At 42.6% G+C, this 56,704-nt stretch carries 65 protein-coding genes, 1 tRNA gene and 2 pseudogenes (1 of these 68 cut by a window edge); 53 read left to right on the forward strand and 15 right to left on the reverse strand.

All coding sequences use genetic code 11. The annotated features are described in order from the left end of the window. A partial coding sequence (locus tag D0466_RS22420; protein WP_158555990.1) for a hypothetical protein occupies positions 1–349 on the forward strand: 349 nt, incomplete at its 5' end. Positions 350–728: 379 nt separating this feature from the next. After that, a complete protein-coding gene (locus D0466_RS21085) occupies positions 729–839 on the forward strand; it encodes a YjcZ family sporulation protein (RefSeq protein ID WP_117324470.1) in 111 nt (36 codons plus the stop codon). Positions 840–1,250: 411 nt separating this feature from the next. Here D0466_RS21085 and D0466_RS21090 read toward each other — a convergent pair whose 3' ends face one another. Together D0466_RS21090 and D0466_RS21095 are read right to left on the reverse strand one after the other, a co-directional pair. Then, positions 1,251–1,574, reverse strand: a complete 324-nt coding sequence (locus D0466_RS21090) for a DUF2628 domain-containing protein (protein ID WP_117324471.1) — start codon at positions 1,572–1,574, stop codon at positions 1,251–1,253. Between the two features lie 290 nt (positions 1,575–1,864). Next, the gene (locus tag D0466_RS21095) at positions 1,865–2,164 is read right to left on the reverse strand and encodes a YrdB family protein (protein WP_158555991.1); all 300 of its coding nucleotides are present in this window, start codon (positions 2,162–2,164) and stop codon (positions 1,865–1,867) included. Positions 2,165–2,485: 321 nt separating this feature from the next. On the opposite strand from D0466_RS21095, the gene D0466_RS21100 reads away from it, so the two are divergent. The 8 genes from D0466_RS21100 to D0466_RS22430 all read left to right on the forward strand — a co-directional run bounded on the left by D0466_RS21100 (position 2,486) and on the right by D0466_RS22430 (position 6,448). Beyond that, the gene (locus D0466_RS21100; RefSeq protein ID WP_117324473.1) at positions 2,486–2,764 is read left to right on the forward strand and encodes a hypothetical protein; all 279 of its coding nucleotides are present in this window, start codon (positions 2,486–2,488) and stop codon (positions 2,762–2,764) included. A 339-nt stretch (positions 2,765–3,103) separates the two neighbouring features. After that, the gene (locus D0466_RS21105) at positions 3,104–3,421 is read left to right on the forward strand and encodes a hypothetical protein (protein WP_117324474.1); all 318 of its coding nucleotides are present in this window, start codon (positions 3,104–3,106) and stop codon (positions 3,419–3,421) included. 254 nt (positions 3,422–3,675) lie between these two features. Next, on the forward strand, positions 3,676–3,915 hold the full coding sequence (locus D0466_RS22425; RefSeq protein WP_158555992.1) for a hypothetical protein: 240 nt from the start codon (positions 3,676–3,678) through the stop codon (positions 3,913–3,915). A 690-nt stretch (positions 3,916–4,605) separates the two neighbouring features. Then, on the forward strand, positions 4,606–5,250 hold the full coding sequence (locus tag D0466_RS21115; protein ID WP_117324476.1) for a hypothetical protein: 645 nt from the start codon (positions 4,606–4,608) through the stop codon (positions 5,248–5,250). A 74-nt stretch (positions 5,251–5,324) separates the two neighbouring features. Further along, on the forward strand, positions 5,325–5,540 hold the full coding sequence (locus D0466_RS21120) for a helix-turn-helix domain-containing protein (protein ID WP_117324477.1): 216 nt from the start codon (positions 5,325–5,327) through the stop codon (positions 5,538–5,540). A 65-nt stretch (positions 5,541–5,605) separates the two neighbouring features. Further along, entirely contained in the window at positions 5,606–5,860 is a 255-nt protein-coding gene (locus tag D0466_RS21125; protein WP_117324478.1) for a hypothetical protein, read from the forward strand. Between the two features lie 122 nt (positions 5,861–5,982). After that, entirely contained in the window at positions 5,983–6,183 is a 201-nt protein-coding gene (locus D0466_RS23205) for an Sjogren's syndrome/scleroderma autoantigen 1 family protein (RefSeq protein ID WP_407675660.1), read from the forward strand. A 121-nt stretch (positions 6,184–6,304) separates the two neighbouring features. After that, complete coding sequence (locus tag D0466_RS22430) at positions 6,305–6,448, forward strand: hypothetical protein (protein WP_158555993.1); 144 nt, start codon at positions 6,305–6,307, stop codon at positions 6,446–6,448. Positions 6,449–6,685: 237 nt separating this feature from the next. On the opposite strand, the gene D0466_RS21140 is transcribed toward D0466_RS22430, so the two are convergent. From D0466_RS21140 to D0466_RS21150, 3 genes are all read right to left on the reverse strand, one after another. Beyond that, positions 6,686–7,156: a tyrosine-type recombinase/integrase gene (locus tag D0466_RS21140; protein WP_158555994.1), complete on the reverse strand. Its 471-nt coding sequence runs from the start codon at positions 7,154–7,156 to the stop codon at positions 6,686–6,688. A gap of 47 nt (positions 7,157–7,203) precedes the next feature. Beyond that, complete coding sequence (locus D0466_RS21145) at positions 7,204–7,398, reverse strand: hypothetical protein (RefSeq protein ID WP_117324482.1); 195 nt, start codon at positions 7,396–7,398, stop codon at positions 7,204–7,206. Positions 7,399–7,593: 195 nt separating this feature from the next. Then, a tRNA-Sec gene (locus D0466_RS21150) sits at positions 7,594–7,690 on the reverse strand. Between the two features lie 249 nt (positions 7,691–7,939). Between D0466_RS21150 and D0466_RS21155 the strand changes: the two genes are divergently transcribed. The 5 genes from D0466_RS21155 (at position 7,940) to selB (ending at position 15,660) form a co-directional block, all read left to right on the forward strand. Next, the gene (locus D0466_RS21155; RefSeq protein WP_117324483.1) at positions 7,940–8,368 is read left to right on the forward strand and encodes a DUF2621 domain-containing protein; all 429 of its coding nucleotides are present in this window, start codon (positions 7,940–7,942) and stop codon (positions 8,366–8,368) included. A 130-nt stretch (positions 8,369–8,498) separates the two neighbouring features. Next, positions 8,499–9,644, forward strand: a complete 1,146-nt coding sequence (locus D0466_RS21160) for an exonuclease SbcCD subunit D (protein WP_117324484.1) — start codon at positions 8,499–8,501, stop codon at positions 9,642–9,644. After that, on the forward strand, positions 9,641–12,778 hold the full coding sequence (locus D0466_RS21165; RefSeq protein ID WP_117324485.1) for an AAA family ATPase: 3,138 nt from the start codon (positions 9,641–9,643) through the stop codon (positions 12,776–12,778). Before D0466_RS21160 ends, D0466_RS21165 begins: the two co-directional genes overlap by 4 nt. A gap of 147 nt (positions 12,779–12,925) precedes the next feature. Next, complete coding sequence (gene coaW, locus D0466_RS21170) at positions 12,926–13,735, forward strand: type II pantothenate kinase (protein WP_117324486.1); 810 nt, start codon at positions 12,926–12,928, stop codon at positions 13,733–13,735. Between the two features lie 44 nt (positions 13,736–13,779). Next, positions 13,780–15,660 carry a selenocysteine-specific translation elongation factor gene (gene selB, locus D0466_RS21175; protein ID WP_117324487.1) on the forward strand — a complete coding sequence of 627 codons (1,881 nt, stop codon included), beginning with the start codon at positions 13,780–13,782 and terminating at the stop codon, positions 15,658–15,660. 36 nt (positions 15,661–15,696) lie between these two features. Here selB and selD read toward each other — a convergent pair whose 3' ends face one another. Continuing rightward, the gene (selD, locus tag D0466_RS21180; RefSeq protein ID WP_233522786.1) at positions 15,697–16,716 is read right to left on the reverse strand and encodes a selenide, water dikinase SelD; all 1,020 of its coding nucleotides are present in this window, start codon (positions 16,714–16,716) and stop codon (positions 15,697–15,699) included. Between the two features lie 197 nt (positions 16,717–16,913). Between selD and D0466_RS23415 the strand changes: the two are divergent. Beyond that, positions 16,914–17,111 (forward strand): annotated as a pseudogene (locus D0466_RS23415) (SelT/SelW/SelH family protein); the annotation flags it as partial. Positions 17,112–17,138: 27 nt separating this feature from the next. On the opposite strand, the gene D0466_RS21190 reads toward D0466_RS23415, so the two are convergent. Then, positions 17,139–17,546, reverse strand: coding sequence for an Hsp20/alpha crystallin family protein (locus D0466_RS21190; RefSeq protein ID WP_117324490.1), 408 nt, complete (start codon positions 17,544–17,546; stop codon positions 17,139–17,141). A gap of 101 nt (positions 17,547–17,647) precedes the next feature. Here D0466_RS21190 and selA point away from each other — a divergent pair, with 101 nt between their 5' ends. Next, positions 17,648–19,060 carry an L-seryl-tRNA(Sec) selenium transferase gene (selA, locus tag D0466_RS21195; protein ID WP_117324491.1) on the forward strand — a complete coding sequence of 471 codons (1,413 nt, stop codon included), beginning with the start codon at positions 17,648–17,650 and terminating at the stop codon, positions 19,058–19,060. A 39-nt stretch (positions 19,061–19,099) separates the two neighbouring features. Here the strand turns inward: selA and D0466_RS21200 are convergent, their stop codons facing one another. After that, a complete protein-coding gene (locus D0466_RS21200; RefSeq protein WP_117324492.1) occupies positions 19,100–19,243 on the reverse strand; it encodes a small acid-soluble spore protein P in 144 nt (47 codons plus the stop codon). A 243-nt stretch (positions 19,244–19,486) separates the two neighbouring features. Here D0466_RS21200 and D0466_RS21205 point away from each other — a divergent pair, with 243 nt between their 5' ends. After that, the gene (locus D0466_RS21205) at positions 19,487–19,735 is read left to right on the forward strand and encodes a hypothetical protein (protein ID WP_117324536.1); all 249 of its coding nucleotides are present in this window, start codon (positions 19,487–19,489) and stop codon (positions 19,733–19,735) included. Between the two features lie 29 nt (positions 19,736–19,764). On the opposite strand, the gene D0466_RS21210 is transcribed toward D0466_RS21205, so the two are convergent. Further along, complete coding sequence (locus tag D0466_RS21210; protein WP_117324493.1) at positions 19,765–20,154, reverse strand: VOC family protein; 390 nt, start codon at positions 20,152–20,154, stop codon at positions 19,765–19,767. A 150-nt stretch (positions 20,155–20,304) separates the two neighbouring features. Further along, on the reverse strand, positions 20,305–20,460 hold the full coding sequence (gene sspO, locus D0466_RS21215; RefSeq protein ID WP_117324494.1) for a small acid-soluble spore protein O: 156 nt from the start codon (positions 20,458–20,460) through the stop codon (positions 20,305–20,307). 426 nt (positions 20,461–20,886) lie between these two features. Between sspO and acnA the strand changes: the two genes are divergently transcribed. The 8 genes from acnA (at position 20,887) to D0466_RS21255 (ending at position 28,488) form a co-directional block, all read left to right on the forward strand. Continuing rightward, complete coding sequence (gene acnA, locus D0466_RS21220; RefSeq protein WP_117324495.1) at positions 20,887–23,604, forward strand: aconitate hydratase AcnA; 2,718 nt, start codon at positions 20,887–20,889, stop codon at positions 23,602–23,604. A 209-nt stretch (positions 23,605–23,813) separates the two neighbouring features. Next, positions 23,814–24,344 carry a peroxiredoxin family protein gene (locus tag D0466_RS21225; RefSeq protein WP_117324496.1) on the forward strand — a complete coding sequence of 177 codons (531 nt, stop codon included), beginning with the start codon at positions 23,814–23,816 and terminating at the stop codon, positions 24,342–24,344. A 134-nt stretch (positions 24,345–24,478) separates the two neighbouring features. Beyond that, complete coding sequence (locus D0466_RS21230) at positions 24,479–24,607, forward strand: FbpB family small basic protein (protein ID WP_117324497.1); 129 nt, start codon at positions 24,479–24,481, stop codon at positions 24,605–24,607. 68 nt (positions 24,608–24,675) lie between these two features. Continuing rightward, positions 24,676–24,819, forward strand: a complete 144-nt coding sequence (locus tag D0466_RS21235; RefSeq protein WP_117324498.1) for an acid-soluble spore protein N — start codon at positions 24,676–24,678, stop codon at positions 24,817–24,819. 123 nt (positions 24,820–24,942) lie between these two features. Further along, positions 24,943–25,197 carry a small acid-soluble spore protein Tlp gene (gene tlp, locus D0466_RS21240; protein ID WP_117324499.1) on the forward strand — a complete coding sequence of 85 codons (255 nt, stop codon included), beginning with the start codon at positions 24,943–24,945 and terminating at the stop codon, positions 25,195–25,197. 122 nt (positions 25,198–25,319) lie between these two features. Further along, positions 25,320–27,722, forward strand: a complete 2,403-nt coding sequence (locus tag D0466_RS21245; protein ID WP_233522778.1) for an AAA family ATPase — start codon at positions 25,320–25,322, stop codon at positions 27,720–27,722. Beyond that, the gene (locus D0466_RS21250; RefSeq protein WP_117324500.1) at positions 27,722–28,144 is read left to right on the forward strand and encodes an acyl-CoA thioesterase; all 423 of its coding nucleotides are present in this window, start codon (positions 27,722–27,724) and stop codon (positions 28,142–28,144) included. The genes D0466_RS21245 and D0466_RS21250 overlap by 1 nt, the downstream gene beginning before the upstream one ends. Before the next feature lie 50 nt (positions 28,145–28,194). Next, positions 28,195–28,488 (forward strand): hypothetical protein, encoded by a 294-nt coding sequence (locus tag D0466_RS21255; RefSeq protein ID WP_117324501.1) that lies wholly within the window; start codon positions 28,195–28,197, stop codon positions 28,486–28,488. Positions 28,489–28,662: 174 nt separating this feature from the next. Here the strand turns inward: D0466_RS21255 and D0466_RS21260 are convergent, their stop codons facing one another. After that, a complete protein-coding gene (locus D0466_RS21260; RefSeq protein WP_117324502.1) occupies positions 28,663–28,953 on the reverse strand; it encodes a HesB/YadR/YfhF family protein in 291 nt (96 codons plus the stop codon). 87 nt (positions 28,954–29,040) lie between these two features. Here D0466_RS21260 and D0466_RS22440 point away from each other — a divergent pair, with 87 nt between their 5' ends. Both D0466_RS22440 and D0466_RS21265 read left to right on the forward strand, forming a co-directional pair. After that, positions 29,041–29,196 carry a hypothetical protein gene (locus D0466_RS22440; RefSeq protein ID WP_158555995.1) on the forward strand — a complete coding sequence of 52 codons (156 nt, stop codon included), beginning with the start codon at positions 29,041–29,043 and terminating at the stop codon, positions 29,194–29,196. A gap of 52 nt (positions 29,197–29,248) precedes the next feature. After that, on the forward strand, positions 29,249–29,578 hold the full coding sequence (locus D0466_RS21265; protein ID WP_199484610.1) for a PadR family transcriptional regulator: 330 nt from the start codon (positions 29,249–29,251) through the stop codon (positions 29,576–29,578). A gap of 116 nt (positions 29,579–29,694) precedes the next feature. Here D0466_RS21265 and D0466_RS21270 read toward each other — a convergent pair whose 3' ends face one another. Both D0466_RS21270 and D0466_RS23210 read right to left on the reverse strand, forming a co-directional pair. Then, positions 29,695–29,838 (reverse strand): YycC family protein, encoded by a 144-nt coding sequence (locus D0466_RS21270; protein WP_117324503.1) that lies wholly within the window; start codon positions 29,836–29,838, stop codon positions 29,695–29,697. Positions 29,839–30,329: 491 nt separating this feature from the next. After that, complete coding sequence (locus D0466_RS23210; protein WP_267897410.1) at positions 30,330–30,500, reverse strand: ATP-binding protein; 171 nt, start codon at positions 30,498–30,500, stop codon at positions 30,330–30,332. 186 nt (positions 30,501–30,686) lie between these two features. Between D0466_RS23210 and D0466_RS22445 the strand changes: the two genes are divergently transcribed. The 3 genes and pseudogenes from D0466_RS22445 to D0466_RS22450 all read left to right on the forward strand — a co-directional run bounded on the left by D0466_RS22445 (position 30,687) and on the right by D0466_RS22450 (position 32,901). Beyond that, a complete protein-coding gene (locus tag D0466_RS22445; RefSeq protein ID WP_158555996.1) occupies positions 30,687–30,833 on the forward strand; it encodes a carbonic anhydrase in 147 nt (48 codons plus the stop codon). Positions 30,834–30,856: 23 nt separating this feature from the next. After that, a pseudogene (locus tag D0466_RS21280) lies at positions 30,857–32,488 on the forward strand (SulP family inorganic anion transporter). 236 nt (positions 32,489–32,724) lie between these two features. Then, positions 32,725–32,901, forward strand: coding sequence for a hypothetical protein (locus tag D0466_RS22450; protein ID WP_158555997.1), 177 nt, complete (start codon positions 32,725–32,727; stop codon positions 32,899–32,901). A gap of 518 nt (positions 32,902–33,419) precedes the next feature. Here the strand turns inward: D0466_RS22450 and plsY are convergent. Continuing rightward, entirely contained in the window at positions 33,420–34,010 is a 591-nt protein-coding gene (gene plsY / locus D0466_RS21285) for a glycerol-3-phosphate 1-O-acyltransferase PlsY (RefSeq protein WP_117324505.1), read from the reverse strand. A gap of 241 nt (positions 34,011–34,251) precedes the next feature. Here plsY and D0466_RS21290 point away from each other — a divergent pair, with 241 nt between their 5' ends. The 9 genes from D0466_RS21290 to D0466_RS21330 all read left to right on the forward strand — a co-directional run bounded on the left by D0466_RS21290 (position 34,252) and on the right by D0466_RS21330 (position 44,075). Beyond that, on the forward strand, positions 34,252–35,565 hold the full coding sequence (locus tag D0466_RS21290; RefSeq protein ID WP_117324539.1) for a purine/pyrimidine permease: 1,314 nt from the start codon (positions 34,252–34,254) through the stop codon (positions 35,563–35,565). A gap of 128 nt (positions 35,566–35,693) precedes the next feature. Further along, positions 35,694–36,107, forward strand: coding sequence for a CoA-binding protein (locus D0466_RS21295; RefSeq protein ID WP_117324506.1), 414 nt, complete (start codon positions 35,694–35,696; stop codon positions 36,105–36,107). Positions 36,108–36,464: 357 nt separating this feature from the next. Further along, positions 36,465–38,438: a DNA topoisomerase IV subunit B gene (gene parE / locus D0466_RS21300; RefSeq protein WP_117324507.1), complete on the forward strand. Its 1,974-nt coding sequence runs from the start codon at positions 36,465–36,467 to the stop codon at positions 38,436–38,438. After that, the gene (gene parC / locus D0466_RS21305; RefSeq protein ID WP_117324508.1) at positions 38,438–40,885 is read left to right on the forward strand and encodes a DNA topoisomerase IV subunit A; all 2,448 of its coding nucleotides are present in this window, start codon (positions 38,438–38,440) and stop codon (positions 40,883–40,885) included. Before parE ends, parC begins: the two co-directional genes overlap by 1 nt. A 646-nt stretch (positions 40,886–41,531) precedes the next feature. Continuing rightward, positions 41,532–42,005 (forward strand): Hsp20/alpha crystallin family protein, encoded by a 474-nt coding sequence (locus tag D0466_RS21310; protein WP_117324509.1) that lies wholly within the window; start codon positions 41,532–41,534, stop codon positions 42,003–42,005. Positions 42,006–42,138: 133 nt separating this feature from the next. Beyond that, positions 42,139–43,170: a hypothetical protein gene (locus D0466_RS21315; RefSeq protein ID WP_233522780.1), complete on the forward strand. Its 1,032-nt coding sequence runs from the start codon at positions 42,139–42,141 to the stop codon at positions 43,168–43,170. 112 nt (positions 43,171–43,282) lie between these two features. Beyond that, positions 43,283–43,516, forward strand: a complete 234-nt coding sequence (locus tag D0466_RS21320; protein ID WP_117324540.1) for a hypothetical protein — start codon at positions 43,283–43,285, stop codon at positions 43,514–43,516. Positions 43,517–43,559: 43 nt separating this feature from the next. Then, positions 43,560–43,790 (forward strand): hypothetical protein, encoded by a 231-nt coding sequence (locus tag D0466_RS21325; protein WP_117324511.1) that lies wholly within the window; start codon positions 43,560–43,562, stop codon positions 43,788–43,790. Positions 43,791–43,823: 33 nt separating this feature from the next. Further along, entirely contained in the window at positions 43,824–44,075 is a 252-nt protein-coding gene (locus D0466_RS21330; RefSeq protein WP_117324512.1) for a hypothetical protein, read from the forward strand. A 219-nt stretch (positions 44,076–44,294) separates the two neighbouring features. Here D0466_RS21330 and D0466_RS21335 read toward each other — a convergent pair whose 3' ends face one another. Then, positions 44,295–44,531 (reverse strand): hypothetical protein, encoded by a 237-nt coding sequence (locus tag D0466_RS21335; protein WP_117324513.1) that lies wholly within the window; start codon positions 44,529–44,531, stop codon positions 44,295–44,297. A gap of 620 nt (positions 44,532–45,151) precedes the next feature. On the opposite strand from D0466_RS21335, the gene D0466_RS21340 reads away from it, so the two are divergent. From D0466_RS21340 to D0466_RS21400, 13 genes are all read left to right on the forward strand, one after another. Continuing rightward, positions 45,152–45,403 (forward strand): ArsR/SmtB family transcription factor, encoded by a 252-nt coding sequence (locus D0466_RS21340; protein ID WP_407675661.1) that lies wholly within the window; start codon positions 45,152–45,154, stop codon positions 45,401–45,403. Between the two features lie 22 nt (positions 45,404–45,425). Continuing rightward, a complete protein-coding gene (locus tag D0466_RS21345; RefSeq protein WP_117324515.1) occupies positions 45,426–46,391 on the forward strand; it encodes a TIGR03571 family LLM class oxidoreductase in 966 nt (321 codons plus the stop codon). Between the two features lie 30 nt (positions 46,392–46,421). Then, positions 46,422–47,429, forward strand: coding sequence for an LLM class flavin-dependent oxidoreductase (locus D0466_RS21350; protein ID WP_117324516.1), 1,008 nt, complete (start codon positions 46,422–46,424; stop codon positions 47,427–47,429). Positions 47,430–47,506: 77 nt separating this feature from the next. After that, a complete protein-coding gene (locus tag D0466_RS21355) occupies positions 47,507–48,535 on the forward strand; it encodes an LLM class flavin-dependent oxidoreductase (protein WP_117324517.1) in 1,029 nt (342 codons plus the stop codon). A 207-nt stretch (positions 48,536–48,742) separates the two neighbouring features. Beyond that, positions 48,743–49,864, forward strand: coding sequence for an NADH-dependent flavin oxidoreductase (locus tag D0466_RS21360; RefSeq protein ID WP_117324518.1), 1,122 nt, complete (start codon positions 48,743–48,745; stop codon positions 49,862–49,864). Between the two features lie 465 nt (positions 49,865–50,329). Then, positions 50,330–50,422, forward strand: coding sequence for a hypothetical protein (locus tag D0466_RS23215; protein WP_233522788.1), 93 nt, complete (start codon positions 50,330–50,332; stop codon positions 50,420–50,422). Between the two features lie 449 nt (positions 50,423–50,871). Next, complete coding sequence (locus D0466_RS21370) at positions 50,872–52,233, forward strand: cytochrome ubiquinol oxidase subunit I (protein ID WP_117324519.1); 1,362 nt, start codon at positions 50,872–50,874, stop codon at positions 52,231–52,233. A gap of 13 nt (positions 52,234–52,246) precedes the next feature. Beyond that, complete coding sequence (locus D0466_RS21375; RefSeq protein WP_117324520.1) at positions 52,247–53,305, forward strand: cytochrome d ubiquinol oxidase subunit II; 1,059 nt, start codon at positions 52,247–52,249, stop codon at positions 53,303–53,305. Between the two features lie 3 nt (positions 53,306–53,308). Continuing rightward, the gene (locus tag D0466_RS21380) at positions 53,309–54,094 is read left to right on the forward strand and encodes a hypothetical protein (protein WP_117324521.1); all 786 of its coding nucleotides are present in this window, start codon (positions 53,309–53,311) and stop codon (positions 54,092–54,094) included. Between the two features lie 76 nt (positions 54,095–54,170). Continuing rightward, positions 54,171–54,662 (forward strand): staygreen family protein, encoded by a 492-nt coding sequence (locus tag D0466_RS21385; RefSeq protein WP_117324522.1) that lies wholly within the window; start codon positions 54,171–54,173, stop codon positions 54,660–54,662. 108 nt (positions 54,663–54,770) lie between these two features. Beyond that, entirely contained in the window at positions 54,771–55,193 is a 423-nt protein-coding gene (locus tag D0466_RS21390) for a PH domain-containing protein (protein WP_117324523.1), read from the forward strand. A gap of 140 nt (positions 55,194–55,333) precedes the next feature. Next, a complete protein-coding gene (locus D0466_RS21395; RefSeq protein ID WP_117324524.1) occupies positions 55,334–55,933 on the forward strand; it encodes a TetR/AcrR family transcriptional regulator in 600 nt (199 codons plus the stop codon). Positions 55,934–56,025: 92 nt separating this feature from the next. Next, positions 56,026–56,704, forward strand: partial view of an acyl-CoA dehydrogenase family protein gene (locus tag D0466_RS21400; protein ID WP_117324525.1) — the 5' portion only. It continues 464 nt past the right edge of the window; the window shows 679 of its 1,143 coding nt (coding positions 1–679); its start codon is at positions 56,026–56,028; the stop codon falls past the right edge of the window.

The raw sequence follows: 56,704 nt of genomic DNA on the forward strand, positions 1-56,704 counted from the left end.
AACCGAAATCACTTTCGCTGAATTCGATAAGAAGTACACGAAGGATTCACAGGAGAAACAATGGCCAGTCGGTCTATTCGAATTTAAGAATGGTACAAAGATCAACGCCGACTTACTTTTCTACTCTGCTAGCGACATTTTCGATTACGCTTCCGTTATTGTTTACGAAGGTAAAATCGCACATATGCAGCTTGAGACGGTTAACTCAATCGATGAAATAGAGAAAGGACTCGGTATTTCATTTTCGGATGATGTTATCGTTGATCCAAACAGAGTAGGTTTCGATATTATCTTTAACGAAAAATTCAAAGATGAAAATATCGCTAGATTTCCGAATGAATGGAATTAAAGAGCGCCCTGGCCGCTATGGTCAAGGCGTTTTTTTGGGGGGACATATAAAAAGGGGCTGCCTTTGATGACAGTCCCTTTAATCTTTGCTGGAAAAACAAATTACAATTGAAAGAAGCCCAATAATCAGGGACTCCTAATTATCAGGCTTCTTTCTTCGCCATCGTAAAGGAGGAGAATGGCGGGTATGCGGGTTTCGGCTTAATTTATAATATGTACAAGCTTGCGAAGTGACAGCCTTTTTTAAAAGCATTTATCGAATTGATGAAAAGGCACATTTTTAAGTAGGACAAACTCTTTACCCTGTCCCTTTAAACGGGTTGTACATAGTATGAAATTGTAAGATAGCTTTTCCACTAACACATAAAGGAGGAGACAATATGGGCGAATACACTGGCGGTGGCCACGGCGGCCAATTTGCTTTTATCCTTGTAATCTTCGTATTATTGGTGATTATTGGCTGTTCAGGATTTTGTGGCGGCGGTTATTAATCAATAGTTTTTAGACATTTAAAAAGGACTCTCTCATGTGGAGGGTCCTTAATCTTTGCTGAAAAATCTAAATATACCCTTGCGTGTTTTTTTCTCTTCACAGCTGCAGCATTCGTCATCGATAAATTCTTATTCTGGACCAATGTTTTATATTGGCTCAATACATTTTAAAACGGCAAATCGTCAAGCACCGGCCGCAGTTGGCGCACAATCTCCGTTATATCGTTGGTTCCATCGTATGTAACTTTCGCCAGCTCGTACTCTGCCATATTAAAACCATCAACCAGGCGAATCTCTTTCAGCCACTCATAAGCAGCAAAGCCAGGACCGTTCCAATCTTATAAGCACGAAACCGTAATATGTTGTCAACAAAAAAAGGCGGTCTTATGGATCGCCTTTTTTATATCGATATTAAATTGCTTCGGAGTATGTAGAGATTATTCCGCGTGAGCTTAGTTCGGACTGGGCCGCGCTGTCCGCAGGCTTATATCCTTTTTCGAGCAGATCTTTTACGTAAATCTTGTTATAAACGAATGAGAAAATAATACCTGGGATCCATGCGCCGAATCCTAATGTGAAAACTCCGACCACTGACGCCATAATAAACATGATGATTGCCCACTTTAAATCGCCTCTGAATAGAGCTGGGAAAAATCCGAAGAAGAACGTCGTCCAGCTAAAGCCAAGCTTAACTTCTTTTACAACGCCAGCTTCATTTTTTAATTTAACGTGCATATTGTCACCTCCTTATTACCTAATTTTACCACATACATCGAATAAATTGTGTAAGAATTTTCGATATTTTACAAAAATAAAAAGACATCGGTTTTCTTATAAGTAGTTCCGATATCGTGGAGAAAATGTAAAAAAACAGGTGAAATAACATACTAAAACACAGTATATTTAGCACTATAAATAACAGTTTAATATACAAGCGTTATGTTTTCATATTGTCTTGTTCAACTAAAGCACCGTTTGTTAAATAAGTCAATTCCTCTTAAAGTACAAATCCCAACACCCAAACACTATATATTCATATAACGAATAATTGCGGATGTTCCTAGAGCTACAATGCAAAACACTAATGCTAAGTAGTTATGTCCCAAGCTAAACAGTACATAGCTCGCTAGCGAAAGTATAGCTAACTCCAAGAATAGCTTATAAAATCCTTCAAGTTGGTAAGGTGCTGCTGGCGAACCCCATAGTGCCCAAATAACCGCTACCATTACGGGAACTCCAATAGCTCCAATAATGTTGCCATAACGGAAACCCCAGAAGCCAAATATGATGAGAGCTAGTATTTCACAAACAAATCTAATTGCCATTATTAAGAGAGTCATTCTTTTTTCTTCCCTTCATCACTAACAATCTACTTGATAAATTTTGTTCCATAATCCGTTATTTTAGGAATCACGAAAAAAGGATATTTAACTCTTGCCCATTAGTAACTAGAGGGCAGTTTAAGAAAACTATTTCTCAATCTCTATTATTATTTTAACATAAAATTACAATTACATACTTGGATTATGATAATCACCATAGCAAATAGCATGCAAATTAACATAATCATTAGCACGTTGAATTAAATATAACATAATCGAACTAGTGTTCGTAATATAAATTTAAACATTTTGCGGAGGGCTATCATGAGCGACGATAAAATGGAACGCATTGAGCGCGTCAGATTCTACGAGTTTCGAGACGATAAAACCGGTGAGCCAATCGATTTCATCGTTTTACGAAAAGGTGAGAATCCGATGAAGGTCGCTAAAAGTTGGGGATTAAAGTGCCAGATACATCGCTTTACGACTTGGAATCCGGAGCTGGGGGCGAAGATTCATTACTGGTATAACCGTAATAGTAAAAAGAGGCGAAAAAGTTGGCGTGCTCGCTTCGTCAAGGCTTACAAAGCTTTTAGAGAATAAACGAGAGGTCGTCCGGAATGTCGCGCGGCTTTTTTTTGCAGAAATTAAACCAGTTTGCGGAGGGTCGGGCGAATATCTTATGTGAACGACCCACATCGGAAAGTTTCAGCGATTAATACAGTATAGGGTGTCCGAACTGATGCCACCGTAGGCACGAAATTCTGGACAAACTGCGCGAAAGTCCAACCTGGTGCCTATTATTAAGTAAGGGCGGAAAAAAGTTTCGGAGAAAGTGTCCGAAATCTAAAATTCGTGCGGCATAAAGAGTAGGGTGCGCGGTTTTCGATTCTTGCGCCTATTATAAAGTGTAGGGCAAAAAATACATAGGGAGAGATATTAATGGAGTTCAATTTTGCAAGTTGCGAGGACAAATTTTATCTAATTTACCAAAAGGATACAAAACGTACAGATGTCGCTTTTGCCTCTAATAGGACAGAACTGCTTGCTCGCTTTGTTGAAGAAATTGAAATTATACGAGAAATCGAGGTAAGCGAAGAACTAATAACTATGTATAACGATGCGATAACAAAAGTAAATGAAACTGTAACCAAATTTGATGAAGAGTGGATGAATGAATACGCATACGAGCAGGCAAATGAAACGATAGTCGAAATGTTTATAAAAGCGTTTAAAGCCAGCGCCATAAACATTCACTAAATAAGAGCCCGGCTCCGGTCGGGCTTTTAAAAATATCCGAAGGAGGAATTTCGATGAAATACTCTCAAGAACAATTAACGAAACATTTCGGCCACCCTGCCGGCTTTTCTCGCACGTCCAACACGCTTATCCGACTTTTCACACTGCTAGAAAGCTTTAACTCAGATACCGCAGGCCTCTATGCTTATCTCCGTTCCTGTCGCAACACAACCGACCCGAAAATGCAGGGCATCGTCTGGCGTTCCCCAGAATACTTGCAAGCTCAGTCGGGCCTTGGCCGGAAAGCATTCGATTCGAGACTCGCAGTTTTGAAGAAATACGGATTAGTAGATACGGTGAAATCTCCGGTAGTTGCGAACAAAGACTATTTCGTAGTGCTAGATCCGTTATCACGCGATGAGTTTATCACTAGGTATCCGGATCAGATAGATGCGTTTTTCACGGTAGTGGACGAGATTAACGATAGGACGGCAGCGGACAGGGACAGGCGGTAGAGACTGGCGGATGAAAAACTAGCTGCCGATGTACAGCTTGCTCATTTAAGGCGGGCTGCAATGTCGAATGTCCCAAAAGGTAGTGACGGTAGTATGTCCAATACGGACAAACCTGTATGACCAAAAGGAACGAAGAGTAAGCAACTACGTATGTAAGCAACTCTTTATGTAAGCAATTAAAACACTGCGCCAGATAAATCTGTTGCTATGACGATAATAACCATTAATATCTTATCGTAAAAGAATCTTATGAAATAAGAAAGAAAGACAAGCCGACTGTCCATTTCGGACAAACGAAACTGCGAATGAAAAAGGAAAAATAATTAAGGAGGGGAGCGCGTAGATTCAGCCTATATAATTAACGGCATTGAATTTAATACTACAAATAGTCGCGGAGTTGTTTTCTATGGAGAACTTTACAAACGGAAGATAAATCGGGATAGAAATGCTTATTTAGAGGTTTGGGGTCCGGATAATAACCTGTTCTTAGAAACTACTACGTTATCAAACGAAACTTGGCGCAGATTCAAATGTGTAACACCGGAGGGAATAGAGTTCAAATTCGAAGGCAGGCTCCGGGAATTCCATAAGCTATACGGAATTATGGAAACTGAAATAGAGGAATCATCGAGAAAGCGAAAGCCGACCAAGCAGGGGTGGCGTATTATTCGCGAAAGGTAGGGGTGGGCGATGAATGAGAAAGTAGTATATAGGCAGCCAGGCGAAGGCGCCATCTTATTCGCCTACCAATTTATCGACGGACTCACTAAGGCGGAATTCTTTCCGGTAATCCAGCAGGTCATAAACGGCCAGCTGCACAACGTCGTGGACAAGCGTATAAAACGGTGTGACTACTGCGGCTATTTTTGGAGAGATATTTCACTTCGGAACAATAAACGGAAGTGCAGCGCTGATTGCGAACGTAGTCTCAAAACCTTGCAAAAACGCGAGCAGCGCGCGCTCAAGGAATTGTTGAATCCAAAGCCTAAAAAAGCACCGGACATGTACACATATTACGCCGATCATTTGGAATATCCGTATTTTCTGAGTGAACAATACATGCTGAAGCGTTCTTATAGATTCGAAAGGCCAAAGGCTCCAGACAAACTTGCGCAGATTGATGCAGCAGAGCAACGCGGATATAAACGGAAAAGCAAAGCTACTCCGACTGACGGTAGTGATACGGTTTATATAAAAGGGATAAGTCACAAACATAGGTATGGCGAGGTTGAGGCCTCGCAACTTGAAGAAGGTTATTTTGAGCGGAAGTATTCGGAAAGACATCAGAAGCTAGAGCGCTGGCGGGCTGAGAATTTTAAACTAGCGACAAAATAATCATATATAGGAAACGACCGCGACAGGTCGTGTATTTTTTTGCGGTCAAACGGAATAAAAAGGAGGTTTTGCAAATGGACGCAACTAAAGCGAAGGGCATTCGTTACTATTTGGAAGAGTTGCAGGAGAAATTCGCTCGGAGAATCGGCGTTTCATCTTCGACCATTTGTGCTGTGGAACAAGGCCAGCGAGACATCACTGATAAAATTCGCGCTAAGCTAGTCCGGATTGAGGCCGGCTTGGCAGACGACTTCTTTGTTTTTTATGAAAAATTCAAAAGAATAACATAAATACCCATTTTAATTGTAGGTCAACTCGTCAGAATAATCAAGTCTAAAAATAAGGAGTGTCAATTATGAATGATGAGTTTCTAACTTTTTTCTGCAGCGCCTATGCTGACATCGTTTATACTACCAACTTTCACCAATATGAAAATATGTCCGCGGAGTCGCAGCAAAAGTGGAAAAAGAAGATGGCGATTTTAGTTTGTAAAGAGTACGAGCCAAGGAAGAACTTTGATTTTCCAATGGCTGATATTGTTGAGTTCGTCAGCGTAGTTATCGAGAGTATTCGAGAGCGCCTGGTAGATAGCGAGGACGAGCTGACGTGACCGAACTTCAGAGATTTATAGAGAAAACTTGCGCCACTTACGGCGGAAACGGCCAGTGTCTCCTTGATCGGCCATGTATTTACTTCAAAGGCTCCGGGCGTTGCTCCTATGCGGAAAATGCCGTGATACCTGGCGACGCCAAGATTGAGCGCAAATACAGGCTCGAAAGAGGCGCTAAGCTGGCCGGTGATTATTGCGAAAGCTGCCAGTCGCCATACAAGCGAAAAAGCAATCGGCAAAAGTATTGTCCGCCTTGCTCAAAGGAAGAGGAACGAAAAAAGAAAAACTATCGAAATCGCAAATACAGAATGACGGTTTCGTAGCAAAAACAGCGATTTTAACCGTGCCAGCTCTCGATTCTAGCGTTGTAGCAGAGTCGGCAAGGGGTCAATAAGGTTTTTATACTAGACGGCTTCTAAACCGTCATTTTTCGGGGGGATAACGATGGAAAAACAAATTACTATGTCTTATACAGAATACCAATTAATTGAACAAGCGATAAAGAAAGGCGAACAAGCCAGCCTTATTTCGACTGAATTAGAAGAATCATTTCTTGCTGTATTAAGTTACTTCAAGACGAGTTCATAGCGATCACAAAAGGGCAAGAGTCACAGGTCTTCCGTACTATTAACGACAAATTGTTTGATCAGGAGGCGAGTCCAATGCTAGACCGTTTGAAAGTTTTTTGTAAACTGAAGGGATCACCACCATTAAGAATATAAAACAATGCAGCAGTATGCTGGAAAGTATGTGGTGAAACTCTTTTACCTTTGATTCTTGCGACTTTACCGCAAACTGCGAGATTGTCTCGTACTGTTGCTTGACTTATAGACTGCCCTTCATAAGATAAGAATAAATAATGCTTTCGAATTCAGCAGTTTCAGTTATGTATTCATTGAGAATACGAACAGTTTTAGGTGATAATGGAACAGATCTAGCTACACGAGTTTTTGTATCTGCTGCATCAAGTTTGATAATCCCATTCTTCATATCTAAATTCGTTCTTTTCAAATCAAAAAGTTCACTTACACGTACCATAGTATCAAGTAAAACAAATATTATAACCTTTGAACGAAAACCGACATAAGTGGAATCATCAATTGATGCCAATAATCTTTTAACCTCTTCAGGTGTGAACGCTTCGACAGTATCCATTGGCGATTTTACAGGCTTAAATCTACGATGTACCGGCTCGGTTATCCATCCCTTTTCCTCATAGCAATATCTCACAAACGCCCGCATTGTCCTTACTCTAATATTCACCGTATTAGGTGCGAGTTCAAGGTCTTCAAGCATATATGCAATCCAGCCACAAAACATTTATATTGTCATTTCCTCGGCGTTTAATTCTGTTCAGCGTACCGCATAAAGTAATCATAATGAACGTAATACTCTTTAATTGTTCGGCGTGATAGTCCTTCAGCTGTCTTTAAAAACATAAACTGTTCGAACATTTCCGCCATGGTCATCCCTTCATGATGAATAATTTTGGCGTTTCCTTCTCGTTTAAACTTACGTTGCACACTATTTTTTCGCATAAAAATAGCCCCCTTCGGTTTTTTGAAGCGGACGGTTTTATACATCAGACCAACTCGGTTTTTATCGACGGTCTAGCACGGTCTTTCCTGAAACCGGCGCGAAACCGTTCGGGAAAATCGTTAATTTTACCGTTTAATAAACGAGTCAGATTTTTAATCATATTCAGCCCAAACCCTTGCAGCTGTAAGATTTTTTGGCGGGACCGTGTGGGAATCGAACCCACCAGAGACGACACGCGCCTCTCACGCGGTTTTGAAGACCGAGGGGCGCACCAGCTACCCTTCCGACCCCGTAATTTCTAAAGACTTTTTCTATTATATAGATGCTGAAATGAAATAGCAACAGATGAGCTCAGTTTATAATGGGATGCCGGTATATCGGCTATCTTTAAAGATAGAGACAATAGATTTGTGAAAACACACTTACCCTGAAAGTCAAAGCCAGCTTGACTTCCGCTTATTCGACAATCCCCTTGTAATGGGAAAATATGACGACTATAATATTAGTAACTATTAACTTATTATTTTTGGAGTGAACGCCATGCTGAGCGGCTGGTTTCTGTGGTTTATCCTTTTTTGGATTGTGATTTTGATTTCCCTGTTTGCCATTGGCGGTTTTTTCATGTTCCGGAAGTTTCTAAAGAGGCTGCCTAAGGAAGATGGAAAGTCGGATATGGATTGGGAGGAATATTATGTAGGCCAGACGAAGCATCTTTGGCCGCCTGATTTGAAGGAACTGCTTGAGGATTTAGTCAGCCCGGTTCCTGAATTGTTCCGGGATGTCGCCCGACAAAAGATTGCCGGCAAGATCGGGGAATTGGCCGTAAAGGAAAGGGTTTCATCGATAACCGAGGATTTGGTGATCAGGGGCTATATTCTGGCGACGCCAAAACGTGACCATAAATTTCTTCGAAAAAAGCTGACGGAAAGACAAGTCAATATGACACCATATGAACATCTTTTCAGTTAAAGTAATGAAGGGATTAGGCAGATCGCATCATGATCTGTCTTTTTTATTACAAATACTGGAACGTATGTACGCAATCTCGTAAATATTGCTATAATACATAATAACGAAAAAAAGAGCGGGAGTGATCGAAATGAAGTTTATCCATACGGCCGATTGGCATTTGGGGAAAATTGTCCATGGTGTACATATGACAGAGGACCAAAGGCATTCCCTCTATCAATTTATTAATATTGTTGAAGAAGAAAAGCCGGATGCCGTTGTGATTGCGGGGGATTTATATGACCGCTCCGTGCCGCCGACCGAAGCGGTGGAGCTGCTGGACGAAATTTTATATACGATGAATGTAAAGATGAAGACACCGATTGTCGCGATTTCAGGAAACCACGATAGTGCCGAACGGTTATCCTTTGGCTCATCCTGGTACCGTCATAGCCAGCTTTATATACAGGGGAGGCTGTCAGACAGCTTTGAGCCGGTCAGGATAAACGGCGTGAATTTTTATTTGGTTCCTTATGCTGAGCCAGGTGTTGTCCGCCAGCTATTAGATGATGACAGCATCCATTCCCATCAGGATGCGATGAAGGCCATAGCCGGAAAAATGGAAGAAAGCTTAAATCCAAATGAACCGAACGTATTTGTGGGCCATGCATTTGTTCTTGGAGGCCAGACTTCCGATTCCGAAAGGGCGCTATCTATAGGGGGTTCCGGCTGTGTCTCCAGTGATTGCTTTGATGCTTTTAGCTACACTGCCCTTGGCCATTTGCACAGTCCTGATGCGATTAAGAACCCTAAAGTGTTTTATTCGGGTTCTTTGTTGAAATATTCGTTTTCCGAAGCGAAGCAGAAAAAATCGATATCAATCGTGAACATGGAGAATGATGGCAGCTTTGACGTTACATACCGCTCGCTTTCTCCAAAACTAGATATGCGGGAAATAGAAGGGTCGATGGAGGAACTTTTAGATCCGGGATTCTTTCAGTCCCAAAATGTGGAGGATTACTTGAAAGTCACGCTGCTTGATGAAGGCTCGCTGATTGATCCGATCAATCGCCTAAGGCAGATTTATCCAAATGTTCTGCATCTCGAGCGGAAGTGGGATCTGATCGATTCCAAAAGAAAGCAGTCGTTTTCGTCTGTAAAGGATGAAAAAAAATCAGAGCTGGATCTTTTTGAAACATTTTATAAAGAAATGACGGAACGAGAGTTTGATGGACTGAAGCGTGATACCATCGCTTCCGTTATTGAAGCTGTGAAAAAGGAGGAAGCAGTGAAATGAGGCCTCTCAGTTTAACAATGCAGGCGTTCGGTCCTTATGCAGGCAGGGAAACCATCGATTTTACTGCTTTAGGAAACAGGACCATGTTCGTGATTTCCGGTAAGACAGGTTCCGGCAAGACGACGATTTTTGATGGCATCAGTTTTGCCATTTACGGAAAAGCAAGCGGCGAAGACCGGAACGGGCAAGAATTGAGAAGCCAATTTGCCGATAATGACCTGTCAACCGAGGTGACATTATTATTTACACTGCGCGGAAAGACCTATTCGATTTGGCGCGCCCCGCAGCAAGAGCGGAAGAAAAAGACCGGGGAAGGTGTTGTGACGGTAACCTCAAAGGCAGAATTATATGAAATCGATGCAGCGGGCGATAAGAAACTGCTTGGATCCAATGTTCGTGAAGTAGATGACACAATAAAAATGATCATGCAGATCGATGCCAATCAATTCAGGCAGATCCTGATGATTCCACAGGGAGAATTCCGAAAACTCCTTACTTCGGACAGCAAAGATAAGGAGCAAATCCTGCAAAAGCTTTTCCACACGGAATTGTATAAAAGAATCGAAGAAAAATTGAAGGAGCAAGCAGCTGAGCTTCGGAAGCTTAGCGAGAAGAGCAGAACCGATAGGATTAGTCTAATGAAAGAAATACAGCCCGGGGAAAATGAGGAGCTGAAGGCTGCATTGCTTTCCGACGAGCCGAATGAACAGCATGTTCTTCCATTGTTGGCTGCAGAAATCAGTCAAAGTGATCAAAAAATCAATGCCTTGACAGTGGATTTGAGAAAAAAACAAGAAGCAAGGGACCGGATCCAGGGTGAAATCGCAAAGGCTGAAGACTTATTACAGCGTTTTGCCGAAAGGGAAAGGCTGCAGCAGGAGAAGGAAGAACTCGAAAAGAAAAAAGCGGACATCGGGATAAATAAAGAACAAATTTCGCTTGCACAGAAAGCTTCCGTCCTCGAAAAGCAGGAGCAATTATACTTGAGGGTCGGCAAGCAAATGAAATTGGCCAAGGAAGAATTGGAAAAATTGCAAAAAGAAGCGGATGCCTTGTCCGCAGATAAGGCCCGGAACGAAATAATTTATGAAACCCAAGCAGCGAGGGCGCCGGAACGGGACAAAGCACTGGCGGAAGTCCACCGCCTTCAGCAGCTTAAAGATAGTGTTCAGGCCTTTTCGGAATTAAGTGAGAACACACAGAACGCTGAAAAGCAATGGAAAGAAAGCAGCCAAAAGAGAGAGCGGACTGAAGCTAGTATTTCCAAAATCGAAAAAGACATGGAAACCCTGCTGGATGAAAAAAATGCCGGCGAGAAAGCAGCCGTGGACTATGTTGAAAAAGAAAGAGAATTGGAAAAGAACCAGGAACTCTTAAAAAAATTGAGAAAACTGAAGGATTCTTATCAGGAGTTGACCAAACGCAGGGCAGCTCTAAAGGAAAAGCAGGAACGTCTCCAAATTGCGAACAGGGCAACAGCATCTGAAAAAGAAAACATGGAAGCACTGGATAAGGCTTGGCGCGAAAGCCAGGCGGGCTTTTTGGCTGCCTCACTTGAGAATGGCTTGTCCTGTCCTGTCTGCGGTTCGACCGAACATCCTCTTCCGGCTCACTCTCCCGATAAGATGCCGAGTGAAGTGGAATTAAACAGGCAAAGGGAGATTGTTGCCAAGTCTGAAACGGAAAAAGGAAATGCTGAAGTCCAGTTTTATCAAGCGGAATCTCAATTCGATTCTGCCAATGCCACTTATTTGGAAAAAATACAGGAGCTTGAAGATGTTCTGGAAAGATTTGATGTATCTCAAATAAGTGATTATGAATCGAAGCATGTTGCCCTTCGAACCAAACTCGAACAGGAGCTCGCAGCTCTTTACGCCAAAAAGGCTTCCATTGGTGAAATAAATGAACAGCTTAACAAAATGAAGGGGAAATCTGTAGAAGCCAAGTCATTGCTGGAAAACCTGAGGAAAGACGAAGAAACAGCGAAAAACAGCTTCCTGCAGCAAAGTGTAAAGCTTGCCGGGCTAAAAGAAAGCTTGCCTGAACAGATCCGGACAATGGAAGCCTATAAGCTTGTATTAAATAAAGCGATCAAACATCATCAAAATCTCCAGAATGCATTTGATGAAGCAATGGCAAGGCTTCAAAGTTCCAAGGAAAACGAATCCGTTATTTTGGCGAAAAAAGAGTCAACCTCAGGTCAACTGGAAAAGCTGGAGGCTGAACTAAATAAAGAACGCGAAAGCTTTAAGGATGAGATGGTCAAGCTTGGTTTTGAAACATATGGGGCATATACATCTGCTAAAAAAGCTGAGCTTGAAATTCAGTCGCTTCAGGAAGCTGTGCAGCAATTTGAACAAAGATTCCATTCTGTTACAGGCCTTTGCCATGATATCGAGCTGAAGTTAAAAGGGATGGAGAAGCCGGATTTAGAAGGGCTTCGAAAAACGTTCGAGCTGATTGATGGAGAATTGGAGGCAGTCAGGAGCCTTCAAAATCAGCTGGCTTCAGCAAAAGTGAAAAACGAGGAAATCATTGGAAAAATTAAAGCCGTCATTGAGGAACAGAAAACACTCGATGAGAAATATTCTTTAATCGGCCATCTCCACGAGATTTCAAAAGGGCAGAATCCATATAAAATCACTTTTGAAAGATATGTGCTCGCTGCCTTTCTTGATGACATCTTAAAGGTTGCCAATACAAGGCTTCTCAAAATGACAAGCGGGCGTTTCCAGCTCTTGCGAAAGGTTGACCCTACCAGGAAAAATGTCCAAAGCGGCCTCGAGTTGTCAGTGTTTGACCAATATACCGGACAGGAACGGCATGTAAAGACCCTTTCCGGAGGGGAAAGCTTTAAAGCGGCACTCTCACTCGCTTTAGGGCTGGCTGATGTAGTGCAGGAATATGCGGGGGGCATTTCGCTTGAAACCATGTTTATTGATGAAGGGTTTGGGACGCTGGACCCTGAATCGCTTGATAATGCAATCGAAGCCCTGATCGATATCCAGAGCAGCGGAAGGCTTGTCGGAATCATCTCTCACGTACCCGAGCTGAAGGAACGGATTGATGTCCGTCTCGAAGTGCATTCTACCCAGCAGGGGAGCTCCACGGAATTTCAATTTTATGGAGCGTGAATAAGCAATGGACGTTAATCCAGTGCAACTGAGATGTGTCAAATGCTATAATGAAATGTAAATTATGGCAGGAACCCACCATGCTTCATACACGGAGACTATATCCTGCATGACTTTTAATCCAAAATGGTGAGATGGGGGATGTGAATGTCAGTGAAAAGAATCGGAATTGATGCAGGTGGTTCGCTCATTAAATTGGCTTATTTTGAAGATGAAAAGCTTCATGTGAGAACTCACTCTTATCATGACATGCCTTCTTTTATCCAATGGATGGGGATCATCGCTCCGAATGCCAAGATCGTCGTTACAGGTGGAAAGAGCAGGCATATACAGGAGCGGTTGGCCACACCGGCAGTAGAAATGGATGAATTTGCAGCAACTCCGGCCGGTGCCGCATATCTGTTGCAACAGGAAGCTAAACATTCGCTAAAGACTTCCATCCTTGTTAATATCGGGACAGGCACTTCGTTTTATTTGCTGAAAGAGGATGCTGCCGAAAGGATTGGCGGAACTGGCGTAGGTGGCGGCACGCTCCTGGGGTTGGGCAATCTTCTTGTAGGTACCGATACTTTCAAGGAAATCGTATCCCTTGCTGGCAAGGGAAAGCGTTCAGCGGTCGACCTTCAGGTGAAGGATATATATGAACCGCTGGAGCCGCCGATTCCCGGCCATTTTACTGCCAGCAATTTTGGGAAAGCTTTTAGCTTTGATGCTGCTGGGAAAGATGATTTGATGGCCGCCTTAGTCGGTATGATTGCGGAAACCGTTATGTTGATGGCTGTACAAGCTGCTGCTTCCCGCCAAATAAAGGATATTGTGTACTTTGGAGGGACGGTGGCTGGCAATTTGCCGCTTCAATCGGTTTTGAAGGAAGCAACTCATGCGTTTGGCTGCCGTGCGCTTTTTCTTGATAAAGGTGAATACAGCGGGGCAGTAGGTGCGCTCCTTCAGCAATAATTTTTCGGTGTGCCGCCATAAGTTATTTTATAAAGGATGTTTTTATGAAAAGGCATTTTACCATTGGCATGGCCGGGCATATTGACCATGGAAAAACCTCGCTCACGAAGGTGCTCACCAATGTTGATACGGACCGGTTGAAAGAAGAAAAAGAAAGACAAATATCGATTGAACTTGGCTTTGCCCCTCTATATGAAAATGAGGATATGCAGGTATCGGTCGTTGATGTTCCGGGGCATGAACGGTTCATCCGCCAAATGATTGCAGGTGTTGCCGGGATTGATTTAGTAGTCTTAGCGGTAGCTGCAGATGAAGGCGTTATGCCGCAAACAAAGGAACACCTGGAAATTTTGGGTTTCCTGGGTATCAAAAAGGGCATTGTTGCCATTACAAAAATAGATAAGGTGGAAGAAGATTTTCTTTCTTTAGTAAAGGGAGAGATCATGCTTGAGCTTGAGGGCAGCGTATTTGAAAATTCACCTGTGGCGATGTTGGACAGTTTATCAGGAAAGGGAATTGAGGATATCAGACAGCTAATCCTAGATGAGCTGGGAACCCTTGAACCCCGTGACACAAAAGGACCGTTCAGGCTGCCGGTTGACCAGGTATTCACTGTGAAAGGGCAAGGTACGGTTGTCCGGGGAACGGTTTATGAAGGATCAGTTAAAGAAGGGGAATCATTAATCATCCTGCCGAATCATATAGAGACAAAAGCACGCCAGCTGCAGATTCACCATAAACCCGCAATGCAGGCATTTGCAGGCCAAAGGGCCGCTGTCAACCTTTCTGGAATAGCCAAAGAAGAAATCCGGCGCGGAGACGTCCTCGTATCGTCCGAGCATTTCAACGTAACGAAATGTCTTGACGTTTCCCTTCGGTCATCAAGCGATCTTGACCATATTGTAAAACAAAGAACTCCCATTAAGTGCTACATCGGAACATCCGAGGTAATGGGGCGCATCGTATTTTTCGACAGAAATGAAATTGGTGCCGAGCATGAAGAAGTTTTATGCCAGCTTCGGTTGGAAGAAGAAATCGTAACAAAAAGAGGCGACCGGTTCATTCTCCGGCGTCCAAGTCCCCAGGAAACAATTGGCGGCGGCTGGGTTATCGATCCAATGGGAGATAAATACCGGTTTGGCACAAAAACAATCGAAGAGCTGGCCAAGAAGAAGGCTGGGAACCCAAAAGAACGGATCATTTCTGCGCTTATGGAGGAAAAGGGGCTTTCCATACAAGATTTAATAAAGCGCACGTCCCTGAATGAATCAGAAGTCAAGACCGTTTTGGATCAGGAGGAATTCCTTTCCTATAGTTCCGGATATTATACTGCTCAAAACATTATCGAAAACGTTACTGAGGAAATTTACGACAGGCTAATGGAATACCAGCAGGCATTCCCGATGAGGCCAGGCATAAATAAAGCGGAGGCAGTCCAGGCAATGCAGGATGCCTTCCCAAAATCTTTGCTTGATTTTGTATTGAAACGGGGAGAAGAAGAAGGTGCCTGGAAAAGAAACGGCCAATTTTTCTCTACTGCCGTTTTTTCCCCGCATGTGCCCGCCAATTGGAGCAAGCGCGTGGAAGGTATGCTTCAGGCAATCAAAGCGGAGGGTCTCCAGGTAAAGTATTTGGATAATTACATGGAAGATGCGGGAATACCTGATACACTCAGGACTGAACTGACCTATTTTTTTACGGAGCAAAGATTGCTGGTTCCGCTCGATGGGCAATTCCATCTTTCTGCTGAGAGGTTTGATGAAGCCGTGGCCAAGCTTAAGAGCCAAACAGCGGATTCCTTTGAAGTCGGGGCAGCCAAGGAAATATTAGGCCTCTCAAGGAAGTTCATTATTCCTTTCCTGGAAAAGTTGGACAGTGAAAGGATCACCCGGCGTGAAGGCAATATAAGAGTATGGGTTAAATAAGAAAAATCCGTTTGAGCTGCTCAAACGGATTTTTTCTTATAATACATAAATGGCTGTTTCTCGTTGTTCCCTGACAGCGCCAACAACAGTGGCATGCTGCAAGCCTGATTCATTTAATTTTGATACGAATTCTTTGGCTTCGCTTTCCGGGATGCTTACGAGCAATCCGCCTGATGTGACGGCATCGCAAAGGATCAGCCGTTCCTCTAAAGGCATGCTTTCAGGATAAGAAACATTATCTCCAAGCCAGGAATGGTTGGATTTTGTGCCTCCTGGTATGATTCCATCCGCCGCAAGCTCGCGGGTGCCGGCAAGCAATGGTACTTCCTTGCTGTAAATATCGAAGCTCACATCGCTGCCACTTGCCATTTCGCTGGCATGTCCCAGCAATCCAAATCCTGTAACGTCCGTTACGGCATTTGGATGGAATGGCTTCAATATTTCGGCCGCTGTTTTATTCAACATTGCCATTGTTTCAGTTACCGCTTGTTCCTGCTCTGGAGTGACAGCATTTCGCTTGATGCCTGTAGTCAGGATGCCTACGCCGATCGGTTTTGTAAGCACAAGCAGATCTCCCGGTTTTGAACCTACATTCTTCCAGATTTTGTCGGGATGTACAATCCCTGTTACGGATAAGCCGAATTTTGGTTCCTGGTCATCAATAGAATGGCCGCCCACGGTAATGGCACCTGCTTCTGCCACTTTATCCTGCGCTCCCTTAAGAATTTCGGCAAGCATCTCGCCTCCGAGCTTTTTAATCGGGTAGCCGACAATATTCAGCACCGTTTTCGGTTCTCCGCCCATAGCATAAACATCACTGAGCGAATTGGCCGCGGCAATCTGGCCGAAAAGGTAGGGGTCGTCCACAACCGGCGTGAAATAATCCACTGTCTGGATGAGGGCTATGTCATCAGTAAGTTTATATACTCCCGCGTCGTCCGCCGTTTCGTTTCCTACCAGCAGTTCAGGAACAGGTTTTTGTTTTGGTAAAAGACGCAAAACTTGCGCCAGGTCCTCAGGACCAATTTTGCAGCCTCAGCCAGCTTTTGTAGACATCGCTGTGAGACGGATTTTTTCTTGGTCAGTCATTTGTTGTTCCACCTCCGTTACATTAGTATAATTCATTTTTTTCGTTATACGCTATAGATAAGCTTTTTCATTGTATAGGAATTTGAAATATACTACATTGACAATGAAAATGGAGGTAGTAAACAATGGCATATGAAGTAAAAGTCGAATTCTGCATGATGTGAAATTATGCACCAAATGCTGCGAGTCTCGCAGAGGACCTATTTACAAACTATCGCGGAAATATTTCAAAAATTGAATTGATCCCAGCCTCTGGCGGCATTTTTGAAGTCACGGTCAATAGAAAGCTAATCTATTCTAAAAAAGAAACAGGCAGATTCCCGAAAAACCAGGAAATTATCGGTCATATGGATGCGATGTAGTAGAAAAAGGATGGTTCTCCATCCTTTTTATGTGCAAAATATGGACCAACCTTTTCCAGTTGCGTCATTGTCCATCTCTTTCGATATTCTTATTTCCAATATGCTGTTGCCGTAAGCGGCAGATATTTTTTTATTGGTGATTGAAAAAGGGAAAGGAACCGTACGTTCAACTGGGTTGATTGTTTCAGGATGCGTTTTTTTTAAAAAGAAAGCGGTAATGGACAATTCCTGGCCGTTTGGTTGAAGCGTTATTCTTTTCGGCTGTCTATCGTCAAACAAGGCTTCTATCACATACTCCTCATTGCATTCGTATATATCAACCCGAAAAGTTAGCTGGTCAAGATATCCTGTATTAGGGTCAAGAAAGTAGTTTTCCATAAATTTATCAAAACGGTCACTATCGGCATTCTTATCCTTTTGAGAATCCTCCGACATTGTAAAACCTCCATAGTGCCTTTGAGATATTCTATGTATTTCCAGTGATAAAGTGAAAATGATATAATGTGAAAATCGAAAAAATCAAAAGGAGGGATAGTGTGGATCATCCCCATTTACGATCGATTCCCCCCGTCCATGAACTGCAAAAGCATGAACGGTTTAAAGCATTGGCCTATCACTCCGGGTATGATGAAAACATGCTGACTTCTGTATTAAAAGACGTGCTTCAGGAGGTGCGTGAATTACTGAAGCAAGGCAAATGGGAAAAAGAAGAACCGGGAACGGATGCTTTTACCCAAGCCCTGTTTAACGCAGTCGCGGAAAGGGCTGGCCGAAAATATTCCTACCGCCTGCAAAGAGTCATTAACGCAACAGGCACCGTGATACATACGAACCTGGGCCGTTCGAGATTGAGTGAATCAGCGATACAGCGAGTGGTGCATGTGGCCAGAAATTATTCAAATCTTGAATATAAGCTTCATGAAGGTGAAAGAGGTTCGCGCCATTCCCATGTTGAAAGCTGGATCACACAAATTACAGGCGCAGAAGCTGCCATGGTCGTCAACAACAACGCTGCAGCTGTCTTCCTGGTGTTGAGGGCGCTGGCTAACCGAAAGGAAGTGATTGTATCCCGCGGCCAATTAGTCGAAATTGGCGGTTCATTTCGCATTTCTTCCATTATGGAGGAGAGCGGGGCAAAACTTATTGAGGTCGGTACGACGAATAAAACGCATCTACAGGATTATGAACAGGCGATAACCGATGAGACCGCGATTTTAATGAAAGTACATACGTCAAATTTTAAAATGGTCGGTTTTACAAAAACAGTGGCAGCCGGGGATCTGGTTTCACTTGCCCGCAAGCATGAACAGATTTTGTTTTATGAAGACCTGGGCAGCGGCGTGTTATATGACCTGCAAAAAGAGGGGATCGGTGAAGAGCCGTTAGTCGAAGCAGTAGTTCGCTCAGGAGCCGACCTTGTCACGTTTAGCGGAGATAAATTGCTTGGCGGGCCCCAGGCAGGCATCATCGCCGGAAAAAAGAAATTTATTGATATTCTTAAAAAGCATCAGCTCGCCAGGGTACTGCGTGTCGATAAAATGACCCTGGCGGCCTTGGAGGCTACTTTGTCCGATTATCTCAAGGGGATGACAGCGGCAACAACCATCCCAACAATCAGGGATATTATGCAAAAGGAGGAAGAGCTCCTTAAGAAGGCTAAGCTCTTCAATAAGCTTTTAAAAGAATCGGGAACAGCATATTCCGGTGAGATTGTACAAGAGACAAGCGCAATTGGCGGGGGGACGATGCCCGGTGTCGAAATCCCCACATATGCAGTGGCTGTTAAGCACTCCAGCATGTCTGCAAACGCCTTACATGAGAACCTGCGCCTGGCCGTGCCACCTGTTATCACCAGGATTAAACAGGAAGAAATTTTGTTTGACATGAGGACTATAACCCGGGAAGAAATTGAGGAAATAGCAGAAGTACTTCGGCAGATTACAAATTAAACAAAGCAGGAAATCCTTTGCTGGATTCCTGCTTTTTTATTACATGTCATGGTGGCTATTATGCTTCTGGCGGCTGTGATTGCGGTTTTTTACTTTTTTTGAGCCTGAAAGAGGTTCAGGCTGGCTGAAATGCCGTCCTCTAGCCGCATTGTAACGCATGGCTTTTACATCGTTTTTATTCATACAGATACCTCCTGATTAACTCTCCTTGTTCTAAGGCAGGCTGGAAGGCGTGCACGCACTAAACATTCGGAAAATCCAGAGATATGGATGATAAAATAGATACAAGTCCCGTAGAGGGCTTGCAATACTAATGTGCCTCGGAGGCCTCTTTCCTATTCACTCTCGTCCAAGCTTTCATTACATAAAAAAGCTGCAAATGCAAATCATATCAATGCACAACATAAAAAGGGAGCTGAAGCAACCATGCCTTATCAGAAAAATAAACAGCAGGCATTTCAGGCTGCGCAGGCAAGTGTAAATGAAGCCAAGGAAGATTTTTCACACCTTCTCCGTGATGACGCTGACTACGGCAGCCAGTTAGAGCATGGCAAACAGGAAGTGGAGGAAGCCATTCAGCAGATTCAAAAGGCGATGGCAACCGCTTCTGAGCATCAGCGCGGACAATTGCAACAATATATGGAAGATCTAAAAAAACTGCAGCAAGCAGAATGATCATATGTCCGGGGCTGTCTGGACTTTAATTATTTCCAGACAGCCATCCGTTCTGATAACGTTGAGGTATGCAATTCCAGCTGGATTCCGTCCGGATCAAGAAAGTACACGGAAGATCCAACCCCTCTTTTTTCAGGGCCCCGCACGATTTTCACGTTCTTACTGCGTAAATGGGCCACCGCATCGTCAAAATCTTCTGATGAAATAAAAAACGCCACATGGTCGACTCCACGGGAATTCCCGATTGCCTCTTTTTCCGGCCTTTCCAATAAGCAAACCCATGCATTTCCCCATTCCAGATAGGCATCCTTATTTCCTTTGTGGGTGATCTTCATTCCTAGAATCCCCGAATAAAAATCGAGCGACTTTACCAGTGAAGAAATATTTATAGTGATATGGCTGAATCCGCTACTATTCAATTTATCCCCCCTAGTCATTAATATTGACTAGATTATAACCAAATTTTTTTTGGATTGGGAATAAAAAAACCGGCCATTAGGGACAATATTATTTCTACTCTGTCCAAAAAGGCCGGCTTTTTTGTGTTATTGCCAAAAAAAATGCGGAATCTACTGATTCTTTTTGCGCTTTTTGTTATTTTGTTTTTGTTCCTCTGTCAGCGGCTCGCTGGAGAACTCTTCGTTGAATCCGGCACCTTTACCCTGTGCTTTAGCCGCATTCATGCCTGGAATGACATGGTTTGCTTTCCGTTTTCCATTTGCCATATCCAACACCTCCACGTTTAGGTTGTGAACAGACAAAACGAATTATGTATTGTTTGTCGAAATAAGTTTAGCAACCAAACTACACACGGAATCACTTTTTCAAAATAACAATTGCTAAAACACTGATGTTTAATTATTGAAAACGCTCACTGTGGGATGTATATTTTTCTTATAGAATGATAGTTAATCAAAAAAACACATAAGAAAATCTTATCAAAGATAATAACTTTCTTGTTATTTACTTATAGCTATTTCTATATTAATATTAAATTGTGAGAAAAGTTAGGATGGGAGAAAATTCGAACTTTTCGACAAATTGGTTACATTATTTAACTTAGTAGACATGGCATTGTGAAATCCACACGCCACGTTTTACTTCTTATGATCAGGATTATTTCTGACAGTTTAATAGGGGGTAGGATTTTGATGACGAAAAATGATGTTTATCAAGCGCGTTCTTCCTTTGAAATCAATGGAAAACGCTACAACTACTACAGTTTGGATGCTTTACAAAAAGCAGGGGCAGGAAACGTTTCCCGCCTGCCATACTCCATTAAAGTATTGCTTGAGGCTGTGCTCCGCCAGGTCGACGGACGAGTGATCACAAAGGAGCACGTTGAAAACCTTGCTAAATGGGGTACTAACGAACAAAAGGACATTGATGTACCTTTCAAGCCTTCACGTGTTATCCTGCAAGACTTCACAGGCGTTCCTGCGGTTGTGGATCTAGCTTCTCTTCGAAATGCAATGGCTGCACTTGGCGGAGATGCTGACGCAATCAATCCTGAGATTCCGGTTGATCTCGTAATCGACCATTCTGTCCAGGTGGATAAAGCAGGTACGGCAGATTCTTTGGCAGTAAACATGGATCTTGAATTTGAACGCAATACAGAGCGTTACCAGTTCTTAAGCTGGGCGCAAAAATCGTTTAATAACTACCGTGCGGTTCCGCCTGCAACCGGAATCGTCCACCAGGTAAACCTGGAATATCTTGCGAATGTTGTGCACGCGGTAGAAACACCGAACGGCGATCATGAAGTATTCCCGGATACAGTTTTCGGAACTGATTCCCATACTACAATGATCAACGGTATCGGTGTACTTGGCTGGGGTGTCGGCGGTATTGAAGCAGAAGCAGGCATGCTTGGCCAGCCTTCCTATTTCCCTGTTCCGGAAGTCATCGGCGTGAAGCTTACTGGTAAGCTCCCTAACGGAACAACTGCGACGGACCTTGCTTTAAAAGTTACTCAAGTTCTGAGAGCTAAAGGCGTTGTAGGGAAATTTGTAGAATTCTTCGGGCCGGGGGTTTCTTACCTTCCGTTAGCTGACCGCGCGACAATCGCTAACATGGCTCCAGAATACGGTGCAACTTGCGGATTCTTCCCAGTAGACTCAGAAGCGATCGCTTACATGCGTTTAACCGGGCGTGACGAAGAACAAATCCAAATCGTTGAAACTTACAGTAAAGAAAACGGTTTATTCTACACGGCAGATAAAGAAGACCCAACATATACTTCTGTTGTGGAAATCGACCTTTCCGAAATCGAACCAAATCTTTCAGGACCTAAGCGCCCGCAAGACCTGATTCCTTTATCTCAAATGCAAAAAGCATTCAAGGAAGCGATCGATGCTCCAATGGGTAACCAGGGATTCGGCTTGAAGCCTGAAGAAATCAATAAGGAAGTTACCGTGAAATTTGCTGACGGCCACGAAACAACGATGAAAACCGGTGCCATCGCGATTGCAGCAATCACTAGCTGTACAAATACTTCAAACCCTTATGTAATGCTAGGTGCCGGGCTTGTGGCAAAGAAAGCGGTTGAAAAAGGCTTGACTGTTCCTGAATACGTAAAAACATCGCTAGCTCCTGGTTCTAAGGTCGTTAGTGGGTATCTTCGCGATTCTGGGCTGCTTCCATACATGGATAAACTTGGCTTTAACCTTGTAGGTTATGGTTGTACAACATGTATCGGTAACTCCGGTCCTTTGGCAGATGAAATTGAAGCGGCTGTTGCTGAAGCAGACCTTCTTGTAACATCTGTTTTATCCGGTAACCGTAACTTTGAAGGACGTATCCATCCGTTGGTGAAAGCTAACTATCTTGCATCTCCGCCATTGGTAGTGGCTTATGCACTGGCTGGAACTGTTGATATTGACCTTCAAAAAGATCCGCTTGGCAAGGACAAAGACGGCAACGATGTATTCTTTGACGATATTTGGCCAACTCAGGAAGAAATCAATGAGGTGGTTAAACAAACCGTTACTCCTGATTTGTTCCGTAAAGAATATGACACAGTATTTAACAGCAACCAACGCTGGAATGAAATCCAAACAAGCAATGAGGCGTTATATCAGTTTGATGACCAATCAACTTATATCCAAAACCCTCCATTCTTTGAAGGATTATCACCAGACCCTGGCCAGGTTAATGCCCTGAACGGCCTGCGCGTAGTCGGCAAATTTGGCGATTCCGTAACAACTGACCATATCTCACCAGCTGGTGCAATCGGCAAGGATACTCCTGCAGGCAGATATCTGCGTGAAAATGGAGTGCAGCCGCGTGATTTCAACTCTTACGGTTCACGCCGCGGAAACCATGAAGTCATGATGCGCGGAACGTTTGCAAACATTCGTATCCGTAACCAAATCGCACCTGGTACGGAAGGAGGCTTCACCACTTACTGGCCAACTGGCGATGTCATGGCGATCTATGATGCATGCATGAAGTACAAAGCTGACGGTACCGGACTTGCCGTTCTTGCAGGTAAAGATTACGGTATGGGAAGCTCCCGTGACTGGGCTGCCAAAGGAACGAACCTTCTTGGAATCAAAACAGTCATTGCGGAAAGCTTTGAGCGTATCCACCGTTCAAATCTCGTGCTTATGGGTGTTCTGCCACTTCAATTCAAGGATGGCGAAAATGCTGAGGTACTTGGCTTGACTGGTAAGGAAGCAATCGATGTTCACATTGATGAAAACGTAAAACCGCGTGACATAGTAAAAGTTACAGCTACTGATGAAAATGGCGTCAAGAAGGAATTTGAAGTTCTTGTCCGTTTCGACAGTGAAGTTGAAATTGACTATTACCGTCACGGCGGCATCCTTCAAATGGTATTGCGCGATAAGCTTACAGTAAATGCATAATTGGTTTTGAATACAGAAGAGGCAGGCTCCCTTAGGGTTTGCCTCTTTTTGGTGTTTTTATTAAATAGATAGCTTACTGATAAGATTTTTAGGCCCTCTTGAAATGAAGGCATTGATTCCTGTAATATGTTCTTATTCCGCTATACACGCGCATATACATATATTTGAAAGCCAATTTTATACATCAGATGCAGGGTTAGGAGGACAACATGTTCAAAAAGATTATTGCAGCAGCATTGCTTATAATTTTATTAACTGTAGCTATCGTTCAAGCAATGGACCATAAAGACGAAAAAGTAAGCAATGATAACTTGGGCGGACTGAGAACCGGCGTAAAGGCCCCCGACTTTGAATTGAAGTCGCTGGATGGAAAACAAACGAAGCTTTCAGATTATAAAGGAAAAAAAATACTTTTGAATTTCTGGGCCACATGGTGCCCGCCTTGCAAGGAAGAAATGCCTGCGATGGAAGAGTTTAATAAAAAGGCTGGCAGTGATGTAGTCATACTCGCAGTTAATATAGACCCGGAAAATGACGTAAAAGCTTTTGCCGATAATATGGGTGTGACCTTCCCGATCCTGTTGGACAGCCAGCAATCAAAAAATCCCGTAAACGAATTGTACCAGGTAATGAGCATCCCGACGTCCTATTTTATTGACAGGAATGGGGTGATTGCCGATAAATTCATTGGCGGCATGACCTTAAAGCACATGGAAACCACAATGAATAGTATAAATTAAACGGCTTTCAGGCCGTTTTTTTGTTGGGATTTTTTTGATAAGGAACACTTGGAAAAAAATTTAATAGCAATGTCATAATTTTAAGTTAATTTGGAAAAGCTAATGGTAATACTATTTTGAAAAGGTGACAAGAGATGAAAAGACGAAAGCGATCATTTGAAGAATTGGTTAATGAGAACAAGCAGGAGCTGCTAAAGGACGTAAAATTAATGGAAAAGCTTGAAGAACGGCTTGAAAACAGGCATTTGAAAAAAGCGGATTAAGGCTTTCAAAAACTGGCATTCATATTTATCCACCTCTTGTAAAGATTAAGAGCAGGAGGGGATACATTATGGGAAATCCGAAAAGAGACTCAAAACACTTCGTTCCAAGCCATTTGGGCACCCAGCCCAGGGGCTTCTCCGGTAACAATGGGAAAAAGATGCAGGATACATCAGGACACCATCCGCAGGTTATTCAAACAAAAGGCGAGTAGTACCGCCTATGAATCAGCACAAAACAGTTAACATAATATAATTATGTTAACAAATGGGCGATTTCCTTCATGTTTCAAAAGATTGCGGCACAATATAAGCGCTATCTAACACAACCGAGGAGGATGATTATGGTTAAGTTTCAACCAAACCCTGATGACCGGTCCGATAATGTCGAAAAATTGCAGGATATGGTCCAAAATACCATTGAAAATATCGAGGAAGCAAATGATTCACTTGAATTTGCTACCGGAGAACAGCGCGAGCAAATCAAGGAAAAAAATCGCCGAAGAGAAGAGAGCATTGAAGCTTTCCGGAATGAAATACAGGACGAAGCAGCTGCGAGGAAAACTGGCTTCACTGAAGATAATTTATATTAATATCAGCTAATCAAATGAAGAGGGGAACATTGATTGTTCTTCCTCTTCTTTTTGTATGCCATCCGTTGATCCTAAGTGTATCACTTAAGAATGATATATAAAGGAATTGTGATAAAATAGTGATGACAAAGATTGATTGGATGATGACTGAGGGAATGAATGAAAAAAAGAACAGCCACATAAATTTTTCGATAAAAAAACAGCTTCAGGCTTTTGCGGATCAACTGGAAGTGAAAGGCTCCCTAGATGATATTAATAACGTGTTACAAGTACTCTCACTTGTAAGGGAATTGCCAGATTCAAGTGCAGATAAACCGAATCTTACCAGTGAAGTATTTAGCATCCTTGCCTCATCCAGACAGGCGACCTCTGGTGAAGATTCTTTATATGAAACATGGCTCAAGGAAGCGCTAAAAGCAAACCCGGCCAACAGCCGGGCCAATGGGCTAATGGCAGCCTCCAAATGGAATAACAACCGGACATTGCTTGACCATTTGGCCTTCCCGCTCATTCGGGAAACGGATAACCGGACTGCCAAAAAAAGAGTAGCTGAACAATATATAAGGATCAGTGAGGAAAATATCGACATCCTTGAAGAAAACCTGAAAGGGCTGAAGGATGCCCGGCTCGCATCTAAAAGCTATCTGGATGCGGACCAGACTTTGAAATATGAGAAAGCCATCGATTATGTTTCTGGAATTATAGAGGAACTATTAGCCTTATTAAAGGCATCACGGGAATATGAAGAATCAATTTCAGGGGTGTTTCACACGTCCACCCACTCGCGGGATATGCGGAATCATCTAGAACAGATTGAAAAGTTAAAACAGGAATGGAAGTCCCTTTTTAACGAAAGGGATGGGGAAGCTTTTCGCCAAAAGGATAGTCCGCTTGCTGAACTCCATGCAATGGTCGGAATGGAGGAAGTAAAAAGACGTATCGATGATTTTTACCGTTTTCTGCAATACCAGAACAAACGGAAGGAATTTGGGTTGCATTCGAAAGATGAACAAAGCCTCAATATGGTGCTTACGGGGAACCCGGGAACCGGAAAAACAACGCTCGCACGGCTACTTGCCAAGATTTACCACAAACTCGGTGTACTGCCCAGGCAGGAAGTGCTGGAGGTTGACCGTTCCCAGCTTGTCGGCGCGTACATTGGCCAGACCGAAGAAAATGTTCGAAACATAGTCGAGCGTGCTTTAGGCGGCGTATTGTTCATCGATGAAGCGTATAGCCTGAAGCGGGAAGGGCAAACAGGCAATGATTACGGACAAACAGCAATCGATACGCTGGTTTCATTAATGACGAACCAAAAGTACGCCGGAAAGTTTGCCGTGATCTTAGCCGGATATCCGGAAGAAATGCGGCAGTTTTTGGATGCAAATCCCGGCCTCCGCAGCAGATTCCCGAATGCCAACCATATTTTCCTGGACGACTATTCGACTGATGAACTTTTGGCGATTGCGGAGCAAACTGCAGCTGAAAATGATTATATCCTGTCGGGCGTGGCAAAAAAGGCCCTGGAAGCCCGGATTGAAAAGGAAAAGGTTGATGATACATTCGGCAATGCGCGGACTGTCCGCTCGCTTGTCTTGGACGCGATTTTTAAAAAAGGCGCCAAAGAACATGCCGAGGACGAAAACATTCTTCATTTTACGCTGTTAAATAAGGAAGATTTTCAAATAAATGAAATCCCTCCAGAAGTTCCTCCAGGGGAAAAATTACAAAAGCTAATCGGCCTCAAGGATGTGAAGGATGAAGTCGAGGCTTTCGTTTCCTTTGTGAAAATGCAGCAAATTCGCCGGGACAAGGGGCTGCCTGTGATTCCGGTGCAGCTTCACTCCGTATTTACCGGAAATCCGGGAACCGGTAAAACAACGGTTGCAAAGATTTACTCGGCAATGTTAAAAGAGACCGGACTGTTAAAGCGGGGACACTTTATTGTTGTAAGCCGGGCAGACCTGGTCGCAGGGTATGTAGGACAAACTGCAATCAAAACGAAGAAAAAAGTCCGGGAAGCGCTTGGAGGTTTGCTTTTTATAGATGAAGCCTATTCGTTATCCAGCCAATCCGCCGGGGATTTCGGAAAAGAAGCAGTTGATACCCTTGTTGACGAAATGACTAAGCATAATGAAAATTTAGTTGTCGTATTGGCCGGTTATACGCATGAAATCAATATACTTTTAGAAAGCAATCCCGGGCTCCGTTCAAGGTTTAAGAAATTCATTCATTTTCCGGATTATACAAGTGATGAAATCCTGGAAATCATGCAGACTTATGCGTCCAAGTATCATTATGTCATTGCTCCAGAAGCGATTTTTTATATGGAAGAGTATCTTGAAGGCAATAAAATCCGAGGGAATGGCCGGTACGCAACAAATCTCGTGGACGAAGCAATCCAGGTACAGGCCATGAGATTGATGGCGCAAAATGGCCCTGAGTATATTACAAATGACATAAATTCTATCTCGCAAGAAGACATAAAAAGAGCGGCAGAGAAACTGGAAAGAGGGGAAATGTAGTGCATATCGCAGAGAAAAAGATAGAAGTCCGTTATGCGGAAACAGACCAGATGGGTGTAGTCTATCACGCTAATTACATTATTTGGATGGAGCTTGGTAGAACCCAGCTTATCAAGGACCTTGGTTTTAATTATGCTGAAATGGAAGCGGATGGAATCATTTCACCTGTTTTGGACATCCAGGCTACCTATAAAAAGCCGGTCCGGTATGGAGAAACAGTAACCGTTAAAACGTGGATCGAGAGTTATGATGGATTGAGGGTCACGTACGGGTACGAAATTGTTGCTGATACAGGGGATTTATCCGTTACCGGAACATCCGTACACGTGTGCGTTAAAAAAGACAGCTTCCGGCCAATCTCGATAAAAAGGCTTTATCCTGAATGGCATGAAGCATATGAAAAAAATAAAAAACAGGGATAAATGAATCGGGCGAACATAACGCCCTTTTTTTCTGGAAAGAGGGGTAATCTGTGGCTTTTGGCATAAATAGAAAACAGCTCCAGGAGTGGAAAAATAAAATCGATAAAGGGGAAATTGCCTTTCTTACCCATTATTGGCTTGATGACCGTTTTCCCGGCTGCAAGACCGTTACGAAGGTAGGCTGCCGGGACCTGGAAAGGCTGGCTGACTGGGGAAGGAAGTATGGGTTGAAGAAAGAATGGATCGACCATCGTAAAGATGGTTATTCCCACTTTGACCTCCTGGGCGAAAAACAGAAAGAGATTCTTTCTCGCGAAGGCATTCACGATAAATTAGTGGAGTAGCAGAAATAAAAAATTGTAATCCAACAAAGAAAAGTTAAGCTATATCTTAATGAGATATAGCTGATTTGAAACATTTCCTTATTACCTTGTAATCCGATGTAGCGGGGAAGCCGGGGTGTCTCGAAAATAGAATAAAGGTGACGTAAAAAAGGCTGAACTATATCAGCCTTTTTTTTATTTTTCATAGTGATATTCAGGTTCCTCGAATTTTTCGTTTAGTGTCACCGAAAGGTCGTTTCCATCAAAATACCACACATCGTTTTCTTCGATAAAATACATAATGCCGTTCTTTTCCGTGCTTATTGCCGGGTTGATCGGCTTATCCGAAGTGACGCCAAGAGAAAAACCGCTTTGCACTGTACTGCAACCCCCGTATCGGGCGAAAAACCGTACAGTGTCCCCATTCTTCAAGTTCATTTCGTTTACATACCAGGCTGCTGCTTCATCTGAAATTGTTAAATTCACTTGAGTCTCCTTCTTTCATAAGAGATATTCCTATTATAAAGCAATCAAGAAAAAGAAGCGAATGAATCGGATTTCAGCGGCCATAACTTGAAGAATAAAATGCATATATTATTTCGAAATAATAAGTCCCTTGCAGCTCTGTTCATTTTAGAGAACAAACATCTTACTTTAGACCGGAAAGAAGGAAAAACAGACCGGATGTGGAATAGAAGCAATAGGGTAGTGACAGCTACCATTAAATAAGATATAGAATGGGAATAACTATATAATACTGATATGTAGAGGGGAGAGGCGGATGCGAAAAACAGAACTTCTTAAAGGGACGACAGAATTGATCTTACTTTCCCTTTTGAAGGGAAAAGATATGTATGGATACGAACTGGCGGAATTATTGAAAGAAATAAGCGATGATTATCTCCAGTTGAAAGAAGGGACGTTATATCCGGCTTTGAAGAAGCTCGAAGAAAAAGGACTGCTCAAAAGCTATTGGAAGGATTCATTCGAAGGGCCGAGGAGGAAATATTACTACATTACAAAGACTGGCTACAAAGAATTTGATGCTTATGTAGCCCGGTGGGAAGAATTCCAGCAGAAAATAAAAAAGATTATACAATATGAAGGGTAAAATTGTTTTTTTATGGATGCTATATATGAATCCTATATAGCTGGAGATTAGGAGCCTTTCAATCAATTTCGGATAAATAAAAGCTGCCTTCTCTTTTATCAAAGGCAGCTTTTCGTTTACTTTTCTTCTTCCTTTTTTTGAATTTCAGCCATTTTGGCCAGCAGAATATGCTGGGGCATATGCATGATTTGTTCGAGTGGGATATTTAATGATTTTGATAGCTTTACTGCGGTTTCTGCAGAAATTTGTAGCGGTCGCATTTATTATCACCTGGCCATTCATTAGTTTTTCTGCTTACATTATACCATAGTCGGCACCGGTATTTTGTTCAGAGTCCCAGCTAAATGAAACCGGCCAGATCAGAACCTAGATTTAAGCTACAATACAAGATAGCAGATGGAATTGCATTCTCGGCAATGTCCGTTAATGTGCGACAGTGTTCCCATAACGTAATAATGTAAAGATGAACTAAAGCGATTTCATTTGAGTTTGCGATCGAAAAGACAAAATCAAGAGTAAATAAAGTACTGAAATAAGATTGATAGGTAGTGAGGATTTCTCCAGTTTGCTATTAGTAATTTTAAACATCATGAACATCCCCTTCTGCCATGTATCCTATTTAGTGCTTCAGTTCTATCGTGATTTGACAAAACAATATGCCAAACTGGAAAAAGCCGGGCGTGGACTGCGTCGGCTTTTTATAAGGATAATCTATAGATGTTAAGTGTTTCACTTAGTACGCAATTGTGTCTTACCTAAAGGGGAGTGTAATATGAAAAATCGTCCCTTTATCCAGTTTGCTTTTAACTTTTATTTCCCCTTTTAATAATACAACAAGGTGTTTGACGATCGACAATCCAAGGCCAGTGATGCCCATTCGGTTTGACCGGGATTTATCAACCTTATAAAACCGTTCAAATATTTAGGGAAGATCGTCTTCCGGAATGCCGATTCCTGCATCTTCAATGACGAGGTGCACCTTCTTGTTATCAGCTCATGCTTCTAATTTTATCGTTCCGTGTTTTCTGTTATAGTGAATCGCATTTTCCGCTAAATTCATGATGTTATCAAATTGGTTATCGGGCTTTCCATGTGTAAAAGAGATGTCATGAATAGTGTTGATTTAATCAAAAATCACCCATTAATGCCGGAAAATATTGCTGTTCTTGGTATGGTTATCGATCCAGAAACAGGAAAATTAGATTTTGTTCTAGATGGATATAACTGTGCAGAACGTAATAGCTCTCAAATTTGAGTATGTAAGGGAGGGAATATAAATTGAATATTACTCGCAGTTTTGATGGATACAGCCTTAGCCATTTCAAAAGGACCTCGTTGCTGGTTTAGTAGTTGGAATTGTGGCAATTCCTTTAGCGATGGCTTTTGCGATTGCTTCGGGAGTAAGACCGGAATATGGACTTTACACATCGATTATTGCTGGGAGTTGTGCTTCAGTTTGGATATGAAAAATTATTGATTGCCGGTTTTATGGCGGGAATCATCATTTTTCTTTTGGGTGTTTTGAAGCTAGGCAGGTTTATCAAGTTTATATCTCGTCCTGTTACTATCGGTTTTACTGCCGGGATTGCGGTCATTATTTTTTCAGGGCAGATCGCAAACTTTTTAGGGCTGCGGAACCTGGAGAAAGAAGAAGCCTTCTTTTTAAATATGAAAGAAATTTTTTCGAATGTAAATACATTGAATATTAGCAGTGTAATAGTTGCTTCCATTAGTATGGCAATTGTAATATCGGCACCTAAATTTTTACCAAAAATTCCTGGTGCTCTTCTTGCTTTGATTGTATCCACATTGGTTGCTGCGTTATTTTTCCCTTCCCAGGTCGCAACCATTGGATCGACCTACGGGGCGATTCCAAATGGACTGCCAAGCTTTCAGTTTCCAGAGATCACAGCAAGCCTGGTAATTGAACTGCTCCCCGCAGCTTTGGTTATCGCTATGCTTGGAGGAATTGAATCTTTATTATCGGCATTAGTGGCAGACAATATGGCAGGCACTAAACATAATAGTAATAAAGAGCTGATGGCCCAAGGGGTAGCTAATATGGTCACTCCACTATTTGGAGGGATACCGGCTACGGGTGCAATCGCACGTACCGCAACAAATATTAAAAATAATGCCGGTTCCCCGTTGTCCGGTGTCATACATGGGATTGTCGTATTATTAATATTGCTGGTGTTTGCCCCATATGCTTCCGCTATTCCATTAGCCAGCATGGCGCCTATTCTTATGTTTGTCGCATGGAACATGAGTGAGCGCAAGGAATTTGTACATATTGTAAAAACGAAAACAATGGATTCTCTTATATTGGTTGTAACCTTCCTGTTGACAGTTTTTATTGACCTTACTACTGGTGTTGGGGTAGGCCTTTTGTTAGCTCTGCTAGCATTTGTGAAACTGATGAGCAGTACGCTTAAGGTATCAAAGGGTCTACCGGACCCGAACGATAAACTGCTCAAGCCTGAAATCGTTGAAAAAGGAACAAAGCATCCGCAGATGACTATTTATTCGGTGGAAGGGCCTCTATTCTTTGGTTCAGCTGAACGTCTTGAAGAAGAAGTAGATGAAATTCTTCCTTCTAAGCCAAAGGTTCTCCTCTTAAGAATGGGGAGAGTTTCTATAATGGATACATCGGGAGAAGCGCTGCTTACTAAAATAGTAACCCAATTCAAGCAACAAGTGCGGCTGGTAATGATTTCCGGGCTGCAAAAACAGCCCAAAGAATTATTTAAAAAGACTGGTTTATTTGATTTGATAGGTGAAGGCAATTTCTATTCCAGAACAAGTTACGCGATTAATCAAGCCTTAACAAAATTGGAACTTGATACTAAGCAAACTGCAGATGTTGTACGTACCAAGAGGAGTAGAAATCAAGAGTTGGGAATGACTTAATATAAGCAGAAATATGCAGCGTTTGGCCAATTATGGAAAAGGCTGTTTCCTTTGTAAATGACTTTTAATGTAAAAAGAACTGGAATCTTTATTGGTCGTTGAGCTTTTATCCCGGGGCGATTGTTAACAATTTAACATGGTTATTAACAGATTGGTTTTGTAGGGAACATGTTTAGCAGATGGAGGAAAGGGATAATAACCATATAAAAAGATAAATGTAAAGGAGTTCGATAGCAATGAGAAATCATCCTTATTCAAATCGCTCCGAGATGGGCAAAGCATCCACAAAGGCAAGGAATTCAAGCTTCAAGCCTGAAAATTATCAAAAATTAGAAAAGGATGGCGAGACGGTCATAAAAACAGATCAGGAATTGCATGAAATGTATCTTTCAGGGGCTAAAGATAACTATTGAATATGGCCTGAATCCATTCGACTGTAGTTTTTGTCAAAAGTTTTGAGAAAAAAGGGCGATTTTTTGTTCCCCTTTTTTACATACCAATAGGATAATTCTCGTCACTCTTTAAAGGCGGTTTAATTGCAATAGGGCAAAGGGAATGATATTTTTATATCGTTTTAAACGTTACAAAAGGGAGGGAATTCAAATGGTAAAACTAACTGCCGTCGCTTATGACAAAGTCCGCTCCATTATGGAAAATGAACAGCATCCAGGTGATAAATTATACCTGCGCGCATCGATGGGAATTGGCTGAGGCGGGCCGCAACTAAAGCTTTCTCTGGAAGAGAAGCCGCTAAATGAAGATACGGTCCACAGTTTCGAGGAGATCGAGATTCTTATCCACAAACGGGATGAACCATATTTTCAGGATACAAAAATTGATGTAGATGAAGACATTTTTGGGAAAAAGAAATTTGTCTTGTTAAAGGTATAAAAAACGCGGAAGAGTCCCGTTAAGGGGCTTTCCGCGTTTTTTACAGCCATTTAATTTTTGGTTCAGTCTTATCGATGATCCGTTTAATATTCGCCCTATGCCTATAAAAAATAAAGACGGCAAGTACTGTTAGTACAATTAGCAAAGGAATATCCGTTATATCTGTAATCAGGGTATACACTAAAGCGATAACCGCAACGATCATAGAAGATAAAGACACGTATTTTGTCAGGTATAAGGATAGGAAGAAAGCCAATACCAGCAGCAAGAACAACAGGGGTTCATATGCCAGTAAAATCCCGCCGGATGTCGCAACAGCCTTTCCGCCTCTAAAGCCTGCAAAGATTGGGTACATATGGCCGATTACAGCCACTACGCCGGCTATGAGCAGATGGATGTCGGCATCAAGGATATCAGGAAGTTTTGTTGCCAGAGTCCCTTTCAAGATATCCATGATGGTAACTATTAACCCGGCCTTCACACCAAGTGTACGAAAGGTATTGGTGCCGCCCAGGTTTTTGCTGCCATGCTCGCGGATATCTGTTTTATAAAAAACCTTTCCAATAATCAAGCCCGATGGAATCGAACCAATAAGATAAGCCAAAAGAATCGTAATAATAATAATACTCATAAAATTGCCCTTTCTTAACTAAATAGATATAGCAAACCTTTTTTTTAAGTTCCGAGTTTATTTTATCATGTTAACGAGAAAAAACCATTGCATAGCAGCAAAATTTTCGCTTTTACAGCTGTTTCTATTTCATTCTATCAAACTTTCGAAAAAGTACCCTAGCATCGTAAGAGCTTTTGCCAACAAAAAATCCCTTGTGATTAAGGATGGTGATAAAAATGACAGTGAGGGAGTCGAAACCATGAAAACCTTATTAGCGGGAATCCAGTGGACAGCTTTTATGATTGCATCTTCGATTGTTGCGCCCATAGCCGTAGCGTCTTTGTTTGGATTATCGGGCGGGGATGCGGCCGATTTTGTGCAGCGGACCATGTTTGTTCTAGGATTGGCGGGCTTGCTGCAAATCCTGGCAGGCCATAGGCTTCCTGTCAATGAAGGGCCTGCAGGCTTATGGTGGGGCGTGTTTGCACTGTATGCCGGATTAAGCACAACGCTGTTTGATTCGGCAGCCGAAACGCTTAAAGCACTTCAAGGAGCGTTGATTGTAAGCGGTGTCATTTTTGTGCTTTTGAGTGCTGCCGGTTTGATTGAGAAGATCAGCAGGTTATTTTCCCCTGTAGTTACAGGAGCCTATCTGCTGCTGCTTGTATTGCAGTTAAGCAAGTCTTTTTTGATTGGAATGCTTGGCATTGGCTATACGGGCAGTACTGTAGATTTAAAAATAGCGGGATTAAGTGTTGCAGCTGTTTTGTGCACCTTTTATTTCACACGGCACCGGCATCCCTTCATCCGCCAATTTGGTGTATTGATCTCGATTGCTGCAGGGTGGATTTTGTTCGCTGTTTTTGGTGAAGCGAAACCGGTGGCAATAGAGTACGGGACTATCATTTCACTGCCAAAGCTGTTTGCATACGGCGCGCCAATATTCGATGCCGGGATGACTATGACTGCGGTTTTTGTCACGATGCTGCTGTTAACAAATATGATCGCGAGCATCCGTGTAGTAGAATCTGTCATCAATCAACAGAAAAAGGAAGTAAAAGCGAATTTGAAGGCCGGCGGATTCGTGACCGGGATCAATCAAGTGATTGGCGGCGCATTCGGGGCAATCGGTCCTGTTCCGATTTCGGGAGCGGCAGGATTTATTTCGGCAACAGGGATTTCAGCACGGATTCCGTTCATTGTTGGTTCGCTGCTGGTTATCATTTCAAGTTGTTTCCCTCCCGTTATGGGCTTTTTTGCTTCCATACCGGTGCCTGTAGGCTACGCTGTAATGTTTGCCGTTTTCACGACTATGATCGGCATAGCCTTCTCAGAGATTGAAAGAGAAGCAGATACGGCCAGAATACGGACTGTCCTGGGTGTGTCGCTCATTAGCGGTGTCGGGTTGATGTTTGTACCGCCCGAGTCCTTCGACGGGCAACCGCCCATCATCGTCTCTCTGTTTAACAACGGGCTGATTTTTGGATCAATCGTTGCGATTATAGCAGACCGGTATACGCGCCACCGGTCTGCTAAAAAAGAAAAGGCTTCGGAGGAGGACATGGCTGTATGAATTGATTTTTAGGGATTTTATTTGTAGAGTAAGGGTATGTATAGAATATAAGAAACATAGCATATTGGCTGTACCTTAAGGCAAAAGCTTCCTGGAAAACCAAAAGTACGATAAAAGGAGATGTCAGAATGGCTATTGTGAACCCAAGCCGTGATGAAATCGGGGCTATCTTGAAGAAAGCGAAACGCATTGCTGTTGTCGGGCTTTCCGACAATCCGGAGCGCACATCTTATATGGTTTCTAAGGCGATGCAGGTTAATGGATATGAAATCATACCGGTCAACCCGGCTGTCAATGAAGTCCTGGGAGTAAAGGCGGTACCATCCCTGAAAGACATAGAAGGGCATGTCGATATCGTAAATGTTTTTAGAAGGTCCGAGCACCTGCTTGAGGTAGCAAAGGAGTTTGCGCAAATCGATGCGGACATTTTTTGGGCACAGCTGGGACTTGAAAATGAAGAAGCATACAACTTCCTGAAGGAAAAGGGATACACCGTGATCATGGACCGCTGCATTAAAGTGGAACATGCCCTAACAAGGTAATATAGACAGATAAGGAGCGTTCGGGCTCCTTTTTTTAATGGGCTGAAAAAGAGGAGTCAACACATTTTATTTCCTATGTTTTTTAAATCGATATTTGCCAAATGAAAAAATATCGCTACAATAAGTCATAGACACCAACAGCTGTACTCACAATTTTTTACTTAACATCATATTTATCAGCTTTGTTAATGGAAGAACAGCGCTAAAAAGCGAACATTTGTTCTTTGACTGCAAATCATTTATACTTATGATATAAAGAGTTAATAAATATAATATTTCCTGCTAAAAGAAAAAGAGTCATTTCATTAAGAATGTTATGGCCCGGAAATTGTGTGTTGCAAGGAAAGGGGAATTTCTGTGGCAAAAAACGCAAAACCAATCGAGTACAACGATGATGCGATTCAGGTTCTTGAAGGGCTTGAAGCCGTAAGAAAACGACCGGGTATGTACATTGGGAGTACCGATGCGAGGGGCCTGCACCATCTAGTGTACGAGATTGTCGATAACTCTGTGGACGAAGCATTAGCCGGTTACGGCGACCACATCACCGTAAGAATCCATAAAGACAACAGCATTAGCGTGGCTGATAAAGGGCGGGGAATGCCGACAGGGATGCATAAGCTCGGGAAGCCTACGCCGGAAGTCATTTTAACCATCCTTCATGCAGGCGGAAAGTTCGGCCAGGGTGGTTATAAGACAAGTGGAGGCCTGCACGGTGTGGGTGCATCAGTAGTAAATGCCCTGTCCGAATGGCTTGTCGTTACGATCAAGCGCGAAGGCTTTACTTATGAACAAAGATTCCGCGATGGGGGTAAACCGGAAACAACCCTCGAAAAGCTAGGAAAGACCAACCAATCCGGTACCAAAATCCATTTCAAACCGGATCCATCCATATTTTCAACTACTACCTTTAACTTTGAAACATTATGCGAGCGTTTGAGGGAGTCTGCATTCCTCTTAAAAGGAATGACGATTGAACTGATAGACGAGCGGCACGACCAGCAGGAAGTCTTTCATTATGAAAACGGCATTGAAGCTTTTGTCCAATATTTAAATGAAGAAAAAGACATGCTTCATTCCGTCGTAAGCTTTGAAGGCGTGCAAAGCGACATTGAAGTGGAGTTTGCTTTTCAATTTAATGATGGCTATTCGGAAAATGTCCTCAGCTTTGTCAATAATGTCAGGACAAAGGATGGGGGCACGCATGAGGTTGGGTCCAAGACTGCAATGACCCGTGCATTCAATGATTATGCAAGGAAATCCGGGTTGCTTAAGGAAAAGGATAAAAACCTTGAAGGCTCTGACATCCGGGAAGGATTATCTGCCATCATTTCAGTGAGGATCCCGGAGGAATTCCTGCAATTTGAAGGGCAGACAAAAAGCAAACTCGGGACAAGCGAGGCACGTTCCGCGGTGGACTCCATCGTATCTGAACATCTCGCTTATTTCCTTGCAGAGAATCCTGAGACCGCCACATTGCTCATCAAAAAATCAATCAAGGCTTTCCAGGCCCGAGAAGCAGCAAGAAAGGCTCGGGAGGATGCAAGAAGCGGCAAGAAACGCAAGAAATCCGAGGCTGTCCTATCCGGCAAACTGACGCCCGCGCAATCCAGAAATCCTCAGAAGAACGAATTATATCTTGTCGAGGGAGATTCAGCGGGCGGTTCGGCAAAACAGGGCCGGGACCGTCGTTTCCAGGCGGTCCTCCCGCTCCGAGGAAAAGTAATCAATACGGAGAAGGCGAAGCTGCAGGACATTTTTAAAAACGAAGAAATCAATACGATCATCCATGCAATCGGCGCAGGCGTTGGACCGGAATTTTCAGTGGATGACACGAATTATGACAAGGTCATCATCATGACGGATGCAGATACGGACGGCGCCCATATCCAGGTGCTGCTCTTGACATTTTTTTACCGGTACATGAAACAGCTGATCGAATCCGGGAAGGTATATATCGCGCTTCCGCCTTTATATAAAGTGAGCAAGGGAACAGGCAAGAAAGAAGTAGTGGAATACTCCTGGAGCGACGATGAGCTGCAGGGCACCATAAAAAAAGTCGGCAAAGGCTATATGTTACAGCGCTATAAAGGGCTTGGCGAAATGAATCCTGACCAGCTTTGGGAAACAACCATGAACCCGGAGACCAGAACGCTGATCCGCGTCAAAATCGATGATGCGGCCCGTGCTGAAAGGCGCGTCACCACGTTAATGGGTGACAAGGTAGAACCCCGGAGAAAGTGGATTGAAGCAAACGTTGCGTTTGGTCTCGAAGAAGAATCGAATATTTTGGATAATGAAAATATGTCGGTTGCAGAGGAGGTCAACTGATGTCATTAAGTGAAAAGTTTCGTGATTTGCCTCTTGAAGAGGTAATCGGCGACCGGTTCGGCCGCTACAGTAAATATATCATCCAAGACCGGGCGCTTCCGGATGCCCGCGACGGGCTAAAGCCTGTACAGAGACGGATATTGTATGCGATGCATGTGGAAGGAAATACACATGAGAAGGCTTTTCGGAAATCGGCAAAAACGGTCGGGAATGTAATAGGTAACTACCACCCGCATGGTGACTCTTCCGTATATGAGGCAATGGTGCGGATGAGCCAGGACTGGAAGCTTAGAAAAATAATGATAGAAATGCACGGCAACAACGGGAGCGTCGATGGGGACCCGCCCGCAGCCATGCGTTATACAGAAGCAAGGTTATCTGCGCTTGCATCGGAATTGCTTCGGGATATCGAAAAGCATACGGTCGATTTCGTGCCGAACTTTGATGATACTTCAAATGAACCCATTGTCCTTCCAGCTTTGTACCCTAATTTGCTGGTCAATGGATCGACAGGCATTTCTGCGGGCTATGCCACTGAAATCCCGCCACACCAGATAGGGGAGGTAATCGATGCGGCGATCATGCGCATTGAGAAGCCTGAATCTACTGTTGATGAACTGATGACTGTCCTTAAAGGGCCGGATTTCCCGACGGGAGGAATTATCCAGGGCGTCGATGGCATTAAAAAAGCCTATGAAACTGGCAAGGGAAAAATTATCATCCGCGGAAAGGCGGAAGTGGAAGAAATCCGCGGCGGCAAGCAGCAAATCGTGGTCACTGAAATCCCTTATGAAGTGAATAAGGCGAATCTCGTCAAAAAAATCGATGAATTCCGCATTGACCGCAAAGTCGAAGGCATCGCGGAGGTCCGGGATGAAACAGACCGGACTGGCCTCCGCATCGTAATAGAACTGAAAAAGGAAGCGGACGCAAACGGTGTCCTGCATTATTTATACAAGAACACCGATTTGCAGGTGGCGTATAATTTCAATATGGTGGCAATTTATAAAAAACGCCCTACCTTAATGACGCTTCCAACGATGCTTGACGCCTATATCGGCCACCGCAGGGAAGTCATTATCAATCGATCCCGTCATGAATTGAAAAAGGCACATGACCGCGCCCATATCGTTGACGGGCTTATGAAGGCACTCTCCATTCTGGACGAAGTAATAGCTGCAATCCGTGCATCAAATGATAAGCGGGACGCGAAAGATAATTTGATTGCTAAATTCCAGTTTACCGAGCCGCAGGCCGAAGCCATCGTATCATTGCAGTTATACCGGTTGACCAATACGGATATAACTGCGCTGCAGGCTGAAGCCGAAGAATTAAATAAGAAAATCGCCGAGCTTACAGAGATCCTTAAGAGCGAAAAGGTGCTTTACCAAGTGATTAAAAAAGAGTTAAAGCAGGTTAAAAAGCAATATAACGATGTCCGCCGCTCTAAAATTGAACAAGAGATCGAAGAAATCAAGATCAACATGGAAGTACTTATAGCGAGTGAAGACGTGATGGTAACGGTCACGAAGGAAGGATATGTAAAAAGGACTTCGCTTCGCTCCTACTCAGCATCCGGCGGGCTCGATTTTGGCATGAAGGATTCGGACCGGCTCTTGAAGAAGTTTGAAATCAACACGACTGATGTGCTCCTCCTGTTTACTAATAAAGGGAATTATTTATACTGTCCGGTACATCAGCTTCCGGATATCCGTTGGAAGGAAACTGGGCAGCATATTGCTAATATTATTCCGATCGAGCGTGATGAACAAATTGTGGGAGCGATTCCAGTCAAAGACTTTACACAGCCGGGCTTTTTATTATTTATTACCAAGAACGGCATGGTCAAAAAAACGGAGCTTGCGTCCTACAAGGCCCAGCGTTATTCAAAGTCACTCGTAGCGCTAAACCTAAAAGGGGACGATGAGCTTATCGATGTCCACCTGACAAATGGACAGGGCGAAGTATTCCTGGTTACTCATTTGGGCTTCTCCTTATGGTTTGATGAAGAAGAAGTCAGCATTGTAGGGGCCAGGGCGGCAGGTGTTAAGGGCATTAACCTGAAAGAGGGAGACCATGTCATAGGAGGCAAGGTCCTAACGAAGGATAGCGAAGAAGCGATTTTAATTGTTACCCAACGCGGAGCTGTCAAAAAAATGAAGCTCTCCGAATTTGAAAAATCCGGCAGGGCAAAACGCGGTGTTGTTGTATTAAGAGAATTAAAATCGAACCCTCACCGAATTATTGGATTTAAAACGGTACGAATGTCAGATTCCATTTTTATTGAAACAGAAAAAGGAAATATTGAAACCATTCATGTTTCTGCACTTAAATACAGTGACCGTTATACAAACGGATCATTTGTAGTTGATGAAAGTGAAAGCGGCAAAGCAAAGGAAATCTGGAAAGTCAGTATCGAAGAAGATACCGGTTCCCAAGATTCATAAGCATGTAATGATAAGCGGCCAAATCCTACGGGGTTTGGCCTTTTTCATGCTTTAAAGACTATGAAAAGCTCTGAATGTTAAGATGCAGTTTTTTTAGTAACTGCAGCATGACTTTAGAGCGATGAAGGACATTTCACTTGGTTGATTCCGGAATTTCGTTCTCATATCCGCTATGAAGGACAATTTACTTGCATGATTCAGAAATCTTGTCCTTTATGTCTCAGTGAATAAAAAACTTCTTTTTTTTAAAAATAATCGTAGCATGGTTAATCAAAGTGAATACAAACGATGCACTGAGCAACCCTGATTGGCATCTCTTCTCATTCCTTCCAAATCAAAGTACGTATGAGCAAATTTTAAACCGTCGGGTACAGAATTTCGAACATTATTTCCACTTTATGCTTAAAGCGTATGAGGATTATAGGGCGGGAACAAAGAGTTAACACCCTAAAGACAATTTATAGCTAGCTAAGAGGGCCGTACGCTTTTGGCTCGTTCTGTCTATTCTTCAAATCTTTCCAGCCACCCTTGTTCCTGGTAATTTATTTCACTTTCGGACATATAGTATTGTAAATGCTCTTTCCTTTCCAGAAAACTCCCGGTTATGCCAATCCAATATTCTAGGAACTTACTGGAGGTTAGCAACTTGGATTTTGAAAAGATAATGCAATGGATGGAGTTAGCCAAAAAATATCAAACTACGGATTTCTGGAATAGCGTGTTCGATCAATCCACCATGTCTCAGTTCATGAATGATTCGGGCGAAAATAGCACACCATTTAACCCGTCTCCTAATTCATCTCGGAATCAGAATTTTCCTTATATTGATATTTATATGAACGAAGAAGATATTATTCTTGTCGCTGATTTAGCGGGATATAAAAAAGAAGATCTCCAGGTGTCTGTTTCAGGAAATAAACTTATGCTGAAAGGTTCATTGAAACAATATGTAACCGGGCAGCCTATCATTCAAGAAAGAAACCATGGAGATTTCCAAAGGATTATAACACTCCCTGAACCTGCGGAACCAAGCCTGATACAGGCGAAATTTGAGAATGGGCTGCTAATTTTGACATATAGAAGGCAATTTAATGAAGAGCAACCGGTTAATATCCTGTAAACATTATTGACCAAACCTTAACCTTAACACGCTCGCTTATTTTTATAAATATCTCTTATCTTTAAAACTCTTTTGCGAAATCCGGGAATAAATCAACTTAAAAATGTGGGGATGGTCCATGCCTTTAAAAGGAATGTTCAACCAAAGATCGAATAATGAATTGCTGCATCATACATTGACGGAATTAGAAAAACAGGTCAGGAGAATCAATACGCTTGAAGTGCATATGGATCGTTTTTTAAAGCTCGAGAGCAATGTAAAGCCGCTTCTATTCTTAAGAAATCAGATTGAAGATTTTTTTAAAAATACAACTGATGGAAATGAGACTTTAAGGGAACGGCAGCAGAAAAAAATGGTTTCCGAGCAAAAAAATTTTCAGTTGCTTTATTCATACCAAAATAGACTGGATCAGTTAACCCAAAAGATCTCCATACTTGAGCAAAATAATATGCAGCAACCATACCAGGAGGCCGCACACCGGTCTACATATAGTCAGAAATTATCGCAACTAGATGAAAGAATAAACAACATGGAAGAAAAATTGGTCAATCTTTACAATCAAGATCATGTTAGGTATACGAAAAACGAATCAACAATATCAAACCTCAGCCAAGATCCCCATAATCCGGCTGAGGGCCTTGAATCGTCTGCCCTGTTGAATAAACTTTCCTTTTACTTTCATAAAATGGAAGATTTGGATAGAAGAATTACTTCACTGGAAAACAATACTTCTTTGCAGGAAATAAAAGCAAAGCACAATCCGGAATTTTTGCCAGATTCTAATAGCCCGGCTAATGCCGGAACCACTCTCGAGGACAGTATACTAAATAACGAAAAAAACGTAATTATTAAAGAGCTTCATATAGACAAGCTTTTTGTAGACAAGTATGAACAGAACAATACTTTTTCCCAATTGGGCATCAAAGAACTTAGCGGAGCTTTAAATATTGGTGCTACATACGGGACGGGTCATGTGCCAATGGAAGCTACTGAAAAAATGAAACAGGACATGGATGAGCTAAAAGAGTTAAAAAACAGCTCCGTAACAGGTTCAGGAGATTATCCTGAGGAAGCTCCTCAAGGCGGGACAGAGACAGATTCTGATGAGCCTGATAACTTTTACACAGAGATCAATATAGAAAACGGTCCCGACCATTCAAGCTGAGTGAAGAAAAAAATTTTATGGAATTCTGATAATTTTATTCTTTTATAAGATAGCCAGAATAAACTTAAAACTATACTGCTGATCCATCATTAATTAACGGGGAGTGATCATGGTGATTTTCGCGCCGATGGTGGTGAATATTTTAGCATATAAAATCAATGCAGTTGACAATGGTGCCGCTGTGAATATGGGTCCTATCCAGCAGCTTGACTTTTTTGTTTCCTATAAACGGAACCAGGGAGTCGGTGAACAAAATGGCGATTTTTCACCTTATTTTCTCCCATTTTGTTTATTGGTTGATGCGGATTTAAGCGACAGCCCTGCCATCAAAAACAGTGTGATTTAAACGCATTCCAACTAGTAGATTTAAAGAATAAGGAGGTAGGTACATGTCTTTCATCCCATCAAAAGTTAATATTGGAAATATTATCATCAACAATGCAGACCATTTTAGCTCTGTTTCTTATGGATCCACATCAAAAATAGATAGAAACGTGGTAGCTAAGAAGAGCCAGGGATTTGGGCAGCAATTGTCTGATCATACCGTTGTCGCGTCTTCCTTTAAGATCATGTTAGATGATGATTTTTTAGATGTTTATTCAGAAATGAAATCTATGTAACCTCTGCTCGGGAATTATGAAGGGGGAATTCGTATGCCATCACCTGTACCTTACATTAATATCAATATAAATATGATAAAGATTAATTCGTTTGAGAATGCTTCGGCGGTAAATATCGGCCAAAATTTATTGGCGGAATGGCATAATTCAGATAAGAAAACAATGGGCCTTGGCCAAAATATGGGAGATGGCAGCGGGTTTATTGGAACACGAAGCTTCGTGGACGACCGTGACCAGGTAGACGCACCTTCCTCATTCGTTTCTGGATCTGGACCCCGAGTATAAATATTACATGACGAGGAGCTCCATTAGGGGCTTTTTTCTATTTTGTATCAAATTACTTCTGCTCTCCTTCTTTTATGAAGTGCTATAACAGAGGAGATTAATAAGTTGAGGTGATAGCCTAAAAGACTACCACCTGAATAAGTTTTATGCAAAGAGTAAACCCCGACTTGCATCAATCCCTTTAGACGCGATCCCAATAGCAAGATTATGATTGAAACGTCACACTCCACTGTTTTTATTCGTATTGCTATCAATTCCATCCTGGTCGGTAATGGTGGCAATTGGTATGTTAATCGGTGAGAAATCGCCATTCTGTTCTCCTACTGCCTGATTCCTCTTATAGGAAATAAGCTGATCAACAAACTGAAGGGTTCCTGAATTCACCACTGATGCGTTATCAACCGTATTAATTTTAAATCCGATAAGATTGATTATCATTGGTGTATAAAAAAACATGGATTAACTCCTCCTCAAATTAAAACGTTTTTTATACGGTTCTTAAATTTCAGTTGCTATACATCATACATATTCCATGTGGCTGCAAAAATACAACAATCTTACTAAAATACTTTAGAAATGCACCTTAGATAGTTTCAAATACAACATATTTCAATTCATTCATAGGAGATATCAATACAAGTTATATTTACAAGTTCTGATGCCATAATACCAGTTCTATCAACACAAAAGACTGTCGTCCATCAAAAAAGCTTGTACTCATCCATTCAGATTCCGTTAGATTATAATCAGTTCCAAATAAAGACCATTATTCATTTTATGCTTAACTCTTGTTTGGGTTCATCGATTGAAGGAAAAAATTTACCGTCCTTTTTAACGCTTCGCTTATTTATTAATCCTGCAAGCACTTCATTTGATTTCATAAATAAACAGCGATAGGATAATATAGAAATATCGCAAATTATAGATATGCATTCACCCTCCAATCAATTGAACATCCTAATAGCAAGTAGAAAGGGGCAGCCAAGTTGAATCAGGAATTAACTCCTATAGATGATGAACAGGCGATTGAAATTTTTAAAGCTCTGTCAAACCAGACTAGAGTTAGTATACTTCAAATGTTAAAAGACCCTGAAAACAATTTTTCATCACAGGCCCATGTCACTAAGGATGAAGGATTTGAAGGAGGGATTTGTGTAAGTGATATTCGAAGCAAAATAGGCATTTCACAGTCCACTACTTCACAGTATTTAACAATCCTGCTGCAAAGCGGTCTAGTGGAAATGAAACGAATTGGTCAATGGACATACTATCGTCGCAATGAGGAAACAATGAAAAAGCTAGAAAAGTATATCGGATTAAAAATATAACCACTAAATAAGGAGGATGAGAGTGAGCTTACTACATCACCGTGCCTTTAACAACTTGTACCAAAAAGATAAAATGTCACTCGGATTTATCCTCCCCACTGCAAGAATGTCCAAAAATCCCATTATGGAGAATCAACTGGAGCTTGCCAGTAAAATCGAGGAATATGGCTTCGCTTCACTATGGCTCCGGGATGTTACAATGCAGAATCTAAATATCGATGATAACGGTCAAATGTATGATATATGGATTTATTTAACATATCTTGCTGCATATACAAAGAAAATTGCGCTACTGACTGGAAGCGTAGTTCTTCCTCTGCGGCATCCCGTACGAGTGGCCAAGGAAGCAACCTCTATTGATAAACTGTTTCCAGAGCGTTTGATTATGGGGGTGGCATCAGGTGACCGGGAAAAAGACTTCATCGCTCTTGGGGTAGACAAACGTGATAGTGGCACGTTATTTCAACAGCATTTTCAAGACCTTGATAGGCTATTAAAAGAGGATTGGCCAACAATCCACAGTGATTCTGGTGTCATAAATGGCACAGATATGAGATTGATCCCAAAGCCTGTTTCGTCGATACCAACCATGGTGACCGGGTTCAGCAATCAGTCAATGGTATGGATTGCCAAGCACGGAGACGGCTGGATACAATATCCGAGAAGCATAGAGCAGCAAGCGAGACTGATAAACGATTACAGGACATTAACTGAATTCCATGCGCCAGGGATATTTAAACCTTTTTCACAGAGCTTATTTATCGACTTATCGGAAAATCCCGATGCGTTACCGGTACCCATACCCCTTGGTTTTGCAGTGGGACGAAATCATTTAGTGGATTTGCTTTATGAATTCCAATCGATTGGTGTTAATCATCTGGGATTTGTCTTGTATTTTTCAAAACGCCCTCCTGCTGAAGTAATTCAGGAACTTGGAGAATTTGTACTGCCACATTTTCCAACTCATCGAGGCACGGATCAATCTTAGACATTCAAATTATGAAAAGGCAGATGACTTATGACGAACAAAATAGAACTTTCTGTACTTGATCCTTCACCGATCATAAAAGGAGGATCGGCAGAACTTTCCCTTGATAATACGCTCGATTTGGCACAGAAGGCCGAAAAGTGGGGGTATAACCGGTATTGGCTGGCTGAACATCATAACTGGGTGGGGATGGCCAGCTCCGCATCACCCATCGTGATTGGACGGGTAGCTTCTGTTACAGAGAGAATGCGTATTGGGTCCGGAGCGATGCTTCTTTCCCATTATTCACCGCTTTCCGTAGCTGAACAATTCGGGACACTAGAAGTATTCTTTCCAGGACGGATCGATCTTGGTTTGGGACGAGCACCTGGTACCGATCAATTTACGGCAAACGTTTTGCGGCAACGGACGGCTGGGGAACCTGATTTTGATGAACGGCTGCAAGAACTTATCGCATATTTATATGGTTCAGGCACAACCATGAGAAACGGGTCACATAGTTTTCACGCCATTCCTGGCGAAAAAACAAATGTGCCGATCTGGCTTTTGGGATCTGGGTTGTATAGTGCGGAATTGGCCGGGATGCTTGGTTTGCCTTTTTCTTTTGCAGGCCATTTTGCCCCAGGAAATATGATGGAGGCCATCAATCTATACCGGGAACGTTTTCGTCCATCCAGTTTTTTGGAAAAACCGTATGTGTTGTTGGCTGTTCAAGTGGTGGCAGCCGACGATGAGCGGAAGGCACAAAGGCTTGCGACATCAATGTACCAAAAATTTCTCTTACTGACCCGTGGACAGCCGTCTCCTATTTTGCCTCCTGTTGATGATATGGATCAGCACTGGAGCGAGCAGGAACGCAGGTCTGTAGAAGAACAGCTTTTCACTTCCATTATTGGGGACCCCGCCGGTGTAAAGCAGCAATTACATGAATTAATAAAAAAGACGGGTGCCGATGAAATAATGGCCCATACAGAAATTTTTAATCACGAGGCCCGGCTGCGTTCTTATGAAATTTTGGCACAAGCTGCAAAAAGTTAAACATTGTTGCCCGTTACTGAAGGGAAATATGACAACCTAGATCATTACAAAATTTTTTAGAGAAAGAAGATGAATGTATGTCCAAAAATGAAAACCCTATAAAACTTAGTGATATTCCGTTCTCAGTCCTGGACCTCTCTCCAATTACAGAGGGAAGTACCCCCGCTGACTCTTTTCGTAATACGTTGGAACTTGCACAGCTTGCGGAAAAACTTGGTTATAACCGATATTGGCTGGCTGAACATCATAATATGCCGTTTATCGCAAGCTCCGCTACTTCTGTAGTTATTGGGCATGTAGCAGCAGGTACATCAAAAATCCGGTTAGGTTCAGGTGGAATCATGCTGCCGAATCACGCACCACTCGTTATCGCTGAGCAGTTTGGAACTCTTGAATCCTTATACCCTGGCCGGATCGATCTTGGTCTTGGAAGGGCACCTGGTACAGATCAGCTTACCGCCCGTGCCTTAAGACGCGACCTGAGAAGTACCGGAGATGACTTCCCTGAACAGCTTGCTGAACTTCGTGGTTATTTCGACCCTGCTTTAAGACAAGGAAACAATCATGTTAAGGCAGTTCCAGGTGAAGGGTTAAACATTCCAATATGGTTGCTTGGTTCAAGCGGATTCAGTGCCCAACTGGCAGGAGAGCTTGGATTGCCATTTGCTTTTGCCAGCCATTTTTCACCGCATAATACAAAACCTGCTCTGGAGTTATATCGCCGTTCCTTTAAACCTTCTGCATCATTGGAAAAGCCATATGCAATGGTCGGGCTAAACATTATTGCAGCAGACACGGACGAAGAGGCACAGCGCCTGGCTACAACCTTGCAGCAACAGTTTTTGAATCTGATGCGCGGTAATGAAGTGCCGCTTCAGCCGCCAGTTGATAACATTCATGACATAGCGAGCGATTACGAAATAGCTGCTCTTCAGAATCAATTGGGAACTTCTATTGTGGGCAGTCCTCAAACTGTTAAACAAAAGCTGGAGAAATTTATAAAAGACAGTAATTACGATGAAATCATGGCAATAGCCCAGGTTTATGATCACAATGCCCGCCTGCGTTCTTATGAAATTTTAGCAGACATTATCAAAAGTAAATAGACTAGTTTAAGCCGATTAGTCTTTTTAGAAAACACAGCTGCCAATGATTACAGTTGTCACTTAATTAATAAGATTACATCTTGCAGGGAACAGGTATCAGTATGGCTGCAGAGGGAATTCTAGAAATGGTCCTGATTCCCTCAGCTCATGATTATCAGAAGCATATAGACCGAACAAACTTTTTTAGCATAAGGAGAAAGATAAAAAATGAATCCTAAATATGAAGCTGCTTTTAAACCATTTACTTTCCGTTCAGGTATTGAAATAAAGAACCGTATTGTAATGGCACCTATGACGAATACTGCATCTCATGAAAACGGTGAAGTATCAGATGAAGAAATTGCTTACTATGAGGAACGTACTGGCGGTGTTGGAGCGGTAATCACAGCTTGTACATACGTTAGAAGGAACGGAAAAGGCTTTCCTGGTGAATTTGGGGCGGATTCTGATGAATTAATTCCGAGCCTCAGGAGGGTGGCTAAAGCAATCCATGATAAAGGATCCAAGGCCATCCTGCAAATTTTTCATGGAGGTAGAATGTGTCCCCCCGAGGAATTGCTTGACCGTCAGACTATAGCTCCGAGCGCAGTAGCACCTGAACGCGAGGATGCTATGGTACCGCGAGAAATGACGCCTGAAGAGATCACTGACATGGTCCATGCGTTTGGCGAGGCAACAAGAAGAGCGATTGAAGCGGGCTATGACGGAGTTGAAATCCATGGCGCCAATACTTATTTAATCCAGCAATTCTTCTCCCCGCATTCCAATAGAAGGGAAGACAAATGGGGTGGAACACTCGAAAAGCGTATGGCTTTCCCGCTGGCCGTTGTAGACGCTGTTAAGAAAGCAGTTGCTGATTATGCAACAAAACCTTTCTTAGTTGGTTATCGTTTATCTCCTGAAGAAAGAGAAAATCCTGGGATCACCATGGACGACACCCTTCAATTAGTAGATCGATTAGCTGATTTAGAACTGGATTATCTCCATATTTCTGTGGGTGCATTTTGGAACGGATCCATACGTGATGAGAATGATAAAACGTCACGCGTAGTAATGATTCACGAGCGTGTAGGCGACAAAGTTCCAGTCATCGGGGTTGGCATGCTGCGGACACCTGATGAAGTAATGGAGGCTTTTGGATCGGGTGTTCCTTTAATTGCTCTAGGCCGCGAATTGATAATGGAACCAAAATGGGTACAAAAAGTCCAAGCTGGCGAAGAGGTAAATATTCGTACCACTCTATCGAAAAAAGATCAGAAAGAGTTGGCGATCTCAGATCAAATGTGGGAATACTATACAAGTATTCCAGGCTGGCTTCCTATCGTATAGAGCCAAATTAAGATAAAAACAATAAACGACTGATTGGTCCCCTTTAGGTACAAAGCATACTTGGAGGGGACTTTTTGAGTTAGGGTAAAATATTTCTTAAGCTGTAGCATAACCGTTCTTTTTTGGTTGTTAAAAAGGCATTTGATTAATAAACATTTAGTTTATGGGTGACTAGTTTATTTTTTTAAAAAAACAAGTAGGAAAAAAGTACTATTGAATTTTAACCTTTATAGAAAACAAGGTTTAGAAGGAGATAAAACTATGACAGCAACTAGCACAAAAATTAACCAAGCTTTTTATCGACCCCAAACGATAGCAAACGTATCATATCCCAACTGAAAAAGTAACAGTTTTAATGTCAGGAGAGGACACAAACCGAGAGTATTCGATTGCGCATATCATTGAACCTCCAAAACTACGGCCGCCTCTTCATATATTCATGAAAATGAAGATGAAGCTTTTTATATCCTAAAGGGTCAGTTTACCTTATTTGTTGGGGAAGATATTATGGAAGCAAAACCAAGGGATTATGTTTTGCTCCTCGCGGGATTCCTATAGATTCGTATCGGGTTTAGAGCAATCAGAATTTGTCGTTACTGCCTAACCAGCAGGATTTGATCAATTTGTGAAAGAACTGGGAACTCCTGTACCAAAGGATGCACCTCTTCCTGAAGTAAAACCGCCTTCTTTAAGAACTTGAACATCTTGTAAATGTTTCTAAGAATTTTCATGTTACATATCCTGATTTAAAATTATAGGATTTTGATGGTAAAAAGCCTGTTATTTTATCGATAACAGGCTTTTCTTTTTATCCCCGTGATTAGTTCATTACTTACTACTTTCCATTTTACACCCTGCCAATCTGTGCTTTATTCCTCGTAAAAGCAACTTAGGCCATGCTGATTTATTAAATTTTCCCACACTCTCATCATAAATAGTGGAAACTTCCTCAATAATTTCTTTTCCTTTGGAAAATACTAAGAAAAAATTCGGGAAGGGACGATGTTATGGATCATGTTACGATAGCCCGGGCGATGTTTGGGACTACGATGGGTTTTCATATCATTTTTGCAACAATAGGGGTTGGCTTGCCGCTCATGATGCTGCTGGCTGAACTGATGTACCAAAAAACAAACGATTTCCACTACGCAGTGATGGCGAAGCGGTGGACGAAGGCTTTCGCGGTGCTGCTAGGGGTCGGCATTCCGACCGGCACAATTGCCGGCGTGCAGCTTTCCCTTCTTTGGCCAGGGTTTATGGAGGTAATCGGCCGGGTGATGGCGCTGCCGTTTCAAATTGAGATTTACGCATTCTTTATCGAAGCTTTGTTTATGTCAATCTACGTTTATGCCGCTGACCGGATTCCACCCTGGATGAGAATCATAAGCCTGACGCTGGTTGCCATTGGCGCTGTAGCCTCGGCAGTGCTTATTTCCAACGTTCACGCATTTCAAGGGACCCCTGCAGGCTTCAGGGTAGAGAATGGCCGCATAGTAGATGTTGAACCATGGAAAGCATTTTTCAATAAAAGCTTTCTTGTGACTGCTGGCCATGTTGCGCTTTCGGCCTATACAACAGGCGCGTTTGTAGTGGCATCGGTTGCTGCATTTAAAATGCTAAAAGCGGGTGCAGGCTCGATGTTGTATGGATTTCACAAGAAAGCTTTGATGATAGCGGTTATAGCTGGCGGGATTTTCGCTTTACTTACGGCGCTCAACGGCCATGCTACAACACAGCACGTATTTGAAGATCAGCCTGAAAAACTGGCGGCTGCAGAAGGACTATTTGAAACCCAAACCCATGCGCCGTTAACGGTAATTGGATGGTCCGATAAAGAGGACCGCGAGGTGAAATGGGGCATTGAAATTCCCTGGCTTTTAAGCTTTTTGGCAGGGAACAGCTTTGACACTGAAGTGACAGGGTTAAACGACTTTCCCGAAGAGCTGTGGCCGCCACTATGGGTCCATACCATGTTTAATATCATGTTTATTACAGGGTCGCTGTTAATCCTACTGGCCATTGTTACTGTGTTCTGGGATAAATGGTTAAAAAAAGATATGTTCCCCAAATTTTTGTTATGGATATTTGTTTTGTCGGGACCGGCTTCTGTTGCTGCTATTGAAAGTGGGTGGATCTTGGGCTGCAGTGGTCGACAGCCATGGAGCATCTATAGGACGCTGTCAACTGCGAACTCGGTTACTGCAACCGGTAATCTTGGGCTCCTTTATACATTATTTATCATTGTTTATGCCATTTTAGGGGCCGCAGTCGTGTTCGTCCTGCTGTATTACTTTAAGAGAAATACAGTGTTGGATGATATCCATAGAGCTGAACAAAAAGGAGTTCCATTGTTTGGTTCGAATTCGTAAAGGAGGAGAATGAATGTCGGATGCAATAATTGCCAGTACCGTGTTGTGGGGATTTGTGTTTATCTATTCGGTCATGGCTACGATGGATTTTGGAGCAGGCTTTTGGTCGATGGTATATCTCGACAGGGAAAAAACAGGTGCAACAAATATAGCAAATCGCTACCTATCTCCTACCTGGGAGGTGACGAATACGTTTATCGTTGCCCTTGTAATCGCAATATACAGCATGTTTCCGGGAGCAGCCTACACACTGGGCACTATCCTTTTGGTTCCCGGAAGCTTGATTTTGCTGCTGCTTGCCCTCCGGAGCGCTTTTCTTGTGTTTTCGAATGTGGCAACTGAATATAGAAAAATTCTTACCTATATTTCCGGTGTTGCTGGAATCCTTATCCCTGCTTTGTTGATCAGCGTGCTGCCTATTTCGCATGGGGAATATGTCAATTTCGGGGACGACGGCGCAAGCCTCGATTTAGGCAAGCTGTTTACCAGCCCGAACGAATATGCATTTATCGGGTTTGCGATCAGCAGCACTTTGTTTTTGTCGTCCTTGTTGCTTTCGGATTATTCAAAGGTTTCCAATGAGCCTGAAGCTTACAAAGTTTACCGCAAAGATGCCATGATTGCAGGACCAATTTCATTGGTTATGGCAATTTTGATCATGCTTACATTAAGGACAGAAGCAAATTGGATTTATGATAAAATGATGGATGACCTGCCGCTGTTAATTGCATCTATTTGCTTTTTTCTGGTGGGAGGTGTGGCGCTTTACCTTCCTTTCTTCACGAAACATAATGTCACGGGAATGCCGCGCGCGGCAGTAGTGGCTATAACGATTCAATATCTGATTGCCAGTTATGTCTATGGAAAGGCACACTTGCCTTATATGGTATATCCAAACGTGACCATTGAATCAGGTTTCACCGACCCTAATTCCTTCCGTGCCGTTTTCGCTACCTACATTGCCGGTTTCGCGATTCTGTTTCCGGGATTTGTCTACTTCTGGAAGATGTTTATGAAGGATTCACGTTATCTACAGAAGAAACAGTCAAAAAATCCGCTGAAAGGAGGATAAAACATGCCGCGAATCAAAAAGCTGGCAAAAGTAATCCTTTTTATTGCGTTAGTATTTTCAGTGTTGGGCTATCGCGCAGTATCGGCCCAGCTTAACTCAGAAATAGAAGAAAAAGTGATTGTCACAAAAAAACGGGATGTCTCAGGAGATGGAAAAAAAGAACGCATTTTGATTGTGGGTGTCCCTTATGAACCTAAAAGCGCTTTTTTAAAAGAAATCTACCTGATTGTCGAAATTAGAAAAGGAAAGAAACTGAAAGTTCCCCTTGATGCGGGATTTGAACCAAAGCTGCATTTTGCCGACTTTAACCGGGATGGTGTGGATGATGTATATGTAACAATCCCTACCGGTTCAAGCGGCGGGCTCATTAACAGCTATGCATACTCATTTTTTGGCGGCAAAGGAAAAGATTTGACTGTACCGCCGTTTGTGCCAATAACGGGACAGTTTATGGATCAATTTAAAATTGTTATGTCAGTCCCTTTCCTGCAGCCGCTGGTGATGGATGTAAGCGACAGGAAAAAGGATTATATAAGAATAGGTTTGTACCAGAAGAATGGAAAGCTGAATGAACCGACAGAAGTAATGGTTGACCCTTATTCCTTATTGGATATAGCGGAATTTCCTGATAAACGAAAAGGATTAAGAGGTGTCCAGCGGGTGAGCGGAGCCTATCATGCCGATTCACTCGCTGATGTTTATTCAAAGTGGGAGTACCAAGATGGTAATTGGCAGCTGCTTCAGGCAAAAACCAAAACAATCGCTAAAAAGACCGAGCCGACCAACTAGACAGATTCACAGCTTTTAGGCATACATCATATGATAAGGCAGGCAATAAGTTTCGCCTGAAAGGAGAAGGTCTGCCATGTCTACATTCAATCCGGAAAATTTAACGGTTACTGTCATTCCCCCCGCGACCCCGACCATGCCTGCTGACGGACGCAAGTATACTTTAACACACTCAGACACAACAGGAGAGCTTTTTCTTAGCATTGGAAAACAATATGATTTCGGGAAAATCGATGAGAAAATTAGGGACGAAGTACTGGCAGAATGGGGTCCTTATATGGGGGTATATGTTCTTTCCGCACAGGTATATATTAGCGGCGGCGAGTTTGATCAGAATATCTCCAAGGTGCGCTACCTGATTTTCAAAAAAGAGATAGATTTCGCTCTTGAAGCGATTATGTATGGGGATCGGGAATTTTTCCGGAATTTCCCATGGCTTCTGGACAGCCCGATTACTGTGCAATTTAACTCCGTATATCCGGAATACCAAAAATTACTGTTATACGGCACTCCGAGGCAATACCTAAACGGAAAGAATTCAAATCATACGAGCACGATTGAAGTATAGGAAATGACACGGCTGATTCACCTGGTACATGAATCAGCTTTTTTTATTGCTTTTTTGCAAACCTTACATAGGCTATAATGGAAAAAAACGGATGAAAGGACTCGGAGGATGAGATTTTATTCGAAAAAAGGCCCGTTGATGTCATTGATCATTTGGGGGATTATATTAGTTGGCCCAGGGTCAGCGATCTACCAGTCAATCTCGGGAAATGGAGAAAGCAATGCTTTTGATTTATTTGTGCCCTTGCTTGCCGCTGCATTTGTTGCCTGGCTGTGGTTTACAACCTTTTATGAGATACATGGGGAGACATTAGTTGTTAGGTCCGGACCAGTTAAGAAAGTGATACACATCAAGACAATCAGGAATATACGCAAGACCAGGAATCCATTGTCAAGCCCGGCTCTGTCAATGGACCGGATTGAAATTTCCTATAATATCGGCGATCTAGTGTTAATTTCCCCAAAAGATAAAGAAGCGTTTATAGCAGAGTTAAAAAAAATAAATAAAAACATAGCCATAGATTTAAAGTAATAAGGTCAGAGCTAAATGGGATCTATAAATTGACAATTCAGAAAAGTTTGATAAAATCATGATGAGGATCCAGCAGGGACCGGGTTTAACAGTGAAGCTTCTTACAAGGGGGTTGATGCCTTACGGATTTAAAAACCCGCATTATTGAAACAGCACTCACGTTGTTTGAGCGGTATGGTTTCCATGGTGTCTCTGTCAACCAGATTGTCAATGAATGCGGAACCTCAAAGGGAGGTTTTTACCACCATTTTGCGTCCAAGGATGAACTTCTATTTGTCATTCATGACTACTTCATTTCATATGCACTGACGAAAGCACAGGAAGCAATAGATTCGAACCAACTCCCCACAGAAAAGATGCAGAAAATCATCACTTCATTTCTAAAAGTATTCGACCTGTATAAACCGCATATTTCAGTATTCTATCAAGAAAGCATCTACTTAAAACCCCAATATGTTAAAGCCATCAAAGAAAAGCGGCAATCCTACAAACAAATCATCTTTGCTGTCATCAAAGAAGGTATCCAAACGGGAGAATTCCGGCCAGAACTGCCTGTCGAAATTACCGGAATGTCCATTTTAGGAATGGTCAACTGGTCCTATAAATGGTACAAAAAGGACGGCGATAAGTCCATCGAAGAAATCGCAGATATTTATGTTGACCTCATCCTTAATTCTCTTTTGACTGACCAAGCCAAACAGGAATGGAGATTCAAGGATTATTTTTTAAAAAACAACTGAGCTTTTCTATAAATTAAAGCGCTTACATCTGTGCAGGACAGACCAACCAGTCGGTTTAAGCCTGTCTACAATATAACCTAAGGAGGGCGTTTATGAACTTTGAACTGTCAAAGGAACAACAGATGATCAAGGAGATGGTTAGTGAATTTGCCGAAAAGGAAATCAAGCCGATTGCTATACAACTTGATGAAGAATCCAGGTTTGCTGAAGAAGTGTTCAAGAAAATGGGAGGGCTAGGGCTCTTGGGAATCCCTTTTCCCGAGAAATACGGCGGCTCTGGCGGAGATACCGTTTCATATGCGATTGCAGTCGAAGAAATTGGCAAGGCATGTGGCGGAACAGGTCTAAGCTATGCGGCAGCGGTTTCACTCGGCGCCAGCCCAATCTATTATTTTGGGACAGAGGAACAAAAACAGAAATACCTTATTCCTCTGGCGAAGGGAGAAACGCTTGCCGCTTTTGGATTGACGGAGCCAAATGCCGGCAGTGATGCCGGCGGTACCCAGACTCACGCAGTCCTTGAAGGAAATGAATATGTCATAAACGGCGAGAAATGCTGGATTACGAATGCCGGATATTCCAGGACGGTCACTGTAACAGCTGTGTCAGGAAAAGATAATCGGGGGAAAAATATTATTTCAGCTTTTATTGTACCGACTGATACACCCGGTGTAACGATCAATTGCAATTACGAGAAAATGGGTGTCCGCGCTTCCAACACTTGCGCGATCATTTTAGAGGATGTCCGTGTGCCAAGGGAGAATATTTTAG

The organism is Peribacillus glennii (genome assembly GCF_003429105.1).
GTDB lineage: Bacteria > Bacillota > Bacilli > Bacillales > DSM-1321 > Peribacillus > Peribacillus glennii.

Bases quoted from the DNA above. Each gene is read 5' to 3' on its own strand.
- selB (WP_117324487.1), top strand. From the start codon at position 13,780: ATGAAAAGGCATTTTACCATTGGCATGGCCGGGCATATTGACCATGGA.
- D0466_RS21245 (WP_233522778.1), top strand. From the start codon at position 25,320: ATGACAAAGATTGATTGGATGATGACTGAGGGAATGAATGAAAAAAAG.
- D0466_RS21155 (WP_117324483.1), top strand. From the start codon at position 7,940: ATGCTGAGCGGCTGGTTTCTGTGGTTTATCCTTTTTTGGATTGTGATT.
- D0466_RS21235 (WP_117324498.1), top strand. From the start codon at position 24,676: ATGGGAAATCCGAAAAGAGACTCAAAACACTTCGTTCCAAGCCATTTG.
- D0466_RS21230 (WP_117324497.1), top strand. From the start codon at position 24,479: ATGAAAAGACGAAAGCGATCATTTGAAGAATTGGTTAATGAGAACAAG.
- D0466_RS21330 (WP_117324512.1), top strand. From the start codon at position 43,824: ATGCCATCACCTGTACCTTACATTAATATCAATATAAATATGATAAAG.
- D0466_RS21270 (WP_117324503.1), bottom strand. From the start codon at position 29,838: ATGCGACCGCTACAAATTTCTGCAGAAACCGCAGTAAAGCTATCAAAA.
- plsY (WP_117324505.1), bottom strand. From the start codon at position 34,010: ATGAGTATTATTATTATTACGATTCTTTTGGCTTATCTTATTGGTTCG.
- D0466_RS21385 (WP_117324522.1), top strand. From the start codon at position 54,171: ATGTCTACATTCAATCCGGAAAATTTAACGGTTACTGTCATTCCCCCC.
- D0466_RS21190 (WP_117324490.1), bottom strand. From the start codon at position 17,546: ATGTCGGAGGATTCTCAAAAGGATAAGAATGCCGATAGTGACCGTTTT.
- D0466_RS21200 (WP_117324492.1), bottom strand. From the start codon at position 19,243: ATGAATAAAAACGATGTAAAAGCCATGCGTTACAATGCGGCTAGAGGA.
- D0466_RS21145 (WP_117324482.1), bottom strand. From the start codon at position 7,398: ATGCGAAAAAATAGTGTGCAACGTAAGTTTAAACGAGAAGGAAACGCC.
- D0466_RS21205 (WP_117324536.1), top strand. From the start codon at position 19,487: ATGCCTTATCAGAAAAATAAACAGCAGGCATTTCAGGCTGCGCAGGCA.
- D0466_RS21325 (WP_117324511.1), top strand. From the start codon at position 43,560: ATGTCTTTCATCCCATCAAAAGTTAATATTGGAAATATTATCATCAAC.
- tlp (WP_117324499.1), top strand. From the start codon at position 24,943: ATGATTATGGTTAAGTTTCAACCAAACCCTGATGACCGGTCCGATAAT.
- D0466_RS21265 (WP_199484610.1), top strand. From the start codon at position 29,249: ATGCGAAAAACAGAACTTCTTAAAGGGACGACAGAATTGATCTTACTT.
- D0466_RS21140 (WP_158555994.1), bottom strand. From the start codon at position 7,156: ATGCTTGAAGACCTTGAACTCGCACCTAATACGGTGAATATTAGAGTA.
- D0466_RS21165 (WP_117324485.1), top strand. From the start codon at position 9,641: ATGAGGCCTCTCAGTTTAACAATGCAGGCGTTCGGTCCTTATGCAGGC.
- D0466_RS21340 (WP_407675661.1), top strand. From the start codon at position 45,152: ATGTTAAAAGACCCTGAAAACAATTTTTCATCACAGGCCCATGTCACT.
- D0466_RS21100 (WP_117324473.1), top strand. From the start codon at position 2,486: ATGAGCGACGATAAAATGGAACGCATTGAGCGCGTCAGATTCTACGAG.
- acnA (WP_117324495.1), top strand. From the start codon at position 20,887: ATGACGAAAAATGATGTTTATCAAGCGCGTTCTTCCTTTGAAATCAAT.
- D0466_RS21370 (WP_117324519.1), top strand. From the start codon at position 50,872: ATGGATCATGTTACGATAGCCCGGGCGATGTTTGGGACTACGATGGGT.
- D0466_RS21115 (WP_117324476.1), top strand. From the start codon at position 4,606: ATGAATGAGAAAGTAGTATATAGGCAGCCAGGCGAAGGCGCCATCTTA.
- D0466_RS21160 (WP_117324484.1), top strand. From the start codon at position 8,499: ATGAAGTTTATCCATACGGCCGATTGGCATTTGGGGAAAATTGTCCAT.
- D0466_RS21335 (WP_117324513.1), bottom strand. From the start codon at position 44,531: ATGTTTTTTTATACACCAATGATAATCAATCTTATCGGATTTAAAATT.
- D0466_RS21095 (WP_158555991.1), bottom strand. From the start codon at position 2,164: ATGGCAATTAGATTTGTTTGTGAAATACTAGCTCTCATCATATTTGGC.
- D0466_RS21225 (WP_117324496.1), top strand. From the start codon at position 23,814: ATGTTCAAAAAGATTATTGCAGCAGCATTGCTTATAATTTTATTAACT.
- D0466_RS21105 (WP_117324474.1), top strand. From the start codon at position 3,104: ATGGAGTTCAATTTTGCAAGTTGCGAGGACAAATTTTATCTAATTTAC.
- D0466_RS22445 (WP_158555996.1), top strand. From the start codon at position 30,687: ATGAATAGTGTTGATTTAATCAAAAATCACCCATTAATGCCGGAAAAT.
- D0466_RS21290 (WP_117324539.1), top strand. From the start codon at position 34,252: ATGAAAACCTTATTAGCGGGAATCCAGTGGACAGCTTTTATGATTGCA.
- D0466_RS21295 (WP_117324506.1), top strand. From the start codon at position 35,694: ATGGCTATTGTGAACCCAAGCCGTGATGAAATCGGGGCTATCTTGAAG.
- D0466_RS21315 (WP_233522780.1), top strand. From the start codon at position 42,139: ATGTTCAACCAAAGATCGAATAATGAATTGCTGCATCATACATTGACG.
- D0466_RS21360 (WP_117324518.1), top strand. From the start codon at position 48,743: ATGAATCCTAAATATGAAGCTGCTTTTAAACCATTTACTTTCCGTTCA.
- D0466_RS21090 (WP_117324471.1), bottom strand. From the start codon at position 1,574: ATGCACGTTAAATTAAAAAATGAAGCTGGCGTTGTAAAAGAAGTTAAG.
- sspO (WP_117324494.1), bottom strand. From the start codon at position 20,460: ATGGCAAATGGAAAACGGAAAGCAAACCATGTCATTCCAGGCATGAAT.
- D0466_RS21390 (WP_117324523.1), top strand. From the start codon at position 54,771: ATGAGATTTTATTCGAAAAAAGGCCCGTTGATGTCATTGATCATTTGG.
- D0466_RS21125 (WP_117324478.1), top strand. From the start codon at position 5,606: ATGAATGATGAGTTTCTAACTTTTTTCTGCAGCGCCTATGCTGACATC.
- D0466_RS21355 (WP_117324517.1), top strand. From the start codon at position 47,507: ATGTCCAAAAATGAAAACCCTATAAAACTTAGTGATATTCCGTTCTCA.
- D0466_RS22450 (WP_158555997.1), top strand. From the start codon at position 32,725: ATGAGAAATCATCCTTATTCAAATCGCTCCGAGATGGGCAAAGCATCC.
- coaW (WP_117324486.1), top strand. From the start codon at position 12,926: ATGTCAGTGAAAAGAATCGGAATTGATGCAGGTGGTTCGCTCATTAAA.
- D0466_RS21350 (WP_117324516.1), top strand. From the start codon at position 46,422: ATGACGAACAAAATAGAACTTTCTGTACTTGATCCTTCACCGATCATA.
- parC (WP_117324508.1), top strand. From the start codon at position 38,438: ATGTCATTAAGTGAAAAGTTTCGTGATTTGCCTCTTGAAGAGGTAATC.
- D0466_RS21375 (WP_117324520.1), top strand. From the start codon at position 52,247: ATGTCGGATGCAATAATTGCCAGTACCGTGTTGTGGGGATTTGTGTTT.
- D0466_RS21380 (WP_117324521.1), top strand. From the start codon at position 53,309: ATGCCGCGAATCAAAAAGCTGGCAAAAGTAATCCTTTTTATTGCGTTA.
- D0466_RS22430 (WP_158555993.1), top strand. From the start codon at position 6,305: ATGGAAAAACAAATTACTATGTCTTATACAGAATACCAATTAATTGAA.
- D0466_RS21085 (WP_117324470.1), top strand. From the start codon at position 729: ATGGGCGAATACACTGGCGGTGGCCACGGCGGCCAATTTGCTTTTATC.
- D0466_RS21120 (WP_117324477.1), top strand. From the start codon at position 5,325: ATGGACGCAACTAAAGCGAAGGGCATTCGTTACTATTTGGAAGAGTTG.